The sequence below is a fragment of the Vibrio sp. Of7-15 genome (assembly GCF_022347565.1).
In the GTDB taxonomy this organism is placed as follows: domain Bacteria; phylum Pseudomonadota; class Gammaproteobacteria; order Enterobacterales; family Vibrionaceae; genus NORP241.
Genome location: NZ_JAKRGH010000006.1, coordinates 1 through 57,671, shown reverse-complemented (window position 1 = coordinate 57,671; position 57,671 = coordinate 1). Strand labels below are relative to the sequence as shown.

General features: G+C 41.7%; 49 protein-coding genes (1 of these 49 running past the window's edge). 22 read left to right on the top strand and 27 right to left on the bottom strand.

Annotated features, from left to right (window positions below):
* The 3 genes from dcuC to MHO82_RS09040 form a co-directional block, all read left to right on the top strand.
* A protein-coding gene (dcuC, locus tag MHO82_RS09050) for an anaerobic C4-dicarboxylate transporter DcuC (protein WP_239183583.1) crosses the window boundary here: on the top strand, window positions 1-901 show its 3' portion. Its footprint begins 458 nt before the window's first position; 901 of the gene's 1,359 nt are visible here — the last part of the coding sequence; its start codon lies off the left edge, out of view; its stop codon occupies window positions 899-901.
* A 330-nt stretch (window positions 902-1,231) separates the two neighbouring features.
* Window positions 1,232-3,556 (top strand): YgiQ family radical SAM protein, encoded by a 2,325-nt coding sequence (locus MHO82_RS09045; protein ID WP_239183582.1) that lies wholly within the window; start codon window positions 1,232-1,234, stop codon window positions 3,554-3,556.
* Window positions 3,557-3,933: 377 nt separating this feature from the next.
* Window positions 3,934-4,707, top strand: coding sequence for a phosphoribosylglycinamide formyltransferase (locus tag MHO82_RS09040; RefSeq protein ID WP_239183581.1), 774 nt, complete (start codon window positions 3,934-3,936; stop codon window positions 4,705-4,707).
* Window positions 4,708-4,783: 76 nt separating this feature from the next.
* On the opposite strand, the gene MHO82_RS09035 is transcribed toward MHO82_RS09040, so the two are convergent.
* Together MHO82_RS09035 and MHO82_RS09030 are read right to left on the bottom strand one after the other, a co-directional pair.
* Window positions 4,784-5,341, bottom strand: coding sequence for a sugar O-acetyltransferase (locus MHO82_RS09035; protein ID WP_239183580.1), 558 nt, complete (start codon window positions 5,339-5,341; stop codon window positions 4,784-4,786).
* A gap of 21 nt (window positions 5,342-5,362) precedes the next feature.
* A complete protein-coding gene (locus tag MHO82_RS09030; protein WP_239183579.1) occupies window positions 5,363-6,469 on the bottom strand; it encodes a patatin-like phospholipase family protein in 1,107 nt (368 codons plus the stop codon).
* Between the two features lie 368 nt (window positions 6,470-6,837).
* On the opposite strand from MHO82_RS09030, the gene MHO82_RS09025 reads away from it, so the two are divergent.
* From MHO82_RS09025 to MHO82_RS09010, 4 genes are all read left to right on the top strand, one after another.
* Window positions 6,838-7,419, top strand: coding sequence for a hypothetical protein (locus tag MHO82_RS09025; RefSeq protein WP_239183578.1), 582 nt, complete (start codon window positions 6,838-6,840; stop codon window positions 7,417-7,419).
* 367 nt (window positions 7,420-7,786) lie between these two features.
* Window positions 7,787-9,253, top strand: coding sequence for a sodium-dependent transporter (locus tag MHO82_RS09020; protein ID WP_239183577.1), 1,467 nt, complete (start codon window positions 7,787-7,789; stop codon window positions 9,251-9,253).
* A 1-nt stretch (window position 9,254) separates the two neighbouring features.
* Complete coding sequence (locus MHO82_RS09015; protein ID WP_239183576.1) at window positions 9,255-9,350, top strand: MetS family NSS transporter small subunit; 96 nt, start codon at window positions 9,255-9,257, stop codon at window positions 9,348-9,350.
* A 101-nt stretch (window positions 9,351-9,451) separates the two neighbouring features.
* Window positions 9,452-11,656: a transporter substrate-binding domain-containing protein gene (locus tag MHO82_RS09010; RefSeq protein ID WP_239183575.1), complete on the top strand. Its 2,205-nt coding sequence runs from the start codon at window positions 9,452-9,454 to the stop codon at window positions 11,654-11,656.
* 84 nt (window positions 11,657-11,740) lie between these two features.
* On the opposite strand, the gene ptsG is transcribed toward MHO82_RS09010, so the two are convergent.
* The 14 genes from ptsG to yceD form a co-directional block, all read right to left on the bottom strand.
* The gene (gene ptsG / locus MHO82_RS09005; RefSeq protein WP_239183574.1) at window positions 11,741-13,171 is read right to left on the bottom strand and encodes a PTS glucose transporter subunit IIBC; all 1,431 of its coding nucleotides are present in this window, start codon (window positions 13,169-13,171) and stop codon (window positions 11,741-11,743) included.
* Between the two features lie 435 nt (window positions 13,172-13,606).
* Window positions 13,607-14,374 carry a YchF/TatD family DNA exonuclease gene (locus MHO82_RS09000; RefSeq protein ID WP_239183572.1) on the bottom strand — a complete coding sequence of 256 codons (768 nt, stop codon included), beginning with the start codon at window positions 14,372-14,374 and terminating at the stop codon, window positions 13,607-13,609.
* The gene (gene holB / locus MHO82_RS08995; RefSeq protein ID WP_239183570.1) at window positions 14,364-15,350 is read right to left on the bottom strand and encodes a DNA polymerase III subunit delta'; all 987 of its coding nucleotides are present in this window, start codon (window positions 15,348-15,350) and stop codon (window positions 14,364-14,366) included. The genes MHO82_RS09000 and holB overlap by 11 nt, the downstream gene beginning before the upstream one ends.
* Complete coding sequence (gene tmk / locus MHO82_RS08990) at window positions 15,340-15,966, bottom strand: dTMP kinase (RefSeq protein ID WP_239183569.1); 627 nt, start codon at window positions 15,964-15,966, stop codon at window positions 15,340-15,342. Before tmk ends, holB begins: the two co-directional genes overlap by 11 nt.
* 2 nt (window positions 15,967-15,968) lie before the next feature.
* A complete protein-coding gene (gene mltG / locus MHO82_RS08985) occupies window positions 15,969-16,979 on the bottom strand; it encodes an endolytic transglycosylase MltG (RefSeq protein WP_239183568.1) in 1,011 nt (336 codons plus the stop codon).
* Complete coding sequence (gene pabC, locus MHO82_RS08980) at window positions 16,973-17,779, bottom strand: aminodeoxychorismate lyase (protein ID WP_239183567.1); 807 nt, start codon at window positions 17,777-17,779, stop codon at window positions 16,973-16,975. The genes mltG and pabC overlap by 7 nt, the downstream gene beginning before the upstream one ends.
* Before the next feature lie 88 nt (window positions 17,780-17,867).
* Window positions 17,868-19,109 (bottom strand): beta-ketoacyl-ACP synthase II, encoded by a 1,242-nt coding sequence (gene fabF / locus MHO82_RS08975; protein WP_239183566.1) that lies wholly within the window; start codon window positions 19,107-19,109, stop codon window positions 17,868-17,870.
* A 99-nt stretch (window positions 19,110-19,208) separates the two neighbouring features.
* Window positions 19,209-19,442 carry an acyl carrier protein gene (acpP, locus tag MHO82_RS08970; protein ID WP_004737381.1) on the bottom strand — a complete coding sequence of 78 codons (234 nt, stop codon included), beginning with the start codon at window positions 19,440-19,442 and terminating at the stop codon, window positions 19,209-19,211.
* 168 nt (window positions 19,443-19,610) lie between these two features.
* Window positions 19,611-20,345, bottom strand: a complete 735-nt coding sequence (gene fabG / locus MHO82_RS08965; protein ID WP_239183564.1) for a 3-oxoacyl-ACP reductase FabG — start codon at window positions 20,343-20,345, stop codon at window positions 19,611-19,613.
* 19 nt (window positions 20,346-20,364) lie between these two features.
* Window positions 20,365-21,288 carry an ACP S-malonyltransferase gene (gene fabD, locus MHO82_RS08960; protein WP_239183562.1) on the bottom strand — a complete coding sequence of 308 codons (924 nt, stop codon included), beginning with the start codon at window positions 21,286-21,288 and terminating at the stop codon, window positions 20,365-20,367.
* A gap of 16 nt (window positions 21,289-21,304) precedes the next feature.
* A complete protein-coding gene (locus MHO82_RS08955) occupies window positions 21,305-22,258 on the bottom strand; it encodes a beta-ketoacyl-ACP synthase III (RefSeq protein ID WP_239183560.1) in 954 nt (317 codons plus the stop codon).
* Between the two features lie 5 nt (window positions 22,259-22,263).
* Window positions 22,264-23,289, bottom strand: coding sequence for a phosphate acyltransferase PlsX (gene plsX / locus MHO82_RS08950; RefSeq protein WP_239183558.1), 1,026 nt, complete (start codon window positions 23,287-23,289; stop codon window positions 22,264-22,266).
* A 9-nt stretch (window positions 23,290-23,298) separates the two neighbouring features.
* Window positions 23,299-23,469: a 50S ribosomal protein L32 gene (rpmF, locus tag MHO82_RS08945; RefSeq protein WP_239183557.1), complete on the bottom strand. Its 171-nt coding sequence runs from the start codon at window positions 23,467-23,469 to the stop codon at window positions 23,299-23,301.
* 15 nt (window positions 23,470-23,484) lie between these two features.
* Window positions 23,485-24,003, bottom strand: a complete 519-nt coding sequence (gene yceD / locus MHO82_RS08940; protein ID WP_239183556.1) for a 23S rRNA accumulation protein YceD — start codon at window positions 24,001-24,003, stop codon at window positions 23,485-23,487.
* 135 nt (window positions 24,004-24,138) lie between these two features.
* Between yceD and MHO82_RS08935 the strand changes: the two genes are divergently transcribed.
* Window positions 24,139-24,723 (top strand): nucleoside triphosphate pyrophosphatase, encoded by a 585-nt coding sequence (locus MHO82_RS08935; protein ID WP_239183555.1) that lies wholly within the window; start codon window positions 24,139-24,141, stop codon window positions 24,721-24,723.
* A gap of 74 nt (window positions 24,724-24,797) precedes the next feature.
* Here MHO82_RS08935 and rluC read toward each other — a convergent pair whose 3' ends face one another.
* The gene (gene rluC, locus MHO82_RS08930; RefSeq protein ID WP_239183554.1) at window positions 24,798-25,745 is read right to left on the bottom strand and encodes a 23S rRNA pseudouridine(955/2504/2580) synthase RluC; all 948 of its coding nucleotides are present in this window, start codon (window positions 25,743-25,745) and stop codon (window positions 24,798-24,800) included.
* A gap of 467 nt (window positions 25,746-26,212) precedes the next feature.
* Between rluC and rne the strand changes: the two genes are divergently transcribed.
* Entirely contained in the window at window positions 26,213-29,197 is a 2,985-nt protein-coding gene (gene rne / locus MHO82_RS08925) for a ribonuclease E (RefSeq protein ID WP_239183553.1), read from the top strand.
* A gap of 188 nt (window positions 29,198-29,385) precedes the next feature.
* Window positions 29,386-30,942, top strand: coding sequence for a SulP family inorganic anion transporter (locus MHO82_RS08920; RefSeq protein WP_239183552.1), 1,557 nt, complete (start codon window positions 29,386-29,388; stop codon window positions 30,940-30,942).
* 74 nt (window positions 30,943-31,016) lie between these two features.
* Here the strand turns inward: MHO82_RS08920 and MHO82_RS08915 are convergent, their stop codons facing one another.
* Complete coding sequence (locus MHO82_RS08915) at window positions 31,017-31,511, bottom strand: low molecular weight protein-tyrosine-phosphatase (RefSeq protein ID WP_239183551.1); 495 nt, start codon at window positions 31,509-31,511, stop codon at window positions 31,017-31,019.
* A gap of 487 nt (window positions 31,512-31,998) precedes the next feature.
* Here MHO82_RS08915 and cobT point away from each other — a divergent pair, with 487 nt between their 5' ends.
* The 7 genes from cobT to MHO82_RS08880 all read left to right on the top strand — a co-directional run bounded on the left by cobT (window position 31,999) and on the right by MHO82_RS08880 (window position 42,447).
* Window positions 31,999-33,027: a nicotinate-nucleotide--dimethylbenzimidazole phosphoribosyltransferase gene (gene cobT / locus MHO82_RS08910; RefSeq protein ID WP_239183750.1), complete on the top strand. Its 1,029-nt coding sequence runs from the start codon at window positions 31,999-32,001 to the stop codon at window positions 33,025-33,027.
* Window positions 33,024-33,788, top strand: coding sequence for an adenosylcobinamide-GDP ribazoletransferase (locus MHO82_RS08905; protein ID WP_239183550.1), 765 nt, complete (start codon window positions 33,024-33,026; stop codon window positions 33,786-33,788). The genes cobT and MHO82_RS08905 overlap by 4 nt, the downstream gene beginning before the upstream one ends.
* Window positions 33,789-33,798: 10 nt before the next feature.
* A complete protein-coding gene (cobO, locus tag MHO82_RS08900; protein WP_239183548.1) occupies window positions 33,799-34,404 on the top strand; it encodes a cob(I)yrinic acid a,c-diamide adenosyltransferase in 606 nt (201 codons plus the stop codon).
* An 84-nt stretch (window positions 34,405-34,488) separates the two neighbouring features.
* On the top strand, window positions 34,489-35,412 hold the full coding sequence (locus MHO82_RS08895; protein WP_239183547.1) for a histone deacetylase: 924 nt from the start codon (window positions 34,489-34,491) through the stop codon (window positions 35,410-35,412).
* Between the two features lie 14 nt (window positions 35,413-35,426).
* Complete coding sequence (locus MHO82_RS08890; RefSeq protein ID WP_239183546.1) at window positions 35,427-35,606, top strand: DUF2496 domain-containing protein; 180 nt, start codon at window positions 35,427-35,429, stop codon at window positions 35,604-35,606.
* A 185-nt stretch (window positions 35,607-35,791) separates the two neighbouring features.
* The gene (locus MHO82_RS08885) at window positions 35,792-38,341 is read left to right on the top strand and encodes an ATP-binding protein (protein ID WP_239183544.1); all 2,550 of its coding nucleotides are present in this window, start codon (window positions 35,792-35,794) and stop codon (window positions 38,339-38,341) included.
* Window positions 38,342-38,649: 308 nt separating this feature from the next.
* Window positions 38,650-42,447, top strand: coding sequence for a hypothetical protein (locus tag MHO82_RS08880; RefSeq protein ID WP_239183543.1), 3,798 nt, complete (start codon window positions 38,650-38,652; stop codon window positions 42,445-42,447).
* A gap of 96 nt (window positions 42,448-42,543) precedes the next feature.
* Here MHO82_RS08880 and MHO82_RS08875 read toward each other — a convergent pair whose 3' ends face one another.
* Window positions 42,544-43,353, bottom strand: coding sequence for a helix-turn-helix transcriptional regulator (locus tag MHO82_RS08875; protein WP_239183541.1), 810 nt, complete (start codon window positions 43,351-43,353; stop codon window positions 42,544-42,546).
* A gap of 83 nt (window positions 43,354-43,436) precedes the next feature.
* Here MHO82_RS08875 and MHO82_RS08870 point away from each other — a divergent pair, with 83 nt between their 5' ends.
* Complete coding sequence (locus MHO82_RS08870) at window positions 43,437-44,624, top strand: MFS transporter (RefSeq protein ID WP_239183540.1); 1,188 nt, start codon at window positions 43,437-43,439, stop codon at window positions 44,622-44,624.
* A 153-nt stretch (window positions 44,625-44,777) separates the two neighbouring features.
* Here the strand turns inward: MHO82_RS08870 and MHO82_RS08865 are convergent, their stop codons facing one another.
* Window positions 44,778-45,614: a hypothetical protein gene (locus tag MHO82_RS08865; RefSeq protein ID WP_239183539.1), complete on the bottom strand. Its 837-nt coding sequence runs from the start codon at window positions 45,612-45,614 to the stop codon at window positions 44,778-44,780.
* A 323-nt stretch (window positions 45,615-45,937) separates the two neighbouring features.
* Window positions 45,938-49,030 (bottom strand): hypothetical protein, encoded by a 3,093-nt coding sequence (locus MHO82_RS08860; RefSeq protein ID WP_239183538.1) that lies wholly within the window; start codon window positions 49,028-49,030, stop codon window positions 45,938-45,940.
* A 733-nt stretch (window positions 49,031-49,763) separates the two neighbouring features.
* Here MHO82_RS08860 and MHO82_RS08855 point away from each other — a divergent pair.
* Window positions 49,764-50,300 carry a cytochrome b gene (locus MHO82_RS08855; RefSeq protein WP_239183537.1) on the top strand — a complete coding sequence of 179 codons (537 nt, stop codon included), beginning with the start codon at window positions 49,764-49,766 and terminating at the stop codon, window positions 50,298-50,300.
* 55 nt (window positions 50,301-50,355) lie between these two features.
* Entirely contained in the window at window positions 50,356-51,033 is a 678-nt protein-coding gene (locus tag MHO82_RS08850; protein ID WP_239183535.1) for a hypothetical protein, read from the top strand.
* Between the two features lie 113 nt (window positions 51,034-51,146).
* On the opposite strand, the gene MHO82_RS08845 is transcribed toward MHO82_RS08850, so the two are convergent.
* The 4 genes from MHO82_RS08845 to MHO82_RS08830 form a co-directional block, all read right to left on the bottom strand.
* Window positions 51,147-52,400 carry an FAD-dependent oxidoreductase gene (locus tag MHO82_RS08845; protein ID WP_275440561.1) on the bottom strand — a complete coding sequence of 418 codons (1,254 nt, stop codon included), beginning with the start codon at window positions 52,398-52,400 and terminating at the stop codon, window positions 51,147-51,149.
* Window positions 52,400-53,782 (bottom strand): FAD/NAD(P)-binding oxidoreductase, encoded by a 1,383-nt coding sequence (locus MHO82_RS08840; RefSeq protein WP_239183534.1) that lies wholly within the window; start codon window positions 53,780-53,782, stop codon window positions 52,400-52,402. The genes MHO82_RS08845 and MHO82_RS08840 overlap by 1 nt, the downstream gene beginning before the upstream one ends.
* Before the next feature lie 3 nt (window positions 53,783-53,785).
* Window positions 53,786-54,094, bottom strand: coding sequence for a (2Fe-2S)-binding protein (locus MHO82_RS08835; RefSeq protein ID WP_239183533.1), 309 nt, complete (start codon window positions 54,092-54,094; stop codon window positions 53,786-53,788).
* Window positions 54,095-54,414: 320 nt separating this feature from the next.
* Window positions 54,415-54,690, bottom strand: a complete 276-nt coding sequence (locus MHO82_RS08830) for a nitrogenase-stabilizing/protective protein NifW (protein WP_239183748.1) — start codon at window positions 54,688-54,690, stop codon at window positions 54,415-54,417.
* Between the two features lie 320 nt (window positions 54,691-55,010).
* Here MHO82_RS08830 and MHO82_RS08825 point away from each other — a divergent pair, with 320 nt between their 5' ends.
* Window positions 55,011-55,274 carry a hypothetical protein gene (locus MHO82_RS08825; RefSeq protein WP_239183531.1) on the top strand — a complete coding sequence of 88 codons (264 nt, stop codon included), beginning with the start codon at window positions 55,011-55,013 and terminating at the stop codon, window positions 55,272-55,274.
* Window positions 55,275-55,479: 205 nt separating this feature from the next.
* Window positions 55,480-56,274 (top strand): EAL domain-containing protein, encoded by a 795-nt coding sequence (locus MHO82_RS08820; protein WP_239183530.1) that lies wholly within the window; start codon window positions 55,480-55,482, stop codon window positions 56,272-56,274.
* 380 nt (window positions 56,275-56,654) lie between these two features.
* Here the strand turns inward: MHO82_RS08820 and MHO82_RS08815 are convergent, their stop codons facing one another.
* A complete protein-coding gene (locus tag MHO82_RS08815; protein ID WP_239183529.1) occupies window positions 56,655-56,843 on the bottom strand; it encodes a hypothetical protein in 189 nt (62 codons plus the stop codon).
* The coding region (locus MHO82_RS08810; RefSeq protein ID WP_239183527.1) for a hypothetical protein at window positions 56,840-57,671 on the bottom strand (832 nt) is incomplete at its 5' end. The genes MHO82_RS08810 and MHO82_RS08815, both read right to left, overlap by 4 nt.

The following is a 57,671-nucleotide window of genomic DNA, read 5'->3' as shown; positions in this document are numbered from 1 at the left end:
GATCAGCCGCGGTGCCGCCACGGCCATTTGTGCTTCTCCGGCCGCAATCATCCTAGCGCCAACCTCTGGTGATGTGGTCGTTGCAGCAGAAGCGGCTGGTATGGAGCTGATTGATTTCGCGTTTAAAACCACTCTACCTATCTCCATTGTGGCGATTCTTTGCATGGCCGTTGCTCATTTCTTCTGGCAACGTTACCTAGATAACAAAGAAGGTGTTAGCCACGAACGCATGGACGTAAACGAGCTCGAAGTAAATGCACCAAAGTTCTATGCCATTCTCCCTTTTACGCCAATCATCGGTGTATTGCTGTTTAGCGGGAACCTACTGCCAAAACTTCACATCGTTACCATCTTAGTCATTTGCTTTTTTATTTCTTGTTTACTGGAATTAGCGCGAAACAAAGGGGACAGCACCAAAGTCTTTGATGGTTTAACTGTGGCTTATCGTGGGATGGCAGATGCGTTTGCCGGGGTTGTAATGCTCTTGGTTGCAGCGGGTGTTTTTGCTCAAGGACTTAAATCTGTCGGATTTATTGATAACTTGCTTCACCTAGCAGAAACCTTAGGCACTGGTGGTATTTTCATGATGCTCTTATTGGTCATCATAACGACCCTTGCCGCCATCACAACGGGCTCAGGAAATGCGCCTTTCTATGCCTTCGTCGAGTTAATTCCATCGCTGGCGGCAAAAATGGGGCTCAATCCAGCTTACTTAATCATCCCAATGTTACAAGCTTCTAACTTAGGGCGAACTATTTCACCCGTTTCAGGTGTCGTGGTTGCAACATCTGGTATGGCAAAAATATCACCGTTTGAAGTAGTGAAACGTACCTCAGTGCCTGTTTTTGTCGGCATTGCCGTTGTCATTATCGCGACCCAAATCCTAGTCCCAGCGGTATAATTCACCTTCATTTTCAACATCAGCCCACCCTCAATTGGTGGGCTTTTTTGTATTTTTGACATTAATACAAATAATTACCCCACAAAAGCTGGCACTACTGTAGAAGTTGCACTACATTTGATCCATAACTGAGTGAATTCTCAATGATATAACAATGTCCGTTGGCTACTCTCTAAACTCGGCTTTTATAAAAATAACAATATTAATTCGGCCTGTTGCGCAACTTCCCCTGCGTTTCGGGCCAATTCTCTTACTTTTCTTTTACATAATACCTAGTCTCTTCCCCACCAAGTCGCTATAATTCCGGCCTCTAAAATTTGAGGTTAATATATGTACAACACTAACGTTACCGCCATTAATGATTACCCGAAATATTGGGCTGAATGTTATGGCACAGCCCCTTTCCTCCCTACTTCTCGTAAAGAGATGGATCAATTAGGTTGGGATAGCTGCGATATCATCATCGTAACGGGTGATGCGTATGTTGATCACCCAAGTTTTGGTATGGCGGTGATTGGCCGTTTGCTGGAGTCTCAAGGCTTTCGTGTCGGCATTATTGCCCAGCCGAAATGGGACAACAAAGACGCTTTTATGGAACTAGGCCAACCGAATTTATTCTTTGGTATTACTGCTGGCAACATGGATTCCATGATCAACCGCTATACCTCAGATAAAAAGCTACGTCACGATGATGCGTACACACCGAATAATGAAGGAGGCAAACGCCCTGACCGTGCCGTTCTCGTTTATTCTCAACGCTGCCGTGAAGCTTACAAAGGCACACCCATTGTACTTGGTGGTATTGAAGCAAGCCTACGTCGTATTGCCCATTACGATTACTGGTCTGATAAAGTTCGTCGCTCTGTTTTGTTTGATGCAAAAGGTGACATCCTATTATTTGGTAACGCTGAACGAGCTTTAGTTGAAGTCGCTCATCGCCTAGCAAACGGCGAAGACATTAAAGAGATGACCAACATCCGCGGTACGGCTGTGAACCTGCCAGCAGCACCGGAACATTATAAAATCATCGACTCTTCTCGTATTGAGAAACCAGGAAAGGCCTTTGTGCCGATTAACCCATACACCACAGAAGAGCAATGTGAAGCAGGCAAAGCAGAGAAGAAAGAAGACAAACCACAAGTTGTCACCATTCAGCCATCACGACACGATGCCAAAACAACTGCGGTTCGTATTCCTCCTTTTGAAAAATTAAATAACGACCGTATTTTATACGCTCACTCTAGTCGCATCATGCACTTAGAGACCAACCCATACTCTGGCCGCGCACTAATCCAAAAACATGGTGACCGCGAACTATGGGTAAACCAAGCGCCAATTCCGCTTACAACCGAGGAAATGGACTTTGTATTTGGTCTACCGTACGCACGTGTGCCTCATCCTAAGTATGGCAACGCAAAAATTCCTGCATACGACATGATCAAAACCTCCGTCAATATTATGCGTGGTTGTTTTGGTGGCTGTTCATTCTGCTCTATTACCGAGCACGAAGGCCGAATCATTCAAAACCGCTCTAAAGAGTCTATTCTTGATGAGTTAGAAGAAATTCGCGACAAGGTTCCGGGCTTTACTGGTACTATCTCCGATCTTGGTGGCCCAACGGCCAACATGTACCGTCTAGGATGTTCTGATCCAAAAGCAGAAATCAACTGCCGTCGACCATCGTGTGTATTCCCTGATATCTGTAAGAAACTCGATACAGACCACCGCCATACTATCGATTTATATCGTGAAGCTCGTAAAGTAAAAGGCATCAAAAAAGTCATGATCGCCTCTGGGGTTCGTTACGATTTAGCCATTGAGTCACCAGAATATGTTCGTGAACTTGTTACCCATCACGTTGGTGGTTATCTAAAAATTGCTCCTGAGCATACGGAAAAGAATCCATTAGATCTGATGATGAAGCCAGGTATGGGAACGTACGACCGTTTCAAAGAGATGTTCGAAAAATACAGCAAAGAAGCGGGTAAAAAACAGTATCTTATCCCTTATTTCATCTCTGCTCACCCAGGTACCAAAGATGAAGACATGCTAAATCTAGCATTATGGTTAAAGAAAAATGAGTTTGAGTGTGATCAGGTACAAAATTTCTACCCATCACCAATGTGTAATGCTACTTCCATGTATTACTCAGAAACCAACCCACTAAAACGTGTGAAATATAAAAAGCGCGAAGAAGTGCCCGTTGCCAAAGGGGAACGTCAGCGCCGCTTACATAAAGCTCTACTGCGCTACCATGATCCAGCTAACTGGAAGTTGATCCGTGAAGCACTGATTGACATGGGTAAACAACACCTTATCGGTGATAGACCCAACTGTTTGGTACCTGCAGAAGGCGCAGAAGCACAACTGACCCCCGCTCAACGTCGAGGCTCTGGTCGACATGGTGCTAAACGTTTTGCTACAAAACACACGAAAAACCAACCGGATATCCGAAAACCCGATTCACGTGGTAACAAGCAGCGCAATGAGTCTCGTGGTGAGGCTAACAAGCCGAAAGCCAACGGAAACAGAAATGGCTCAAAATCGACGAATAATGGCAATAAAGGTCACGGACAGAAGCCACAATCACGTAATAAGCCATCAAACTTTAGCCAAAAGCCAAGTGGTTCAAAAAGAAAAGCACCACGAGTGTAACCTCTTTTTACCCACGGTTGCTTAGCCAATCAGTAATATTTTAAAGTTAAATCGGCACTTCTTAGTGCCGATTTCATTTGTGACCTTTATCTAAGAAAAACTTTCTTTTCAATTCCTTCCCTTGAAACTGTTATCACCACACCACATCTAATCTGTAGCAATCGTTATTATCTTTATTTGTTCATATTAGATTCAGATTCATCTGCTATGGTATATCCACTAGCAACTATGATGAATCAACAAGCAACTTAGTCACCTTTATTACCAATTTTACTAAGTGAGCTTTTGCTCTTGTTTTAACCCACGGGTTATACCGCTGCCATTCAGTCATACCTCATAAAGGTTGAAAATGGTGCAGGTATCTTCAAGGAGATGCAATGAATAAACTGCTACGTGCTGCTGTGTTAATGGTGTTAGTTTTTGGTCGTGCCCCTGTCCAAGCAGCCCCAATCACTCAATTAAAAGACGCAGAAGTTCGAGATACTGCTCAGAGTGAAGAAAACCGCAAAACCTTCCGTCATAGTTTAAGCGGTCTTTACGCAATCGAAAATTTCAATTCCCAACCTGTTCAACCTTACCAAGATTTCGACATCCTGTACTCTAAGTCTCATCAGGCGCAATTCGAATTAGAAAACTTATGTAAAGAAACAGTCTTACTTTCCAATACAAGCACATGCTTTGCTGGCATTAAATCAGAACAGAGAGCCCTAGAAAAAGTCACCACGGAGCTGAATGGTGATGCAAGTAAAATTACCGATATCGCACGTGCTACCATTATTGCTGATGATGTAAGCCAATTAATGATGGCCTATGAAGTTCTACAACGTGAGTCCACCATTGTTAAAGTTAAGAACAGATTTAAGACTCCTGCGAATTCAGGCTACCGTGATATCAACATGCTAGTTAAATTACCTAAAACAAACATTATCGCCGAAGTTCAGCTCCATTTACGTGAAATTGCGAAAGTAAAAAGTGGCCCTGAGCACGATATTTATGAAATTGTACAAGGTATTGAACGTAAAGCTGCATCAGAACAACGCATCGTGAGCGATTTTGAAGCGGCACAAATTAATAATCTACAAATTCAATCTCAACATTTATATCAACAAGCTTGGCAACAATACTTAACTCCAATACGCCAAGCCGCTTAATCTCATGCATTAACTTGATTTTATCCAGTTAAATGAAGGGGAAGTAAATCTTCCCCTTCACTACCAATCCAAACCACTACCTTAGTCTTCGTAACTCCGTTGCAGGATTTCCAGACACCATTGAAAACGGTTCAACGTCTTGACTCACGACAGAGCCCGGTAAAATCACGGCCCCTTCACCAATCGCTACTCCAGATAAAATCAAACACCCATCACCAACTCGCACATGGTTACCAATAATAATCGGCTCAGATAACTCACTTTCTCCAGCAATGCGCTCATTAGGCAGTAACGGCTGCGAAACAGAGCTGATCGTGACGGCATTACCTATCATCACGTTATTTCCTATTGTAATGTGACCGCTGTCTTTAATGGTGCACCGTAAACCAATAAATACATTGTCACCCAGCTCTAAGTTCATGCCATAATCACAAAAAAAAGCGCTATCTATCACGACATTGTTGCCTTTACGAGCGAAAAGTTTGGTGTGAATAATATCCGCTTTTTCATGAAGTTCAGGATCTAATTGGTTACGTTCGATGCATAATCGCCGCGCCGCCATCCGAAATAAACTCAGCTCTTCATCGTCTGGACTGTATGGTAATCCCTGACGCATTTTTTCAAACTCAGTCATGTTCGGTTCTATCCTATGTAGTTATTGAAAATAGTGACTATATTGCCGTATAAATTGATAACCCGCTTCAACTCCTGCCTGATAATCCACTTCTAGAGCTTCTTGTTTACTCAATAAGGGCAACGATTGCAGCGGTTTCTGAGGCGCAATTTGTATAATACAGCAATCATCTGGCGGCATGGTTAAAAAGCGCTCGGTTAGCTCATAGGTTTGATAATGGACAAGCAACATATCCACCAACCGAGAGTCAAATCGCCCCCCTGTTAAGGCCGCTAAGCGGTAAATATCATCACCGCCGAATAACCACCGCCCACCATTGAGAATATGCTCCCCTTTTTTATCTACGTGCTGTGATACAAGCTGAACAAATTTTTCTTGGGCAAATTGATGCATTGATGATTTCAGCTGCTCAAACTGACTCGTCAGATCGGAATGGAAGGCTTTGATACTCTCAAGCTTATCTAACTGATTTATCTTCGTTAAATACTCAGGTAACTTATCTAGAAACTGGCTTGATGCCTGCGGTTCTACCTCTTCTTTTCTGATTGGCTCTGTTCGAACCACAACAATAACCCGAGAGCCTCGACGCCACGCTTCTTGTACTGGAATTGCCGCAGAAACACCGCCATCTAACCAATAGTTATCATCAATTGCTACTGATTTAGGATAAAGCATAGGAATCGCACAGGTCGCTTTTAGCACCTCACTCCAATTATCTTGAAACATAGGAAAATAAGCATCTTGCAGTGTGGAACCACAAGTTACGCTCGCCAAGGCGGTTCTGTGCCTAAGAACGCCTCTGGCATTTTGCAAGTCCAGTTGAAATGGGGGGGAAGTGACGGTGCTAAGCGCCCAATCTAAATTCATGGATTGAGAGCGTCGGATATAACGAAACAAGTTAAAAAATTGATCTTGTGTCGTTACCCGAGAAACAAATGCTTTACCTAAACCTGGCTGTCGGCTCAGATAAGTACTTAGGTTTAATGCTCCAGCTGAAGTACCAATATAGAGAGAGAAAGGATCAAAAGCAGCAGATAAAAAAGCATCAAAAACCCCGGCCGTAAAAATACCTTTTTGACCACCGCCTTGGGCAACAATAGCCAATGTTCCTTGTGTATAACCACTCAAGATTGATGATTTAACAGCAGAATTAGTGTTATCACTCCTAGGATTTATCTCCACACAGACCTCTCATGCGGCTAAAAGAATAAACCTTAATATCACCTAATATATTGATATGTTCTTTTAACTGTATGACAGAAAGAGAAAATTAACTAGTGATTGCAACCAAGCCAAAAGTAATGATCCCAGAGATAGCAATAACAGTTGTTACCAACGCAAATTTAAGTTCAAACTCCATAACCAACCTCCAAAACAAAAATTACATTTCAATAACAAATATTTTGAAACATCTTCCAAGACAGTGCAATTTAAATGCGCCATTATTCAATTAACATCACAATATATCTTTCTACTTTCTAAACGGTGTTCAAATTATGCACTTTCTTGCTCTTTTACTTTTATTTTTTGCCGTTTTGCCCACAGCTTATGCCGAGCAACACTTTACATTAAGCTATGGTTTTTCTACGGGTGGAGAAGTAACAGAAAACGAGCAAGAGCAGCACACGATTAATGGAGCCCCTAGTTTTTCTGTGCGGCTAGAGACGGATATTGATGAGGGCCGAATCGGGCTGTTTTATAGCCATCAGTCATCCAAATTAGAACATTATGATTTAGACAGCCAAATAGATTACTTTCATCTCCAAAGTGCCCTAGATTACGAGTTAAAGCCTTTAATAAGTAGCTTTGTCGGCGCAAGCCTAGGTGCCAGTTACATTCAAACCCAATGGAGTAATAAGGATTATTTTTTCTCTGGAAGCCTATTCACTGGTCTGGCCTACAGCTTCTCTTCAAACATCAAGGTCAGTGCTGAAGGGCGTTGGCTATCAAGCGCCATAGAAACCCAAGCTTATGGACAATGCACTGCCCCTTCTAGCAGTTCTGAATGTAACTTAAAATTTTCGGGTAAATGGTTGCATCAAATTCAAACTCAAATCGCTCTAACTCTCACATTCTGAGGCTCAACTGTCATTTTATGAGCTGCCAACCATAAAGTTATGTTTCTCGTTTATTTTATGGTCAATATAAACCTTTTATAAGAAAGTTTTTTACGCTATCAATAATAAGAAAAGTAATACATTACACCAGACTATAAAGTAATCCATTCCAAACCAACTCACTAAGAATACCCAAATAGAACTTTTCACCATATTAGAACCTTTTTGCAACACAAGTGTTCTATTGCCTTAACCTCTTAGAGTGGTTACTCTGCACTTTATGCACAGCTATATGTTTTAGCTTATGCAAACACACATCAAAATAAATAGAACAATAAACTACCTTGAGTTCATTTCTTAGGGATATGTAGTAGTACAGGAGTTATTTATGAAACGAGAACAATGGGGATCCCGTGCTGGATTTATACTAGCAGCCGTTGGTTCCGCCATCGGTTTAGGTAATATTTGGCGTTTCCCATACATGGCGTATGAAAACGGCGGTGGCGCATTTTTTATTCCTTACCTTTTTGCCATGTTAACCGCTGGTATTCCATTTATGATCATGGAGTTCGGTTTAGGCCACAAATACCGTGGTTCTGCACCACGCACACTAGCAAAGATCAATGCAAAGTTTGAATGGCTAGGTTGGTTTCAAGTACTGATTGCCGCGGTCATCGCCGTGTACTATGTGGCCGTTATTGGTTGGGCTATCTCTTACTTTAGCATGTCTTTTACCCAAAGTTGGGGCGAGGACACCAATGCCTACTTCTTTAGCGAATACCTGAAACTTGGCGATAACTCTCCGAGCCAGTTAGGTAGTATTCAGTGGCACATTGCTATTCCAATGGTGATTGCTTGGGGTATTACGTTTGCCGCTATTTTTAGTGGTGTAAAAGGTGGTATTGAGCGAGCAAGTAAAATCATGATGCCACTGCTATTTATCATGGTTGTTGCTCTGATCGGCCGTATGGTTTTCCTACCTGGTGCTTTAGACGGTTTAAATTACTTATTCCAACCAGACTTTAGCAAAATCATGGATCCTAAAGTATGGTCTGCGGCCTACGGGCAAATCTTCTTCACCTTAAGTGTTGGTTTTGCGATCATGCTGGCTTACTCAAGCTACTTGCCTGAAAAGTCAGATATTAACAATAATGCCTTCATGACAGTTTTGATTAACTGTGGTTTTTCAATCATTGCTGGTGTACTTATTTTCTCTGTATTAGGTTACATGGCTCAAGAGCAAGGCAAACCACTAACAGATGTTGTTAGCGCAGGTGTAGGCTTGGCATTTGTTACTATTCCAGCGGCCATTAACTTACTTCCGGCACCGTATATTTTAGGCCCTCTGTTCTTCCTTGCGTTAGTGGTTGCTGGTTTAAGCTCTCATATCTCCATTATTGAAGCGGTAACTTCTGCCTTCATTGACAAGCTAAAGTGGTCACGTAAGAAAGCGGCATCTGTTGTGTGTGGTACAGGTCTTGTGATCTCACTAGCATTTGCAACAAATGGCGGCCTATTACTTCTTGACCTAGTTGATTACTTTATCAACAATATCGCCCTACTAACTAGCTGTATCATTGAGCTATTGATTATGGGCTGGTTAGTGAAGCTGTCAGATATTCGTAGCCACGTAAACAATATTTCTGAGTTCACCATTGGTAAGTGGTTCGAAATATGCTTACGTTTTATTAGCCCAGCGCTACTGGCTATCATCCTAGGTACAAACATCGTGAATACGATTACTGATGGGTATGGTGGCTATGCAACATCAGATTTACTAACTCTGGGTTGGGGCTTACTTGCAGTAATGCTAGTAGTAGCTATCGTCATCAACAAATCAAGCAAGGAGGCTTAGTATGACTGCAGGCGCAATCTTTATGATGCTGTTTGGCCTTGGTATTACTTGGGGCGGTGCGGCCTGGTGTATCAATAAAGCCATGAAAAGTAACTAAGCAATAAGATACTGATAAAAAAGCGGATTGAAAGATCCGCTTTTTTGATCTGTACTAAAAGCTATTCTTAGGCAGCTTAAAAACGAGAGACTGGATATCATATGGTATTATTTTTTTCGTTTTTCCAAATATGCAGCTCAATGTGCATTCACGCTGTTAACAGAAACTTCTCGCGCCAACTTGTCTGTTTCATATTATCCGCTCTTCTTTCTACTGTGCGACCTACCTACGCTGATGTACCAAATACTACACATCAACCTCTCGAACTCAGTATTGAACAAGAAAGCTACCTACGTAACCATCCTCCGTTACGTGTTCATGTTGAAGAAATGTGGCCACCTTTTAATTATATTGAATACGGTCAGGTTAAGGGGTTTTCAAATGATTACATACGCCTGCTCGCCACTAAACTCAGCTTAAAGGTCGACTTTGTAACTGGCCATAAATGGAGCGACTATTTGACTTTATTAAAAGATCACCAGATCGATCTCATTACCAACATGAAGATCACCGATGATCGGAAAAAATACACCTTATTTTCAAAATACAGTATGTTTGATGAAACCGATGCACTATTGGTTCAAGTCGGCAATGAACGCTATACAAGATTAGAGAATTTGAAAGGAAAAAATCTTGCCGTAGTGAAAGGCTTTTTTCATGAAGAACTACTCAAACGCCATTATCCAGAAATAAACCTTCTTTTAACCTCAAACTCTTTAGAATCCATCCATCAAGTTACAGACGGCCGAGCTGATGCTGCCATTGAAAGTTTTGCTGCTCTAAATTTTTATACCAACAAATACTTTTATTCCAATTTACACATCAGGAAAATACAATCTAACCCTATTTTCACCAGTCAACCACAACATATTGGTATTCGTAGCGATAAACCCATCCTCAAAACGATCATAGATAAAGCCATGGCATCAGTCACAGAGCAAGAACTGAATGCCCTGACAAAACGCTGGTTTTCTTTCTCAAATCAAAAGCACTATGAGTGGCCAATACAATGGACCTCCCAAGAAAAAAAGTATTTAGCACATAAAAAATTTCTTACTTTTTGTACCGAGCCGGATTGGATGCCACTGGAAAGCAGCCTCGATGACCAACATTTAGGGATTTCAGCCGACTTACTGAATCTAATAGCAAAAAAAATTGAGATCCCAATGGAGCTACTTCCAACAAAAAGCTGGGCTGAATCTTTGCAAATGATAAAAGACGGGAAATGTGACTTTTTACCTATGGCAGCCAAAACAGTCGATCGAGAGCAGTACTTAGTCTTCACACGCCCGTACTTTAAAAGTCCACTCGTCATTACCACGTTGCCCACTTTGCCTTTTATTGCCGATTTATCTTCCCTAAGCAATCATAAAATAGGGATTGTAGAAGGGTATGCACTCTTTGATATTTTAAAAAGTGAATACCCAAACATTCATTTTATTGAGGTGGACTCCATAACCTCAGGTTTATCTAAAATAAAAAAGGGGGAAATTTTTGGCTATATAGACTCACTCGAAGTGATCAGCTACGCCATCCAACGGAGCTTTCCGGATCTCATCATTAACGGAAAACTGGATCTCTCATGGCAACTGTCTATGGCAACCCGTAAAGATGAACCTATCTTGAATACCATTTTTGAAAAATCTCTGGACAGAATTGATATCAACACTCAAAAACAACTCGCAAATAAGTGGGTTTCTGTTCAATACAAACAGCACATTTCTCACCCTTATCTTGTTCCATTTTTTGCTGTACTGCTATGTATCATCAGCTTTTTATTATATCGGCAGTGGTTGCTCAAAAATTACAACCGAAAACTGCAAGAACTCTCAGAAACCGACAGCCTGACGCAAGTCTACAATCGTCGCTTACTGGATGACTTTTTGGTTAAAAGCGAATCAAAAGCCAGTCGATACGAAACTCCATTTAGTGTCATTTTATGTGATGTAGACCATTTTAAAGAAATCAATGATGAACACGGTCATTTAATCGGAGATGAGGTTTTGGTTGCCATTGCAGCCTTACTGAAAAAAAATCTACGCAAGGCAGACCTACTCGGACGCTGGGGAGGGGAAGAGTTTCTGATTATCAGCACTAACACCACGGCAGAACAAGCAGCAATAGTGGCGGAAAAATTAAGAGTTACCATCGAAAGCCACGAATTTAATCATTCAAATACCGTAACAGCCAGTTTTGGGGTTTCTCAATATTCTAAAGACTCAGAAATTAATCAGCTCCTTAACGATGCTGATGAAGCTCTGTATGCATCTAAAAAGAAAGGTAGAAATGCAGTTAGTATCTACTAAAAAGTTAACCTGATAATTAAAAACCAGGCAAAACAAAAAAGGAGACCGAAGCCTCCTTTTGATTATTATTGTTTGGAAGAATGATTAGCCTTGATTGCGAATCCACTCATCCATGTCTGTTTTCAAGTTATCTGATTTAGTACCGAAAATCGCTTGAACACCAGAGCCAGCAACAACAACACCCGCAGCGCCAAGTTGTTTCAATTTCTCTTGATTTACCGCTTCTACGTTTGCTACAGAGATACGTAGACGAGTAATACAAGCATCAAGACCTTTAATGTTATCTTTACCACCAAATGCCGCTACTAGTTCGCCAGCTAGCTCAGAGCCTGTCGCTTGCGATTTAGAATCATCTTCTTCTTCACGACCTGGAGTCTTAAGATCCATAGCTTTAATTACGGCACGGAACACTACGTAGTAGATAACAGCGTAAGCAATACCAAGACCAACAAGAAGAAGCATGTTTTCAGCACGTGGAGACTGAACGATGAAGTCAATGAAACCGTTTGAGAACGTGTGACCGTGAACAACACCCAATGCATTTGTTAGCATGTAAGCCGCGCCAGCTAATACAGCGTGGATAGCGTAAAGAACCGGAGCAATGAATAAGAATGAAAACTCAATTGGCTCTGTAATACCCGTTAGGAATGAAGTTAACGCCGCTGACGCCATGATACCCATTACTTTTGCACGGTTTTCAGGTTTTGCTGAGTGTGCAATTGCAATTGCGGCAGCAGGAAGACCGAACATTTTGAATAGGTAACCACCAGCAAGCTGACCAAAACCGTTACCAGCTGCACGTGATGCATCATCCGCAGTTAGGAAACATGTCATGATACCGTTTACTTGCTCGCCCGCAGAGTTTACACAGCTACCTGCTTCGTAGAAGAATGGTACGTTCCAGATATGGTGAAGGCCAAAAGGAATTAGAGAACGTTCAATGACACCATAAATACCAAATGCAGTTACTGGGTTTTGGTTTGCAGCCCAATCAGAGAATGTCGCAATTGCACTACCAATTGGAGGCCAAACAACAGATAGAATTAAACCAAGACCGATAGATGCAAAACCAGTTACGATTGGCACTGCACGCTTACCGGCAAAGAAGCCTAAGTATTCTGGTAACTGAATACGGTAGAAACGATTAAATGCCCAACCAGCTACACCACCAGCAAGAATACCGCCGAGTACACCTGTTTCGATGCCATCAACGCCCATCACAGTTGCCATCACTTTTAGTGTCGCAACCATAATGCCGTAACCAACAACCGCAGCAAGACCTGCTACACCATCGTTATTTGTAAAACCAAGTGCAGTACCTACCGCAAATAGCAGTGCCATTTGACCGAATACGGAACCACCCGCTTGCTCCATTAAGTGCGAAACCACTTCTGGAAGGAAACTAAAGTTGGCAGCACCAACCCCTAAAAGAATACCAGCAACTGGCAACACAGATACCGGTAGCATTAGCGCTTTACCGACCTTCTGTAAATTGGCAAATAGGTTTTTAAACATATTGTGCTCCTGAATGAGTTTTTTGATTATGGTAAGTATTAGCGGCATACCCCCGTAGCCACGGTGCTAACACCTAAACATGTAACTTTTTATTTCTATAATAAATCTGTCAATAAATATAACGCGTTCAATATCTGGCTTTCTATCCACTTTTTAAAGCAACGGGGAAAACATAATCCGGATCACATGCAAGCCTTACATCCATTCAGGAAAAACATCGTAACTACATGTATATAATGATGTTTTAATAAAATAAGCATCTAATCAAAACTCTTTCTTCAACCCTTCTGTTATTTTATGTAACGAAATTACAATCTCCGTTACCCGGTGACAGAGTGCTCAAAAAAAAGCCATAAAGATATTGCTTTATAAATATAGAAGGATAAAAACAAAAAAAGAGGCCGAAGCCCCTTTATTTACTCAAAATGTTCATTTTCATTTAAAAAAAAGATTTTTGAAATTCTCGGTGGTTTTTCGTGCAACTTCGTCTTCTGAGATCCCTTTTAGTAACCCAATGTACTTAGCCACTTCTTTTACATACGCAGGTTGGTTCTCTTTGCCACGGAATGGAACCGGAGCTAAGTACGGAGAATCAGTTTCGATGAGAATTCGATCCAGAGGTAAACGTCTCACAACATCTTTTAGCTCTATCGCTTTATTAAACGTGACAATACCAGAGATCGAAATGTAAAAGCCCAGATCCATTGCCGCTTGTGCAAAATCCCAATCTTCAGTGAAACAATGAATCACTCCCCCACAACGCTCCGCACCTTCTTCACGTAAAATGCGCAAGGTATCCTCACGAGCTTGACGAGTATGGATGATCACAGGCTTATTCAGTTCAACCGCGAGTTTTACGTGCTCACGAAAAATCGCTTGTTGTTGCTCTGCTAGCTCAGGCTGATAGTGATAATCTAAGCCGGTTTCACCAATCGCTACCACACGGTCGTTACTGGCATATTCTTTTAGTTTTTCGACATCAAACTCACTATCAATATCTAATGGGTGCACACCGCAAGACGCTGATACTTCCGTATGTGGCTTGATCAACTCCAACATTGCAGGGAAGCTGTTAAGAGTTACCCCCACAGACAGGAAATGCTCAACACCCTGTTCTTTTGCTTTATTCAGAACATCTTCTACACCTGTATGTAGATTGTCATAATCTAGCTTATCTAGGTGGCAATGAGAGTCAACTAACACCTTGTTCTCCAGTAATAAATCCAAATAGCCATTGGCTGATTAATAATTCTTCGTTTAAACCCGAATGAACATTTAACTGATTTCGTAATTCATTCAGTGATTTAAATTGTTGGTACACCGTATTAACAGAAAGTGTCGATGACAGAGTCTGAAGAGTCGCCATACTATTACAGTGAACGACGCCTTCGATAACACCTTGTTGGACTTTTTGGGTGTCTGCTAACAAATAGCTAAGCCATAACAAGCTTTCCTCACGCTCTTTACCAATCAAAGACATTATGTCAGACAATGAACCAAAACCAGATTCAATAAACGCGGTGAAGCTAGTCAGTAATTGCTGATGCTGTTTATCTTTTTTATCTTGATAAAACTGCAATGAGCTAAGAGGTAAACCTTGGCATAAACGCAAAGATTGCTTAGAGACCTCGTGGTTTCCTTGCTGCTCTAACCAACTAAGTACCATCTCTTCCCCTAAATGAGGTTGCTGCCATACATTACAACGACTTAAGATAGTCGGTAACAAGCGGTGAGTTGCCGCTGTTAATAAAATAAAATGGCAGCTTGCCGGAGGCGCTTCTAGCGTTTTTAGTAAAGCATTCGCCGCCGCTTCATTCATATTTTCAGCTGGCTCAATCACAATCACTCGTAACCCGCTTAATTGTGATGATTCCCAAGCCCAGTGGTTACACTGACGGATCTGATCCACCGTGATGGCTTTGCCTTCCTTTTCTGGCTTAACCCAATGTAAATCAGGATGCGTTTCAGAGCTAAGCAAATCACAACTGTGGCATAATCCACAAGGCTCTGTTCCTGGCGTTTGGCACAATAATGTATTCGCTAAATACGCTGCCAAGACTTCTCGGCCACTTCCAACGGGCATTGCGCAGAGCATGGCATGAGGCAAACGGTCTTGAACAATCAACGATTGCCACTGTTGCCAGGTTGGCTCTTGCCATGGGTACAACTTAGCACTCATTATCAAGCCAGCTGTTTAGTGCATTTCGAATATCATTACTGACTTCTTCCAATGTCTGGCTGGCATCAATCGTAATAATAGAATCATCTTGCTCGGCAAGTTCAAGGTAACGGGCACGAGTTCGTTCAAAGAAGCTCATTTGCATTTGCTCAATTCGATCTAACTCCCCACGGGCACGAGCACGCTCCAGCCCAATATTAGGGTCGAGATCCAAATACAGAGTGAGATCAGGTTTAAAATCACCTAACACCGTATCACGCAAATTCAGCATTAGTTCTTTATCAAAGCCTCGGCCTCCACCTTGATAAGCTTGAGAAGATAAATCATGGCGATCGCCCACTACCCAGCGCTCTTGAGCCAAGGCCGGTTTGATTACATTGTCAATGAGCTGAATTCGGGCGGCATACAAAAGAAGTAATTCCGCCATGTCGGTGAGAGGCTCATCAGGATGCCCTTCTTTTACCAATGCACGCATTTGCTCCGCTAGAGGCGTCCCACCCGGCTCACGGGTTGTTACTGGATCAATCCCGCGTTGGCTTAATACATCAATAATTAACTTAATTGCTGTGCTTTTTCCTGCGCCTTCAAGGCCTTCAATTACAATAAACTTTGCCATAATTATTTTTTCAGTGTTCTTAAATAAGCACGAACGGCACGGTTGTGCTGTACTAATGTTTTAGAGAATGTATGACCGCCTGTTCCGGTCGCTACAAAATAGAGATAGTCGCTGCTTTCAGGATTCAATGCCGCTTCAATCGCCGCTTTACCGGCCATTGCAATTGGAGTTGGTGGTAGCCCCCAAATCACATATGTGTTGTACGGCGTTGGTGCACGTAAATCTTTTTTACGAATGTTACCATCGTAATTATCCCCCATACCGTAAATAACCGTTGGGTCCGTTTGTAATCTCATACGTTTATTCAAACGGTTCACAAACACAGAAGCAATGCGCTCACGCTCAGCACTGACCCCTGTCTCTTTTTCGATAATCGACGCTAAGGTTAGCGCTTCATAAGGCGATGTTAGGGGTAACTTAGTATCCCTTTTCTCCCAACTGGCATTAACAATATCAAGCAGATCTTGATGAGCACGTCTTAGAATAGCTAAATCGGTGGTACCTGCCGTGTAATGATACGTTTCAGGTAAAAAGAGTCCTTCTAGTTTTTCTCTATCAATACCAAGCATTTTCGCAATGTCAGCTTCTGACTTGTCCGATAAAATGTGCTTAATTTGTGGTGCTTTTTGCAGCTCTATTTGCCAATCTGTAAATCGACTACCTTCTACAAACGTGATGGCAAACTGGTGTTCTTGCCCAGAATTTAGCTGAACTAACAACTCTCTCAGACTAATACCAGGTTCCACCCAGTACGTTCCTACCTTCAGGTTCGCTAACTCAGGAGCAAGATAAGGAACAAAGCGAGCCCACTCAATGCCTTGAATCTTGTCACCTTGATGCAGTTGAGCCAGTTTTTTGCGCAAATGCATACCTGGCTTCACTGTGATCAATTCAGCTTTTGATAATGCAACGGGCTGAGAAAGAAAGCCTAATGCTTGCTGATATCCCCAATAAACGCCAGCAGCACTGATTAATGCCACGATAAAAATAAACGTAACTAACTTCTTTAACACAGGTTCAACGTCTCCTGGATTTGTCGTGTAACGGTATGGCTCGTAAACTCCTGAGAGCCAATGCGATTAACGGGTACAATTTGCATAAGAGAATTGGTGATAAACACTTCATCAGCACCTAACAACTGCTCTAACGGCCATGTTACCACTTTATAACAAAGCCCAATACTCTTAGTAAGAGAGAGAACGTGACGTCTCATGACCCCATCAACCCCAGCCAATGTAGTGGCGGGAGTATATAAAACTTTATCTCGAACCCAAAACAGATTCGCCACCGATGTTTCCACCACATTGCCATCAAGGCCGCATACAACCCCATCTATAGCATTAAGCCGACTCAGCTCTTGCTTGATTAATACTTGCTCTAAACGGTTATTGTGTTTAATCCCTGCGAGCAGTGGGTTATGACCTAACTGAGTTTTGCATATTGCTAGATCAATGCCTTTATCTGCCCACTCTAGATAGTGTTTGGGAAAATCAAAACTGGATATAACAACTTGAGTTGCATTACATCCATCAGAACCATAGCCACGTCCACCCTGCCCTCGGCTAATTAAGATTTTAATACCATATAGCGTTTTCGGGCTTTGAACGCTCACTAACCACTCTTGGATTGCCTCCCAATCGGGTTCTTTGATACTCAGCCGGGATAACGCCAACTGCAACCTCTCTTTATGATAAAGCCACAGCTGTATATTCCCGCCTTTAACCAGCATCGTCGTAAAACAGCCATCACCGTATTGAAACCCACGATCAGCAATCGATAATTCCGTTCGCTTTATTCCATTAACTAAGTACATCTGATCTCATTGGCCTAAAATTGCACGCATAAAAAAACGGCTTGATAAAATTATCAAGCCGCTTAGGTTACTATCAATACTGTTGGTATTACATCTTTTTAAAGATAAGAGTACCGTTAGTACCACCAAAACCAAAAGAATTACACACTGCGTAATCAAGGTTTACTTGGCGTGCTTCACCTGGAACGTAGTCCAAGTCACAACCTTCGTCTGGGTTATCAAGGTTAATCGTTGGTGGCACCGCTTGATCAACCAAAGACATTGCCGTAATGATAGCTTCAACAGAGCCAGCGGCACCTAAAAGGTGGCCAGTCATTGATTTAGTAGAAGAAACCAATACTTTCTTCGCTGCAGCTTCACCAAGAGCACGTTTAATACCTAAAGTCTCAGCAACATCGCCTGCTGGAGTAGATGTACCGTGGGCATTAACGTAACCAATCTGGTCAGTGCTGATTCCTGCATCACGAATCGCCGCTTCCATAGCAAGTGCACCACCAGAACCATCAACACTCGGTGATGTCATGTGGTAAGCGTCACCGCTCATACCAAAACCAACTAATTCACAGTAGATCTTTGCACCACGAGCTTTTGCGTGTTCGTACTCTTCAACAACCATCATACCAGCACCATCACCAAGAACAAAACCATCACGGTCTTTATCCCATGGGCGTGAAGCCGCTTGCGGATCATCATTACGAGTAGAAAGCGCTTTAGCAGCAGCAAAGCCGCCCATACCTAGTGGTGTTGATGCTTTCTCAGCACCACCCGCTAGCATTGCATCAGCATCGCCATAAGCAATCATACGAGCAGCATGACCAATATTATGAAGGCCAGTTGTACATGCGGTTGAAATCGCAATGTTCGGACCACGTAAACCGTGCATGATCGATAAATGACCAGCAATCATGTTTACGATAGTTGATGGAACAAAAAACGGGCTAATCTTACGAGGCCCTTTGTCTAACAAATTCACGTGATTTGTTTCGATAAGACCTAAGCCACCAATACCAGAACCAATAGCAACACCAATACGCGTACCATTTTCTTCTGTAACTTCAAGGCCAGAGTCTTTTAATGCTTGAATACCAGCAGCGACACCGTATTGGATGAATAGGTCCATTTTACGGGCATCTTTTTTGGACATGTACTCTTCGCAGTTAAAGTCTTTAACCATACCTGCAAAACGAGTAGCAAAGTCTGATGCATCAAAATGTTCGATATTGCTGATACCACTTTGACCAGCAAGAAGGGCTTTCCAGGACGTTTCAACGGTGTTACCCACCGGTGATAACATACCCATGCCAGTGATAACTACACGACGCTTGGACACGATTCGATTCTCCGGAGTATGTAGATTTTCAGTAGATTGGATAGGATGACGTAGTCTAATAAAACTCAGGCGGTCAAGGAGACCGCCTGGGGATGTTTCTTACTGTGCGCTAGTCACGTAGTCGATAGCAGCTTGAACAGTTGTGATCTTCTCAGCTTCTTCATCTGGAATCTCAGTGTCAAACTCTTCTTCTAGTGCCATAACTAGCTCAACTGTGTCTAGTGAGTCAGCACCTAGATCATCAACGAAAGAAGCTTCGTTTTTAACTTCTGCTTCATCAACACCTAGTTGTTCAACGATGATTTTTTTTACGCGTTCTTCGAGGTTGCTCATTTTTCTCTTTTCCTTTACAGATTCGCTGATGTGCGATATTTGCTGTAGTTTATTCAATATTAAGAAAGTTGCAAGAGCCACTTTGCTGGTCAAACCACGATTTTCGTGATTTTTCACAGGATTTTAGCTCAAAATTGATGCAAGTCATCAACTGCGGCAACTTTCTGATTAAACCATGTACATGCCGCCATTTACGTGCAGTGTTTCACCAGTGATGTATGCTGCGTCTGGAGATGCAAGGAATGCAACTGTTGCAGCAATTTCACGAGGGTCGCCTAAACGGCCTGCTGGGACTTGGGCTAGTGTCGCAGCTCGTTGGTCATCATTCAAGGCTTTAGTCATGTCAGTTTCGATAAAACCTGGCGCAACTGTATTTACCGTAACACCACGAGAAGCAACTTCACGAGCTAATGACTTAGTAAAACCAATCACACCCGCTTTCGCTGCCGCGTAGTTAGCTTGACCTGCGTTACCCATAGTACCAACCACAGAGCCAACATTAACAATACGACCACTACGCTTCTTCATCATGCCACGTAATACCGCTTTAGACAGACGGAAAATAGAAGTCAGGTTAGTGTCCATGATATCTTGCCATTCGTCATCTTTCATACGCATAAGCAAGTTATCACGCGTGATACCCGCATTATTGATTAAGATATCTAAATCACCAAATTCAGCTTTAATCGCTTTTAGTGCCTCTTCAACTGATTCAGCTGAAGTCACGTTCAGCGCCATACCTTTACCGTTTTCACCAAGGTATGCACTAATCGCTTCTGCACCACCTTCCGATGTCGCTGTACCAATTACCGTAGCACCACGCTCAACAAGAAGTTCAGCAATTGCGCGACCAATACCTCGGCTTGCACCTGTAACTAGTGCAACTTGTCCTTCAAGGCTCATTTTATCCCCTTAAATATAATTACTTAGCAGCATCAAGGCTTGCTGGATCATTCACAGCAGCAGCACTTAATTTGCGATCAATTCGTTTTGTTAAACCAGTTAAAACCTTACCTGGTCCCATTTCTAATAGTGACTCAACGCCCTCTGCCGCCATCTTTTCTACCGCTTCAGTCCAGCGAACTGGGCCGTAAAGCTGGCGTACAAGTGCATCTTTAATTGCTTCTGGTGCAGTTTCAGCTTGAACATCAACATTGTTGATCACTGCAACTTCAGGTGTTTTAAATTCAATTTCTTGCAGCTTTTCAGCTAATTTATCAGCCGCAGGCTTCATTAATGCACAATGTGACGGCACAGATACAGGCAAAGGCAGCGCACGTTTGGCACCAGCTTCTTTACATAAAGCGCCAGCACGCTCAACAGCGTCTTTGTTACCCGCGATCACTACCTGACCTGGCGAGTTAAAGTTTACTGGAGAAACAACCTCACCTTGGGCCGCTTCTTCACATGCTTTAGCGATCGCATCATTATCAAGGCCGATAATTGCATACATAGCACCAACACCAGCCGGTACTGCTTGCTGCATTAGCTGACCACGCAGTTCTACTAATTGAATCGCTTCCTTAAATTCAATAACACCAGCACAAACCAGTGCAGAGTATTCGCCAAGGCTGTGCCCAGCTAATACTGCTGGCTGTTCATTACCTTGTTCTTGCCATACTCGCCAAATAGCAACAGATGCCGCTAACAATGCAGGCTGAGTGCGAAAAGTTTCATTAAGATCAGCGGCAGGACCGTTTTGGACTAATGCCCAAAGATCATAACCAAGCACTTCTGATGCTTCTGCGAAAGTTTGAGTGACAACTTCATGCTGCTCAGCTAACTCAGCAAGCATACCAACAGCTTGAGAGCCTTGGCCTGGGAATACAATTGCTAACTTACTCATTATGTTTTCCTAACTATTAGAATTTGACTAGGGCTGAGCCCCAAGTAAATCCACCACCAAACGCTTCAAGAAGTAAGGTTTGGCCTCGTTTAATTCTTCCGTCACGTACAGCTTCATCTAATGCCGTAGGCACTGTCGCTGCGGACGTATTACCATGGCGATCAAGCGTTACAACAACTTGTTCCATGGACATAGACAGCTTTTTAGCCGTTGCCGAAATGATACGAAGGTTCGCTTGATGAGGAACCAGCCAGTCAAGTTCCGACTTATCCATATCATTAGCTTTAAGGGTTTCTTTTACCAAGTTAGATAACTGGGTTACTGCAACTTTAAAAACTTCATTGCCTGCCATGTGTAGCCAATCGTCATCAGACTCTTGACCACGGGCAGGAGTTGGTAGGCTTAATAAGTCGCCAAAACGACCATCAGCATGAAGATGAGTAGAAATAATACCCGGCTCTTCACTTGCTCCTACCACAACAGCACCGGCACCATCACCGAATAAAATAATGGTAGAGCGATCAGTTGGATCACAAGTGTGGGATAAAGTGTCCGACCCAATCACTAGCACATTTTTGGCCATGCCCGTTTTAATATGCTGATCTGCAATGCTTAACGCATACACAAAACCTGAGCATGCTGCTGCAATATCAAATGCAGGACAACCTTTAATGTCCAACATTCCCTGAACTTGGCAAGCTGCTGACGGGAAAGAGTGACTTGAACTCGTCGTCGCGACGATAATTAAGTCGATGTCATCTTTTTCAATGCCAGCCATATCAATTGCATTCAGCGATGCCTGATAAGCCATTGTGGATACCGTTTCATCTGCAGCCGCAATTCGACGTTCACGAATGCCTGTTCGAGCGACAATCCACTCATCATTAGTATCTACCATTTTCTCTAGATCTGCGTTACTACGCACCTGAGCCGGCAGGTAGCTGCCTGTACCAAGAATTTTGCTATACATGAAGACTAATAATGCCTCTCGAGTAAAACTGCTTCCAAACGATCACTTATTCGACTAGGTATTTGCCGTTTGACCTCGTGTACCGCTTCGCCTATTGCGTTAATAAAAGCGGGTATATCAGCACTTCCGTGGCTTTTAATCACAATACCGCGCAATCCTATCAGACTTGCACCATTGTACTGGTCGGGGTTCAGCTGTTTTAAATTATTAAATAGATCACCAAATAACCATTTAGCAATAAAACGCTTAAATGGCGAGGTGGAAATGTGAGATTTAATTTGATCTAAGAAAAGATGAGCGACCCCTTCACTGGTTTTGAGGCAAACATTACCGACAAAACCATCACAGACAATCACATCAGCACTGTCTTTATAAAGCTGATCGCCTTCAATATATCCAACAAAATTAATTTCAGAGCAGTCCGCTAGCATTTCTGCGCAGCGCTTTACTAAATCATTGCCTTTGATCTCTTCAGCACCAATATTTAGTAACCCGACTCGAGCTTTACGCCCAAGATCTTGCTCTGCTAACTCGGATCCCATCACCGCAAATTGAAAAAGGGTATCTGCATCACAGGAAACATTAGCACCGAGATCCAATAGCCACGTTTTATTACCGGATTCTGTTGGCAGCGCTGAAATCAATGCAGGACGCTCTACCCCAGGTAATAATTTTAAACGAAAACGTGATAATGCCATTAACGCACCAGTATTGCCGCCGCTAACGCAAGCATCCGCTTTTCCTTCAGCCACTAAATCTAGGGCCAAACGCATTGAGCTACCAGTACTGTTTCTTAAAGCATGAGATGGACGAGTTGAATTGTCGATTACATTGTCACTGTGAACAATGGTAAATCTTGAATTAGGGATATAACTTAGACGTGTAAGTTGGGCAGTGATCGCGTCACGATCACCGATGACTATAACTTTTAGCTCTGGGAATTGCGACAATGCCTGCACGACGGCAGGCACTGTAACTTGAGGACCGAAATCCCCACCCATTGCATCAAGTGCAACGGTAAGACCAATCAAGGTTCAACCTTATTTGTTGATTACCTTGCGGCCACGGTAGAAACCGTCAGCTGTAACGTGGTGACGTAGGTGAGTTTCGCCACTAGTTGAATCTACTGATAATGCTTTAGTAGTCAACGCATCGTGTGAACGACGCATGCCACGCATTGAACGTGATTTTTTGCTTTTTTGTACGGCCATTGACCCTACTCCTTGTTACTGTTTTAAATTTTTTAAAACATCGAATGGATTCGGTTTCTCTTCCTCTTCAGGAATTTCACCAAATACCAAATTGTTTGAATCTACCTGACAATCAACTTCATCATGCATGGCAACTTGAGGCAGTGCTAACATGAACTCATCTTCGATAAGCTCAATAAGATCTAACTCGCCAAATTCATTCAATTCTACGAAGTCGTACTCTTCTGGTACTCCTTCTGCTTTTTCGTCATTATAAAATGGCGTATAAGCGAATGAAATATTGAACTCTTGAGTATAGTTCTCATTACAGCGCTGACACTCCAACGACACGTTTACGTTAGCTTTACCAGAGATAACGATGAGTCGCTGTTCATCAACCTTGAATGATAATGTGACTTCAGCATCACTATTTACGCCTTCGGTGGATTCTGCTAGTCGCTTTAAAAGGCTCGACTGGATGATACCATCGTAATCAAGTCTCTTTTGAGCGGCACGAGCTGGATCGACCGTTCGCGGTAATTTTACCTTTTGCATAGGGCGCGCATGTTATCTTTCTAATGCCTTAGAGTCAAAGGAAAAGGCACAAATTCTTATGCTTTTTTAGTATTCGTTGCTATTCCGCTCAAGATATCAATAATCACATAAAATATTTTTAACAGTGAGCGAATTATGAAACCTACGATCGTGCTGGCCTCAACCTCCCCATTCCGACGATCTATTTTAGAAAAACTGCAGATCCCTTTCATCTGTGTTTCACCCAATTGCGATGAAACCCCATTTGATAATGAGCCCGCGATGGATCTAGTGAAACGTTTAGCGGAAAAAAAAGCGAGATCCTGCAATGATCTCCCCCCTAACAGCTTGATCATTGGATCCGATCAAGTCTGCGTAATCAACGAAAAAATTGTTGGTAAACCACACACAAAAGAAAAAGCCATTGAACAATTAAGCCAAGCTAGCGGCCAATGTGTCTCTTTTTATACTGGGCTCTCCCTCTACAACAACACATCAAACACCGCACAAACTATATGTGAAGTTTTCAAAGTCCACTTTCGTGAGCTGACTCCGCTGCAAATCGAAAACTACATAGAAAAAGAACAGCCACTTAACTGCGCTGGCAGCTTTAAAAGTGAAGGCCTTGGCATCGCATTATTTGACAGATTAGAAGGAAAAGATCCCAACACACTAATTGGGCTTCCTCTCATATCTCTCATTGATATGCTTGAAACAGAAAACTACTCAATCTTAAAGTAGTTTAAGATAAGTAAATAAAAAGCGAGCTACACAACTCGCTTTTTATGTTTTTTTATTTTTTGCAACAAAAGCAATCAGCTCTGGTTTCTCAGCTTTTTGATTACCGACTCTAGCTGCTCTCCCATAGGCGCATCAATTGTCATCAGTTCTTCTGTACCTGGGTGCGTAAAACGAATATTCGCCGCATGCAAGAACAAACGGTTTAACCCGACCTTCCCTGTATGAGCATCAAATCGTCGATCACCATAACGATCATCCCACGCAATTGGGTGACCCGTGTATTGAGTATGAACACGAATTTGGTGAGTTCGTCCCGTGATCGGACTCGCTTGGATTAACGTTGCCTGAGAAAAACGCTCTAAAACTTTAAAACGTGTTTCGGAAGGCTTCCCTTGTGGATTAACACGAACAATGCTGTTAACTTCATTTTTCAGTAATGGCGCATTTACCACTTTACAACTTGATTTCCACTCACCCATTACCAACGCAAAATAGTATTTTTGTACGGTTTTGGTTCTAAATTGCTCTTGCAAACGACGTAGCGCCGAACGTTTTTTGGCAATCAACAGAATACCTGATGTATCTCTATCAATACGGTGCACCAGCTCTAAGTATTTCGCATCAGACCGTAACGCACGTAGACCTTCAATAGCACCAAACTTCAACCCACTACCACCGTGAACGGCTGTACCGGAAGGCTTATTGAGAATAAGCATGTGATCATCTTCATAAATGATGCACGACTCTAATTCAGCAACTTTATCCAATTTTGTACTCGGTAATGCTTCTTGATCAGACTCAGGAACTCGCACGGGTGGTACACGAACCAGGTCGCCACCTTGCAATTTATATTCAGGTTTAATACGTTTTTTATTTACACGGACTTCTCCTTTACGAAGAATACGGTAAACCATACTTTTTGGTACATTTTTTAATCGAGCACGGAGAAAGTTATCAATCCGCTGCCCTGCAAAATCATCGTCAATTTCGATGAATTGCACTTTTGGTTTGTCATCGTTCATAATTTTCATTCTACCATGGGTTTGCAGACTACTCCCCATAAATGAAGAGCTTTTACCGCTTTACTGATAAAGCAGATTGCCGCAAAAAAGTCACCCTGCTATAGTTGCACCCTGAAATAGGCTTTTAAGCTTACTTTTTGTGTATAGTGAATAAACTATCGCCAAAACGAACAAAAAACAGACAACCCGATGACTTAGACGCTGCAGTTGGCGTAAGACGTTTAAGACACTGGGCCTTTTTTACTTGTCTTACCAGTCATCTTTTTGTTGATGTATTGGAGACGCCCGCCTTAGTTTTGAGGTGGATCAGCAATTTTATTTTAGATTTTGTTGATGTGTGTGCCCTAAGCGCATCCCTGAAATTCCAGCCGTGAGGCTGCACTGTTATCAGCCTTGGGATCTGGCACCGTCAATAATAAGATTTGGCAAGCAAGTAATAACTACAATATAAAAATGAGTAATCACAAATGAAAAGAATGTTGATTAACGCAACTCAGAAGGAAGAGTTGCGCGTCGCATTAGTTGATGGCCAGCGCCTATTCGATCTAGATATCGAAAGCCCAGGCCACGAATCTAAAAAAGCAAATATTTATAAAGGACGTATCACTCGTGTCGAGCCAAGCTTGGAAGCAGCTTTTGTCGATTACGGAGCCGAACGACATGGTTTCCTACCTCTTAAAGAAATTGCTCGCGACTACTTCCCAGAAGGTTACACATACAAAGGCCGCCCAAGCATCAAAGATGTGGTAAAAGAAGGCCAAGAAGTTATCGTTCAAGTTGAAAAAGAAGAGCGTGGTAGCAAAGGTGCTGCTCTTACAACGTTTATTTCTCTGGCTGGTAGCTACTTAGTTTTAATGCCAAACAACCCTCGTGCGGGCGGTATCTCTCGCCGTATCGAAGGTGACGAACGAACTCAATTAAAAGCGGCATTAAGTACTTTAGAATTACCACAAGGTATGGGACTGATTGTTCGTACTGCTGGTGTTGGTAAATCTGCTGAAGAGCTAGAGTGGGATTTAAACGTTCTGCTTAACCACTGGAATGCGGTTAAAGAAGCTTCTGAATCAAACCCTGCTCCATTCCTAATCCACCAAGAAAGTAATGTTATTGTTCGTGCGATTCGTGATTATTTACGCCGCGATATTGGTGAGATTTTAATTGATAGCACGACTATTTTCGAACGTGCAAAAGAACACATTAAACTTATTCGTCCAGATTTTATCTCTCGTGTTAAACACTACGAAGGCGAAGTGCCACTTTTTAGCCACTACCAAATTGAGAGCCAAATTGAATCTGCATTTGAGCGTGAAGTACGCTTACCTTCTGGTGGCTCAATTGTTATTGACCCGACAGAAGCACTAACGTCTATTGATATTAACTCTGCTCGTGCAACAAAAGGCAGTGATATTGAAGAAACAGCACTGAACACAAACCTTGAAGCTGCCGACGAAATTGCTCGTCAATTGCGCCTTCGTGACTTAGGTGGTCTTGTTGTTATCGATTTCATCGACATGACGCCAATCCGTCACCAACGTGAAGTTGAAAATCGCTTACGCGAAGCTGTTCGTATGGACCGCGCTCGTGTACAAATTGGTCGAATTTCACGCTTTGGCCTATTGGAAATGTCTCGCCAGCGTTTGAGCCCTTCTCTTGCAGAAGCGAGCCACCATATTTGTCCTCGTTGTACAGGTACTGGTGTTGTTCGTGATAACGAATCTCTAGCTCTGTCTGTACTTCGTCTAATTGAAGAAGAATCACTAAAAGATAATAGCTCTCAAGTACTTGCGATTGTGCCAGTACCAATTGCTTCTTACCTTCTTAATGAGAAGCGTAAGTCTGTACAACACATTGAAAAATATCACAATGTACGTGTTACCATTGTTCCAAATTCTGACATGGAAACTCCACACTTTGAGGTGGTTCGCGTACGTGACGGTGATGAAGACAACATCCTTTCTTACTTGCTGCCTAAGAAATTAGAAGCACTAAAAGAAGCTGAAGAATCCATCACGACAGAAACAGTGAAGAGAAAACGTGAAGAGCCAGCTCTGCACGGGTTTGCAACACCAAATCAATCAGCTCCAGCTAAGAAAGAAAAGTCAGCACCAGCGAAGAAAGCTTCTGAGCCAGCATCAGAAACAGAGGCAAACACTGGTATCGTCGGCCGTATTTTCAAAGCACTTGGTACATTCTTCTTTGGTAGCTCTCAGCTAACAGAAGAACAACAGCCAGAAGAGCAGCCGAAGAAAGAAGCGAAGCAAGAGCAGACTCAGAATCGCCGTCGTAACTCAAACCGTGACCGTGATGTTCAACGTAAGAATCGCCGCAACCAATCTGGTAACGAGCGTGGTGAACGCACTGAAAAACCGGCACGAAACACAGAGAAGAAAGCGCGTCAGGAAGAGCGTCAACGCCCTGAGAAAGCGAAACAAGAGAAGCAAGAAAAACAGCAAACCAAAGCGCAACGTAAGATTGTTGAACAAGGTCAGCAATTAGCCGCTGAAGCACAACAAAATACAGAAACTGTATCTGAAAAACGTCAAGAACAAGCTCCGAAAGTAAAAGAGCGTCGTCAACGTCGTCAACTTCAGAAAAAAGTTCGTATTACACAAGCAAACCAAGAAGATACCGTTGTAGATACTCAAGTTGAAGCGAATGTAGAAGCTCCAAAAGCAGCGCAAGAAGCCAAAGAGCCAAAACAAGAGCGTCAAGAAGGTCAACGTCGCAACCGCCGTTCTCCTCGTCACCTTCGTGCAAGTGGTCAACGCCGCCGTCGTGGTCGTGACTACAAGCCAGCTGTTAACCCAGCTAAATTAAGTTCAGGCGTAGCCTCTCCTGAAATGGCAATGGGTAAAGTATGGCCTAACTTCAAACCAACAGTTAAAGCAACTTCAGTTCAAAAAGAACAAGAAGTGGCAACAACAGCTGAAGTGGCAGTAATTGAAGAAGTAGCAGTAGTAAGACCAAACGTTGGTGGTGTTGCATGCCCTGAACTAGCAATGGGTAAAGTACTTCTTCCATACACTGCTCCAGCTGAAGTAGAGAAGTTAGAAGAAGTTGCAACAGTAACACCTGCAACTGAAGAAGCGCCTATCGCAACGGAAACAGAAGACGCTCCAGTAGACACTGAAGTAACCGTAGTAGAAGCAGCAGTAACGGAAGAAGTAGTTGCAGAGCCAAAAGCTGAAACTACTACTGAAGTAAATACTGAGAAAGCTGAAAAAGAAGTAGCAACAACTCCAGTTGAAGCAGCAGAAGTGAAACCGGCTCCTGTGTATAAAGCTCATGTTACAGCACCAATGGCTAAAGCGCCTGGTACACAAAAGTTGGCCGAGATTAAAATTGTTGCAGCAGCTTTCCGCGAAGAGCGCTTCACTCCACGTCAAGCGGGTAGTTTAGTAGCAACACGTCAGGCTCAGTCACCTATGACAAAACCTGCGAGTTACTCATAACAGCATGTTTTAGATAAACATAAAATAAAAGCCATGTGAAAGCATGGCTTTTTTTATGCCGCTATAATCCAATTTTTATATTTATCGTCTATACATAAATGATTAAGTTGAAGTTAATCACAGATTTCTGTAGGATTCGCGGCTCCGCATGCCTGAAAAACAACCAAAAAAGAAGATAACTTAACCAAATGTTTGAATTCCCGAAATTTTCCAATCACTCTGTTAAAAATGACATTCTGTCAGGTTTAACGGTTGCTCTTGCACTTGTTCCAGAAGCTGTTGCTTTCGCTTTTGTGGCAGGCGTTGATCCAATGGTAGGTTTATACGCTGCCTTTATTGTTGGCCTAATCACCTCAATTTTTGGTGGCCGTCCAGGTATGATCTCTGGTGCGACAGGCGCAATGGCAGTGGTAATGGTAAGCCTTGTTGCTACTCATGGGATTCAATACCTATTTGCTGCGATTTTACTAGCCGGCCTTTTCCAAGTCGCCGCTGGTATATTCAGGCTTGGAAAATTCATTCGCATGGTTCCCCACCCTGTTATGATCGGCTTTGTTAATGGCCTTGCGATTGTTATTTTCTTAGCTCAACTTGGCCAATTTAAAACTCCAGATGCAGCAGGCAACCTAGTATGGTTAGACAATAATGCTATGATGCTAATGCTGGGGTTAGTTGCCCTTACTATGGCAATCATCCATTTCTTACCAAAACTAACTACTGCGGTACCATCATCATTGGTTGCCATCGTTAGTGTCACCGCTATCGTTCACGTGTGTGGCTTAGACACCAATACGGTTGTCGATTTCCTACGTACCATGAGTGGCGATGAAACAGCGACTCTGGCTGGTAGCCTACCGACTTTTGCGTTCCCAGAGGTACCGTTTAACCTAGAAACGCTGAGCATTATCTTGCCTTACGCTCTTATCCTTGCTGCGATTGGTTTAATTGAGTCACTACTAACTTTAACTGTTTTAGATGAAATGACGTCTACTCGTGGTCACAGTAACCGTGAGTGTGTTGGTCAAGGCATGGCAAACATTACTTGTTCAGTATTCGGAGCGATGGGTGGTTGTGCCATGATTGGTCAGTCAATGATCAACGTAAACTCAGGTGGCCGTGGTCGCTTATCCGGTATTACGGCTGCACTGGCCCTACTTGGTTTCATTTTATTTGCGTCTTCCATGATCGAAATGATCCCACTAGCGGCACTTGTTGGTGTTATGTTCATGGTCGTTATCGGTACCTTTGAATGGGCAACCTTCAAACTAGCACGCCGTGTACCAAAGCAAGATTTCTTCGTGATTGTACTGGTTACCGTAGTGACTGTACTGACCGATCTTGCCATCGCCGTAGCTGTAGGTGTTATCGTATCTGCACTTATCTTTGCATGGGAACACGCAAAACATATCTTTGCTGATGATCACATCAATGAAGAAGGCTCTAAAGTTTATGAAGTGAATGGCCCGATCTTCTTTGGTTCTGTAGCTAACTTCTTAGAACTATTCGATACACAAAATGACCCACAAGACGTCATTGTTGATTTTGCAAAATCACGTGTTGCTGATCATTCAGCAATCGAAGCGATTGATACTCTTGCTGAACGTTACTCAAGCCAAGGTAAAACATTGCACTTACGTCACCTAAGCCAAGACTGCCACGCTCTACTGCATAAAGCAGGTAGCTTAGTTGAAATCAATGTAAAAGAAGATCCAACTTACAAAGTCGCAACAAACACTTTGTACTAATCTTCACTACATTATTCCCCAACATAAAAAAGCCCAGTACAACACTGGGCTTTTTTGTATTTAAATCAAATGAGTCATTTATCTTCTTCTACACTTTCTTTCGCTAAGCTCGGCAGAGCCAAAATCTTATCACTCGCCCCTTCAATCAAATCCAGCACCAACTCAAATCCTTTTGGGCCACCGTAATAAGGATCTGGGATCTCATCATATTCAGAATCAGAAAAGCTTAAAAATAAAGCTAATTTATTCTGATGCTCTTGCGGGCAAACATCATATAAATCCGCTAAATTGGCTTTATCAGATGCCAGGATCAAATCAAATTTTTCAAAATCTCCTGCAACAACGGGGCGAGATCGGATGCCATCAAAATTATAGCCTCGCTGCTCTGCTACAGCACTCGATCGCGGGTCGGGTTTACTGCCTTTATGAAAACCAATCGTACCAGCCGAATCCACAACAATATCTAATCCTTGCTGTGCGGCCTTTGCTCTTAATACCGCCTCACCTGTGGGTGAACGACAAATATTACCCATACAAACCACAAGAATGCTTTTTTTGTGCTGCTTCATTCTACCAACCTTGGAAATTGTTTCTGATAGCCATTCATATATCCGTATCATAGCTTTACCTATCAATAAGTTGCAAAGGCAATATCACCATGTCTGCGCCATTACTACTAATTAAACATCCATTCATCCAACTCCGCAAATCTTAACCAATTACAAGATTTTATAAGCAGCAACACGAACGGCGTTCCATCTCAATTTAGTAACATTCATTCACATTTACTCCTTCTTGAGAACATTGTTGCCTGTATTTTGTCCAGATAACCGTCAGAATAGAAAAATGAGATGTTATTACTTGATGTTATAGCCTTGGTAGAGCAAAATCCTTGATTGATTTTAAATCTGCGCAACGTCAATAAAGTAAGAACAGCATACTCATGGCCGGAATAACCCATGACATGCACCTCCATGTTACTCTTGGAGAATGTCAGTTCTAATATGTATTTGGTGTCAGCACATAACAGCCTTATAAAAGTGGAACTTCATGAGTATGTTTACAATACCAGCCGTAGATAGCCGAAGAGCTGGTGAGATTCAACAGCACATTGATATTAAGACAAAACCAATAGGCTCCCTTGGCCAGCTGGAAGAGATCGCAAAACAAATTGCACTTATTCAGCAATCTGAAGTGATTACAGTAAAAAAACCAACTATGCTGGTCTTTGCTGCTGATCATGGTATTGCAGAACAAGGGGTAAGTATTGCACCGAGTGCTGTGACCACTCAGATGGTAAAGAACTTTCTTAATGGTGGTGCTGCCATTAACTGCTTCTGTCGCACTAATGGCTTAGATCTTTACATTATTGATGCAGGAATTAAAAATCCAATCGTTCACCACCCCGATCTTATCGATAAACGTATTTCTTGTGGCACTCAAGACTTTACAAAAGCCCCTGCAATGAGCCTAGAGCAAGTAGAACAATCACTTTCCAATGGAGCGAGTGTTGTTGAACGTTGCTATATCAGTGGCTCAAACCTTGTCGCTTTTGGTGAAATGGGGATCGGAAATACATCGAGTGCTTCTGCTATTGCCGCCGCTTCTCTTGGTATTCCTTCTGACGACTGTGTTGGTTTAGGCACAGGAATTACTCAAGAACAATTAGCAAAGAAAAAAGCGTTAATAGCACAAGCTCTTGAACTACATGCAGAGCAACTCACTAACCCAATGAACATTCTTGCTCATTTAGGTGGTTTTGAAATTGCTCAGATTGTTGGTGGTATGCTGCATGCAGCTCAAAACCAAATGCTGATTTTAGTGGATGGTTTTATCTCTACTGCTGCAGCGCTTATAGCAACAAAAATAAACCCGAATTGTCGTGACTATATGTTTTTCTGTCACCACTCTGAAGAATCAGGTCATAGTATCGTGTTAGAACATTTAAACGCACGCCCAATTCTTAATTTAGGCATGCGTTTAGGTGAAGGCACAGGTGCAGCACTCGCTTTACCTATTATCCGTTCCGCCTGTGACTTTTATACCAACATGTCTACCTTTGCTGATGCAGGAGTATTAGTTTGATTAAGCTTCGTCAAGAATTTGAACTCTTTTTAATTGCCCTTTCGTTTTTTACTCGTATCCCAGTGATCTGTAAAATCGATTACAGTGCAGAAAAACTTAATCAAGCTAACCGCTACTTTGGTGCTGTGGGTTTAGTCGTTGGTTTAATCTCCGCAGCCGCTTACTGCATTGCTAACCTGTTCCTACCAGATTCATTATCAGCGGGCATCGCTATCTTAATGGGTTTGTGGTTAACAGGCGGTTTCCACGAAGATGGCCTTGCTGATGTTTTTGATGGCTTTGGTGGTGCTTGGGAGCCAAAACGCAAACTTGAAATCATGAAAGATTCCAGAGTGGGAACATATGGTACGTTAGCACTTGTTACTGTGCTTGGTTTTAAGTGGTTTGCTTTACAAGAAGTCAGTCATCCTGCTATTGCTCTGATTGTGATGCACACTATCAGCCGTGTTGGTGCGGCAAGCATTATTTGTGCTCTGCCTTATGTGCAAGCAGATAAAGAAAGCAAAGTAAAACCGCTGGCGAATGTTCAAACCTTATTTGACATTAAAGTACTAAGCTTAACTGCAGCTGTTGTTCTGCTTTTATTACTGCCTTTAGGTTATGCTTTTGCCGTCTTCCTAAGTGCCTTATTAGTTCGACGCCTATGCATTATTTGGTTCAACCGTCATTTAGGCGGATACACTGGCGATTGCCTTGGTGCTGCACAACAACTGATTGAAATCACTGGCTACTTAGTGCTTGTTGCTCTTACCGTAAACTAGAGATTAACCCATGACTACCGAAACCAATAAAGAAACTCGTCATAAGGCACGTCAACAGAAAGTAAAAGAGAATGTTGATGCACGGATCGCCGCCGCACAAGAAGAAAAAGGCCTTCTGCTCATTATTACAGGTAATGGCAAAGGAAAATCAACGTCAGGTTTTGGTACTGTCGCTCGCGCAGTTGGCCACGGGTTAACCTGTGGTGTCGCTCAGTTCATTAAGGGTACTTGGGACTGCGGAGAAAGAAACCTCCTTACCCAACATGGTGTTACTTTTCATGTGATGGCCACAGGGTTCACATGGGAAACGCAAAATAAAGAAGCTGATACCGCAGCGGCTCAAGAAATCTGGCAAGAATGTAAGAAAATGCTGGCTGATGAGAGCTTAGACGTGGTTCTTTTAGATGAACTTACCTACATGGTCAGCTATGGCTACGTCGAGCTTGATGAAGTGGTTGAAGCATTAAATAATCGCCCAAGCATGCAATCTGTTGTCATTACTGGCCGAGGTGCTCACAGAACATTGATTGAAATGGCAGATACCGTGTCTGAAGTAAAAAATGTAAAGCATGCCTTCGACTCCGGAGTCAAAGCACTCAAAGGCATTGATTGGTAATCATACCCCTTATAATAACTTTCTTTAACAGGCTTATTCGTAAGCCTGTTTTTCTATCTACGATACTAGCAGAAGAAACAAAAGATGATCCCGTTAGTCTATCACCCGATCTATTCAGAATTACCATTACCAAGCGAGCACCGCTACCCTATTACGAAATATCGCCTTCTCTTTGACGCCATTCAAAAGCAATACACACAAAACCCGCAAATCAAACACAACATCTCTTTTCATCAACCAACCCCACTAACACCAGAACACATTAAAGAAATACATCATCCTGAATACGTAGATCATATCGTACAAAACACTTTGCCAGCTGCAAAAATGCGACGCATTGGTTTCCCTTGGAGTGAAGCGCTACTAGAGCGAACACTGACTTCAGCCGCTGGCACTACTCTCACTGCACAACTAGCTCTAGAGCACGGTATCGCTTTACATTTAAGTGGTGGCTATCACCATGCTCATTATGATTTTGGCAGTGGATTTTGCGTATTTAATGACTTAGCCATTGCTGCACACCACGCACTAAAACATCCAGATGTTGATACCATACTAATTATTGATTGCGACGTGCATCATGGTGATGGAACCGCCACACTATTTTCGGATCACCCCAACATCATCACGTTATCGGTCCACTGCGACAAAAACTTCCCTGCTCGAAAACCGCTGTCCAACTACGATCTACCACTAGAAAGAGGCACCAACACCATTCAATACCTAGATGCCATCATTCCTGTTATCGAAATGGCCACGCGGATTCACCAACCCGATCTGATTATTTACGACGCTGGTGTCGACATTCATGTTGATGATGAACTGGGTTACTTTAATGTCTGTAAAGAAGGGATTCTGCAAAGAGACCGTTTCATTCTAACCCACTGTCAACAGCATAATATTCCTATTGCTGCTGTTGTTGGTGGTGGCTATCATACTCAGCATGAACACCTTATCCCGTTGCACCAGCAACTTTTTGACGCTGCGTTTGACATTTTTATTAAGTAAAGAAGGTATACACTTTGGCAGACTCTTCAAAACAAAATACAGACAATGACACCCAACCATCTGGTCTAGACAGCGCTCCCGATGACATTAAGCTTGCCGTCGATCTCATCTACCTTTTAGAAAGCAGTGAGCTGCCAAAAAGCACCATTTTAAGCGCGCTAGAAATTGTAAAGAACGACTTTGAAAAAAAGTAAGAGTCGTGCATACCTCGCAAAGATCTAATATTGCGTTGAGATCAAATATTTATCCTTAAATGCAATTTCAATTTTTGACTATACTCAACATTGAAAACAAGTTTCTGTCCTTATCACACTCACTTTAGAGTCAATAAAGAGTGCGATAAGGCATTGTATAAAGCAGTTAGGGCCTTGATCACTCTATGTATAAAACGATAAAACTCCGATTTATAAGTAAGATCGTCATCGTTATTACGCTGATCCTTGCTTTATTTGGTTATTACAATTTTCTTAATGAAAAAAATCGGCTTGTGGAAGATTTGAAGCGAGACAATCAAAACACCTTGATACGTCTTCAAAATAACCTTCCTATTCACATGTGGAATTTTGACGACAAAGCCGTCAGTATTAACCTCAAATCGGAGCTTATTGAGCCTCATGTTGCCGCCATCAAAGTGAGCAGTACCGATGGTGCAGTCACCTTCTTAGGCAAACCTTACTACCAAGAACCTAATACAACGGTAGTAAAAACACTGACCGATCCCCCCTCTCCAGAGTTAACTAAAATAAGTGCCCCCATACAATATGATAACTTCGGCCAGCCTGTGGTTTTAGGGGAACTAAGCCTCTTTTACGACCCCAACTTAGCAAACGATAAAATCTTTCATGTACTATTTCAGCAAACTTTTATGCTGGTTATTCTCGATCTCATTATTGCTGTACTCATTATTGTCAGCGAATCCCAATTATTAGAAGCCAAAGAAAAAGCAGAAGCCGCTTCAAAAGCAAAAGCCAACTTCTTAGCAACCATGAGTCATGAAATTCGTACACCAATGAACGGTGTAATCGGCATGATTGATTTGTTAATGACTTCCCCTCTCAATAGTGATCAAAAATCCATGACGGGAACCATCAGGGACTCCGCATTTTCACTACTTAGCATCATTAACGACATTCTCGACTTTTCAAAAATTGAAGCCGGTAAACTCAGCTTAGAAAAAATAGAGTTCACCCCAATCTCTCTGTTTGAAGGGGTAATGGATACACTTGTACCGACTGCTGAAACGAACAATATTCATCTTAATTTATACATTGACCCCATGATCCCTCAAAAGGTACAAGGGGATCCTGTCAGGCTACGGCAGGTTTTGTTCAACCTTATTGGCAATGCCATTAAATTCTCAAAAAGTAAAGAAAAGCAAGGGGTTGTTTGTGTTTCCATCCGTAATAAACAAACACAAACCGACAGTATCTTATTGGAGATCAGCATTAAAGATAACGGCATTGGTATTGCCAAAGACAAACAAGACGATCTGTTCCAACCTTTTACTCAAGCAGAGTCCTCAACCACCCGTAAGTTTGGTGGTACCGGGCTCGGTCTTGCCATTTCACAAAACCTCATTCATTTAATGGGTGGTCATGTTTCAGTAGAAAGTGAAGTCGGTAAAGGCGCTGATTTTAAAATAGAAATAGAACTTAAAGTCACCGATCACCATTACATTGATTTTAATACCTCAACTCAAACGGTTAAGTTTATAAACTTAATACAAGACCCTAAAAAACAAACAATTATCACCAGCTATATCAATGCCTTTAAAAATCAAAAAGTTGAACCTAGTTCTTTATCTGAAATAAAACAAACTACACATACTATTGAACCAACCGTTGTGATTTATGATCACAAACAGCCCATTAATTCTATTTTAATAAATGAAGGGATATCTGAAGATATAATTAATCAATTAAAGTTAATTTGCCTAAACAGAGACCAAAAAGAAATAGAACACTATTCCCCTACCCATTTAGCATTAGGTTCATCCCCAATTAAAATAACCAATTTTGTCTATGCTTTCAGAGTATTAATGGGGTTAGAAAGCCCTATTAACTTAAATTATGAAGAAAGTATCGATGAAGTAAATAATGAACACTTAAAAGATGAACTTATTTTAGTTGCTGAAGATAACCCAGTAAATCAAGATGTTGTAAAACGTCAGCTACAAAAATTAGGCTATCAATGCCACATTGCTAACGATGGTATCGAAGCTGAAATGCTGTACCGCCAGCATATGTTTTCATTGGTTTTACTCGATTGCCACATGCCAAACCGCGATGGCTATACAACGGCTCCAATTCTACGAGCCATTCAAAAAAATGAAGATCGCGAAGTCCCTATTATTGCTTTCACTGCTAATGCACTCGTCGGAGAAGCCGATAAATGCTTAGAAGTTGGAATGGATGATCACCTCCCTAAACCCGCAGAACTACTGAAATTAAAAGCCATGCTGGCAAAATGGCTGCCACACTCACATACACAACCACATACAGAAGTACCCCCTGAAGAAACAGTAAGCACACCTACAGAAAATATCCCTAAAACATCCGAGACTGACAGTTATTTAGATAACTCCGTCATTACCAATTACTTCTTAGACGATAAAGAAGAATATCTTTATGCACTCAGCGACTATATCGAGCTTGTGCTGCCCGAAATGAAAATATTAGCTGAGTATAAAAACGGAGATTACGATAAAGAAGAAGCCATGAAGCTCGCCCATAAGCTGAAGTCTTCATCAAGAACCGTTGGAGCTATGCAACTTGGTGATTTTTGCGAAGCCATTGAAAAAGGAGCGCATCTAGATAATGAAGGATTTATAGACATCTTTATTCAATTGTCTCTTGAACTTGAGCAAAAAGAAGAAAGTATCTTATTAACAGCTGAACAAATAAAAGCCGAATTAAATGAGACCAGCTAGTTACAAATTAACACGAAATATATAAAAGACTTTATTGAAAAGAATATTTTATGACCTACACATTCTTCTAGAATGTGATCTATTCATAATTTTTATATTTTTTCTTTTTTCATCCTCTTTACGCAATCCCATGTAATAAAAAGACAATTCTATATTCCCAAACCAAATACAGACCAACATACCAATAACACCCCTGTACATCTACTTTACGTCTAGTTAATAATACACTCATTAATATAATCAATAAGAACCAGCATTCATATTTGTATGTCTTTAATCTCACCTGTATTACACCAAGGATGGATTTAATGAAAAAAAAACCACTAGTAATTGCGCTTGGTCTATCAAGTTCAATTGGACTTGTCGGTTGTGGCGGTGGCGATGACAATAGCTCATCAAACACAACTCCAGCGACACCATCAACGTCTTACAGCGTAACCGCTATTGATGGCTACCTACAAAATGCCCAAGTTTGGCTGGATTTAGATAAAGATTTCCAGTTAGATGCTAATGAACCAGGTGCCACTACTGGCGCTGGCGGTAAAGCATCACTGGATGTAACAGGAATTGACAACCCAGGGCAATATCCTGTGGTTGTGCGCTCAATTAAAGGCAAAACGGTCGACGAAGACACGGGAAATACCGTTGCTAGCGACTACGTAATGTCAGCACCAGCGGGTCAGCAAGATGTCACCCCTCTTTCCACACTTGTTCATGTGCATCTAGAATCAAACCCAACGGCAACCGAATCAGAAGCTGTTACGACTGTGGCAAATGAACTAGGTATTGAAGCAGCAGCCGTACTTGGCGATTTCATTGAAGATGGCCACAAAGACGCAGCATTTGGTGCTCGTAGCCTAGTTGCATCAGGCACTTTACCAACAACAACAACTGAGCTAAAAACGGCTTCTGATAACTCAAACTCCCTTCTAGGTAGCTCTAAGATTGATTCAATAAAAACAACAATTGAAACCAAAACAGACGCCGAGCTTGACGACATTGTTTTCAACCAAGCAGGTAATGCTGATGTTGATACCGATAATGACGGTGTTGCAGATACCGATGACAAATTCCCCAATGACGCAAGTGAGTGGCTAGATTCGGACGAAGATGGTAGCGGTGATAATACCGATACTGACGATGACAACGACGGCGTAGAAGATGATGCCGACGAAATGCCATTTGATGAAAATGAATCAAAAGACTCAGATCAAGATGGCTTAGGCGATAACGCGGATTTAGATGATGATAACGACGGCTCACTCGATACCGAAGATGCATTCCCTAATGACGGTTCTGAGTATCTAGACACCGATGGTGATGGTACTGGTAACAACAAAGACACCGATGACGACGGCGATAACGTTGCCGATGTTGATGATGCCTTCCCACTTGATGAAAAAGAATCAGCAGACTTCGACCAAGATGGCACTGGTGATAACGCAGATTTAGATGACGATAACGATGGCGTAAACGATGATGAAGACGCTTTCGATTTTGATGATACCGAGTCTGTCGACACCGACGGCGATGGCATTGGCAACAACGCTGATACTGATGACGACAATGACGGTGTATCTGATGAAGATGACGCGTTCGATCTCGATGATAAAGAATCTATCGATACCGACGGCGATGGCATTGGTAACAACGCTGATACTGATGACGATAACGACGGGGTATCAGATGATAAAGATGCATTCCCATCAGATCCTTCTGAGTCTGAAGATTCAGATCAAGATGGCACAGGTAACAACGCTGATACCGATGATGATAATGATGGTATTAGCGATGAAGACGACCTTGATCCAACAAACCCTGATGTTGGCCAACCTGAAACATCTAAAGTTGTCGACTTTATAAACAAAAACAGCACCTTCTACTCACTATGGTCTGAAAACGACCATGGTAATGGGCAGTTCTTCTTACAAGAATTTACCCCTAATGGTAATACAGCACCACAAAGCAACCTATCAAAAGTGAATACCGACGGCACACTCACCACGGTTGCGCCAGGTGTTGAGAGTGAAGTGCTTCTTACTGCTTCTGGTTGGCAAGATGTCAATGAAGACTACACATTCACCATCGATGGCAACAACATTTCTGTTTCTCCAACCAGTGCACCAAGTATTTCATACTCTGTAACAGGTACAGTAAAAGATCTGTCGACTCTCCTTTTAGAAGAGTACGGTGGTGATTGGTCTGATTCTCTACATGATGAAGATGCAACATTCCCACAAGGTTCTGAAGCGGCAATTCTAACTCTTACGCCTAAGCAAGACATTTATGAGCTGCATAACGACTCACCTTGGTTCTGGCATGGTAATGATGGCCAAGGAGATAGCTTCGTAACACCAACTGTGGCGGAAATGATTTCGGATACATCGGCGGGTGACGGTGCCAGATCTGGCTCTGTTAAAGGCGTTGCTCTTGGTTACCATATTGGTGTTGAGCTAGTAAAAGGCGGACAAGCTAACTACTATGACTGGCACTGGGAAATCAGCTCTGATGCCCCTGTTGAACTGGTAGACTCTGGCACTTGGACAATGACGACGATAAACAATGTTGATATCGTTCAGTTCACCGTTCCAGATAAGGTAATCACAGCATGGAAAGAGCAGTGGTATGACAGAGATGCCGATGTGTTACTTTCGGCATACAACGGTAAAGTTCACTTCGGCAGCGTAAACAAAGCTTCGGACAAAGACGCAGCAGAAAATGACGTAGCCATGTACAACCCGACGGCAAAAGATGCGCTGCTTTCTGAACTAGACGTTGAATTTGAGCCATGCTACATCGGCGATAAAGAAAACGGAGCAACAGAAGCTGAGTTTAATACTGTATTAGCAGAGTGTGGTGGCATGTCTACGCCAATCACTGCTGAGATGATCTCAGGTAAAAACTTCCAACGTGAACGCTCAAACGGCACTCTCCGTGATTACACTTTTAATGCTGATGGCACTGCAACCGTGTATAAGAGTGAAGGTGGTGACTACACTCGCCAGTGGTCAATTACTAATGGCGTTTTAAACCTTCACTACACTGATGGTGAAGAGTCCAGTAAATGGCTATGGGTGATCACTGATCAATCTGAAGGCCAGTGGGCATTAAAAACGTTTGAAGCTGCATCTGAATACAACAATGCAGAGCAATTGGAAAGCTTCTCTTCCATTTGGGCAACGGTAGTTACTGAAAAAGAGCGCGCTGTAAACCCAGAACCAACAACATGTAAAATCACTGAAAAAGAAAGTGGTGCTACGATTGAAGAGTTCAACGCTCAATTAGCAGCATGTACTGATTTACCAACAGGGACCACTCAAGACGTTATTGGCGCTAAGCTCACACGAGTCAATGGCTCAAACCAAACTCGAACTCTGATCTTCTCAGACAATGGTGATGCGGTTTACTACCGTAATACTGTTGCTAAAGCGCGTAAATGGCTGGTTAACTCAGAAGGTAACCTTGAACTCTACAATGAAGATCAATCTGAACTTCTAACACTAATGCGTTTAATCAAAGATGATTACCACACGCTAGAGTTTGCAACCTTTGACACGGATGACAAAAGCATCTGGAATGTCACTTACAAAGACGTTGAAGAGCTAGATCAAATACACTCTTGTGAGATCATGGATTCAGACTGGAACGATGAAACTGACAGCCCGAATACGTACCGTACTTATGAAGAGTTCACGCAATCAGTCAGCGCTTGCCTAGCCCAAACGAATAATCAAACGGGTAACCGAGCGAAATTTAGCGATAAGTTCTTAGAGCAAGGTTTAACCCTAACCTCTATTAATGAAGCAGAAGATGATTATGAAGAATATCGCCTAAATAGCGATGGTACAGGCGCATTTGTTTATGATGGTAATAAGTCAGCAAATGCTACTTGGAGCGTTGATAGCAATGGCATCCTAAAAGTCATCATCACGGGTACTAACAATAAAGGTGAAGCGTACACCGCTCATGACTTCCTAGCTATCGTTGATACTAACGGCCTTGAATACAGCATCAAAGCTTTCTCAAGGGCGACAGACTGGAAAGGCGTTGATGCAAATGCCGAAGGTGATTTATGGAGCGGTGTATTTACACCAATCACTAAATAACCTTAAACCAGTAGAGTAACCTCTAAAATGCCAGTCGATATGACTGGCATTTTTATTTCAAGCGTTATAACCCTGCCCCACACATCCCTTACTGCTTCAAGAAAAATACCCTTTTGGCGTATCCTTAAAATACTGATGAAACGCATAAGTGAATGCTGACGGGGAACTATAACCAACCTCAAAGGCCGCTTGCGTCACCGACATGCCCTGCTCCAATAAAGTCAAAGAATGAAGTAAACGTACCTTTTGACGCCACTCTTTAAACCCCACTCCCGTATCAGCTAAGAACAGCCGTGTTAATGTTCGACTGGATAGCCCTAATTTACTGGCCCACTGCTCAATACTCAGCGAATTTGCAGGGTTTAATTGCAACGCTTTCACTAACTCCGCTAGCCGTGGATCTTTCGGTATGAGTAACGACAATGTCGTTTGCGGCTGAGTGCCTAATTGATCAAGTAATACGGACAACAACCTAAAATCTTTTGGTTGCCATTGTTCATCAACATCACAACGTTCAACTACCGCTAAAATTAACTCTCTAATCAAACTCGATATATTAAACACTTGGCAAGCCGAGCCTAAACCCTCAACTTGATCAGGACGAAAATACAAACTTCTAAATTTAGCGCCTGCGGGAGAAAAAGTACGATGCTGCCAACCAGGGGGAACCCAAACCGCTCTTTGAGGAGGGATCACTGTAGATTGCTCAAGCATTTCAACATTCAGCACCCCTTCAGAAGCGTACATCAACTGGTACCAAGTATGGGTATGGAATTCACCATGATGCCCTGCTGGCATGTCAACTTGCCGAGCCAGCACACATTGATTCTCTGCTTGGGCAATTTGTTCATTAGATTCACGCCGCGATAAACCCGACTTCACATTGTCATGTCTTTCAAACGACATAAATTGGCCCTTCATCGAAAGTAAGCCATCAACATACTTGATAGTCTAGTAAGCATCAACTCTCTTGCTGCTAAGGACATACCATGACGACAACAGTACAAAAAAAAGCATGGCAAACCCCGCAAACCTTTTTGATCCTCATTTCTATTGCCGTGCCGATTGCTTTTGCAACTTGGCAAGCTTTACTCAATAACTTTGTCATCGAAAAAGCCAATTTTACTGGCGCTGACATTGGCTTACTTCAAAGTGTGCGAGAAATTCCGGGCTTTCTTGCCTTCACCGCCGTGTTTGTTCTTCTCTTTATACGAGAACAAAAATTCATCATCCTTTCTTTAATCATGCTCGCAATCGGCGTAGCCATCACTGGTTTTTTCCCCTCAGTGGCTGGTTTGCTGTGTACCACTTTATTAATGTCTGTGGGCTTTCACTACTTTGAAACACTAAAACAATCTTTGTCATTACAATGGCTAACAAAAGAAGAAGCGCCAGAGGTGCTCGGCAAACTGATCTCTGTTGGCGCTTTTGCTTCACTGATCACTTATGGTGTTTTATGGGTATTACTGGAACAACTACAGCTAGATTTTAAATGGGTTTACCTCATCGCCGGTTCGGCATCACTTAGTTTGGTTATTTTCATTTGGTTAAGCTTCCCCACTTTTGAAGCTCAAACGCCCCAGCATAAAAAACTCATATTACGCAAACGCTATTGGCTTTATTACGCACTCACATTTATGAGCGGAGCAAGAAGACAGATCTTCATCGTGTTTGCTGGATTTTTAATGGTAGAAAAGTTTGGCTATTCCGCAGCAGACATCACCCTGCTCTTTTTAATCAATTATCTTTTTAACTGGTTATTTGCAAAAAAAATCGGCCAAATAATAGGAAAGGTTGGTGAACGTAAGGCCCTTGCGTTCGAGTATGTAGGTTTAATTGCGGTATTTGTAGGTTATGCGTTTGTCGATTCCGCCGAGTGGGCAGCAGCTTTATACGTGATCGATCACCTGTTTTTTGCTCTAGCTCTTGCCATTAAAACCTACTTTCAAAAAATTGCAGATCCTGCCGATATTGCCTCAACCGCAGGAGTTGCTTTTACCATCAACCACATTGCAGCTGTTATTATCCCTGTTTCCTTTGGCTTATTGTGGCTTGTCTCTCCAGCCAGTGTATTTTTAGCCGGAGCAATCATGGCTCTGATATCACTGATTTTAGCGTGTAACATTCCCAGTCAGCCAGACATGGGAAACGAGGTAAGAAAACTAAAGTGGGCATAACTTAGAAACGTTACTGAAAGTGATAAAAAGAAAGAAGTCACCAACACTTACTCGTTCTAGTTACAACGATATAGAATGCGGTGACTTCTGATTTCATGAATCTAAAACCCACCTTGCTCGTTCAACACGAAATAGGTTTCTACTTGTTGTTACTCAGATTAAATCAGAAAGTGGCATCCAATTTGAGGGATCACAACGGTTGTTCATACCTATCATGTTGCTAGTTTGTGTCATGACCTCTAAGTATTCAGGTGCAACAGAATTCTTGGTCATCACAGCTCTATAATCCGAATCATCATCCTCTGAGTTCGCAACATGCTCCTTTTTAACACGAAGCATAACTTGCTCTCCGGCTATGTGTTGCTTATAAGTTGTATAAGCGTCTTCAGCATATTCTGGCTTTGCAAAGTAGATATGGCTTGTTGTAATCAACTCTTCAATAGCATAACGAGCCGAAATGTAGTCACGTGCCAAATTACCAAGGAAATGGCATTTATCAGTCAATATAGATGAAACAAAAGTGTTATATCTTTCAGTTTCAGCTTCTTTGTTCTTCTTCATTAACGCCAACTCTTCCCGTGTTTTCGGCTTTCTGGTCAATGCAGGCTGAATCCACTTCTTTTTCTTAGGCGGTAAGTTGGGAAACCATGCATAATATTGCTTTATCTTTTCTTCCCTTTTAGCCTCAACTAAAGGTACATCTGTTGAGTTTTCTCCTGTAAGAGTAAATTGCATGGGTAAATAAGCCTGACCTTTATTCTCGCTGATCTGGTTTTCTGTATAACCGCTCGATATTATCTGCTTTACATAAGTAGATAACTCTCCCACAACCCTACCCATTTCCCTCTTCTGACGATCCTTAGCAAAAGATCCATCAGGGTGAGCACGATTCGAACCAGTACGCATTACCTGAGATTTCATCCCATTCTCTTTAATTAAAAGAGCTAATGGTTTGCTTGTAAGATGATAGTAGTAATTTAAATCGTTCATATTAGTCTATACTTCTCCTTACTTATTTAACTTTAGGGTCGTAGTCACTCTAATTAGTCACCAGATAATATTGATGGTTTCTTATTTTCTTAGCATGGTTATTCAACTGCATATTCAGTTTTTAATAAAATAAGAGTTTATTCCATTAATATTATTAGCTTTCCTTAACCAATCTGCTCATTTTGGGAAACGAGGTAAGAAAACTAAAGTGTGCATAGCTTAGAAATGTTACTGCAAGTGATAAAAAGAAAGAAGCCACCAACACTTACTCGTTCTAGTTACAACGATATAAAATGCGGTGACTTCTGATTTTCTTAGTGTGGTTACTTGTCAGTATCTTTCGTTATTTTTAACTCAATACGATTCCATTCCAGTAATTTCACAGGTTGCCCTGAACCAGTCACAGGGCCTGGGCCATGAACCTCAAATCCACCTTGCTCGTTCGGCGAATAATACTTTTCAGCCTGGCGATATACCACAAACGGCACTTCTGTTACCCATTCACCATCATAGGGAATGGCTTCTAGTCGGCTTTTATCAACAACGGTATAAGTGACATAACGGCTCGTTTTATTAAATAAACAATAGCTACCTCTTTCGATTGAGACCTCTTCTTTTTCCCTCATCAAGTTTGGTATATTTAAAAGATGAACCTTAGTCGCACAGCCCTCGTAACGTCGTACGTAAATTCTTATTGGTTGGGTAAGAACTCTAGGTAAAGATTCATCTACTGACTTCATCATTACTTCCAGAGCAACCCCTTTACCTAACCTTTGAACCTCATCTTCGGTTGGCTGGAGTACTTTAGCTCCGGCAAAACCAAGTAGTGAATAACCTAAACCACTGAACTGTGGCTTGTGGTTCAATGAGCTTTCAACCGAGGTAAATACTGCTGCCAACGGTATATCTTGAGTCGATTGACCAGGTTCCGGTGGGTTCACTTTTATTGTTCTACTAGCAACACGGGAATCCGATGCTTTATAGAACTCACTTTCCCTCTCTGAAATATGCACATAAGCCAGTTTATTACTTGCGTCATAGTCTAATAAAGAGACTTCACCACTGTTATAATCAATGGATGCATAGTCACTAGCATTTCCATCTACATTGGCAACACTATACGAACGGCTTCCATAAGCCGTTGGTAAATCAAGCGTTACTTTCTTCAGTGGCGCATATTCGATGGACTCATGTTTCATTGCAATGCCAGGATGCGGTGCCTTATCGATAAATGCCCCTTCGTTAAATTCTTTCGCCTTGTAGTTGCGTGTCGCCTGCGCATTAACCGTTACAAAAAACGATCCAGTTGAGCGCATGGTTACCTCACCATTGCCTACGCCTAGTTGAACAGGTGAAGTATCTTCATTGTAAACTTGGTAGCTCAGCGGCCCTTTAACATTATTAAATACTGGGCTAATAACGCCCCCTTTTTCATAAACGGCGTTGCTGTAACTAACCGTTACTGGATTATCTGCTTGCTCAATAGTGACAGGGAACGTGACAGATGCTGGTCCAGACTTATCATCACCAGAGTCTGTAACTCGAACCAATGCGCTACCTACCTCTAGTAAGGTCACCACACCCGTGTTCGGATCTACTTCAATCACACCAGAATCACTTTGTTCTGCTACCAATTCAAAACGTAGATTACCCGTTCCGCCTCCAATCGCAGGAGGACGAGTTGTTGGTCGTCCTTCTACAAAAGTACGAACAAGTCCACCGTCCACTTTCAAATGTGAACTCGCAGGGTTAACCACTAATTTGACTCTTTTCGGATCTGAAGCCAAATAGTTCTTACTTGCTTCACTCACCACATCAAAATTTGCTGAACCACTACGTTTAAGCGTAAAACACTGCTTGCTTGCATCGTATTGTGCAACATGGTCATCCGCACTCGATACCGGTGTGATCCGAAGATCCCCTTTATTGCCACTCACCGAAAGGTTGACACAAGAACCATCAACATAGGTCGTCGTGATATTACGGACAGTCCATGCAGGATGGGCCGCTTTTAACACGTTAATGGTCAGCGCTGCTGTTGCAGGTTGGTAATATTCGCCACCATCATCGGTTACCGATAGCTCAGCAATCCCAGCGTTCTTGATCAGTAGCTTATTCCCAGAAGGAGCAACAACATCGCTACTTCCCGAAAAGCTAAGTGAACCTAATTGCCCCTGTAGAGTTGGTGAAATTGACTGATTTTCATTAAAGCGATACGTCAGCTCTTGAGACTTGAAATGAGGATGTACAGCTTTAGAAACGGTCATCTGAAATAAACGCTCGTCTGCGTGATAATTTCCATTTTGATCGTCAACCACTTTAATTTCAGCAAAACCGACACCAATGATTTTCAGTTGATTTGTTTGGCTATCCACCTCAACAACATTGTTACCATTAAGCACTTCATAACGCACCTCAGCCTTATTGTTATTAACGGCTGGCGTATAAATATAGTCCGCCTGATAAGGAATCTCAGCATTACTGATTTGCAGAGGTTGGCGAGATCCTTTCAAAATACGAACATCAAAATAGCTCTCTTGTTTCGCATCACCATAGGTAGAACCTAACTGCTGAGTTGCCTTAATTTTTACGCTCCCGCTACTTAATACATTGATATAGCCACTATTGGGAGCGACCGATACCACATCACTGTTTTCGTAGCCTTCAGCCAATTCGTACTGGTAAGTACCGCTATCAACACCACTCATTTTTACAGGATTTAAAGTTAAACCTTCAGTAAAAGGGCGTTCCAAATCTTGATAACTCAGCACGTCAGGATTAACAGAATGAATATCGATGGTAGAGGTCACCGTCGATGGCAGGTAATTACGATTACCGCTGTCGGTGATCGTCACCGTTACTTTGCCAGACTGACCATTGGAAACGATATAATGAGTATCTTCATCGAAAGTAACAAAGTTAGCAGGCTCGAAACGATAACTAAGATCGCCCTTGTTACCCTGAACAGATAGATAGGCTTTTTTCGTTTCGATCGTAGGCAATTGTAAGTAAGAAGAAAAAAGCTGACTATTTTCGGTTGGTTTAACCGTAACATTAAACGTGGTTACCGACGTTTTATAATAAGCACTGCTATCTTCGACTTCGATTTTCGTCTCACCCGCTGCAAGTAATGTTAATGCGCCTGTCGACGAATCAACCATCACGACATCACTCGCAGCTCCATCAGCCAGTCGATATAATTGGGTGCTGCCATAAATATTATTGACTTGCGGGTAAGCAATCCCATGCTTAGAGTATGTAAGATCAAGATCGCTTGCGGATAAGGCTAAACGATCTCTTTTCGCATCTGTTGTTGTCGTTTGTTTATTCGAGTCACCAGAGGAATCCCCTCCCCCACAGCCATAGAGAGCTAGGCTAGATAAAGCCATTACTAAAAAAATCTTTCTTTTCATCATTATGTACCTGAAGGTATATAACCATCCGTATTAAAAATCATTATGAACAGTGTTTTATTTTATTTGTAAATTTATCCTGCCCTGAGCAAAGGAACAGGCTTTCTCCTAATTCTATCTAGATAATAAAAATGACATTAAAACACTGTTTCAAATTATTTCAAGACGTTAACAAAATAAAACTTAATAAACTTTATAAAATAACAGGAAGAAATAACTCATAGACTATCAAGAAAAAACGTTTCACTACCTTGATAAAAGGCTACTTCTCAACCTCTATATCGGCACAACAAAGAGTGCATCAAAAAAAACAAAAACCACTAAAATCAAACACATAAAAAATATTGTTTTATTGTAAAAACCCTGAGTGAACCCAAACAAAACCAAGTCTCATAAATTTAATATCAAAGCATAAAGGAAAGAATTATTTCACATAATCACATTCATTAAGCAACTGGTCGGAGTAGATAATTATAATAATTTTCTATAAAGTCCGCGCCACAAAAAACAATTTGTAATATTTTGAAACAACTAAAATCACCTAATCATGTACGTCAAATTATTAAAACGGGAAAAAGATAATTTTCTTGATCGTTAAATAATATAGGTGCGTGTACTTTCAAAATAAAAAAGGAGGTTGTCATTATAAAATAGAGATAACTTTAAGGTTAAAGTCACAGAAAATATCCACTCTAATAGTAAAAACATATACGTTCCAAATAAAAAGCAGGAAAAAATGAATAGGAAACCCCCTCTCTCGTGGCAAACAATCGCGTTACACTGGATAACTGGATCCACTTTCATCGCCATATTTATTATTGGTTTATATATGGTAGATCTACCAAGAGGCCCAGAAAAAGGAGAATGGGTTAGGCTTCATCAATCTATTGGCCCATTATTTCTCATTATCGCTTCAATACGTTTATTTTGGCGAATAAAAGAAGGATCAATTAATCCATTATCCGTTATTCCCCAATGGCAAGAGAAACTTTCCCATTTTATACATGTACTACTTCTCGCCTCTACTATTGTTATGCCAATTTCTGGCATAGCAATGACCATTGGTGGTGGTAGAGATCTTAAAATATTTGAATGGGTCATACTCACTGCTGAAAATAAAATACCGCTTCTACAAGACTTAGGCTATTTAACCCATCAAATAACAGCAAATATCATCATTATCGCCTTAATTTTTCACATTATAGGAGCACTTAAACATCAAATTTTAAATAAAGACCACACTTTAAGCCGAATGTTTGGCTATCAGCGTTAATAAATGCCTCTGAGAACATTACATTTAATATCATAGACATAATTACGGAAATAAAATGAAAAACAATAAATTTTCAATAAAAACAATCTCTTTGATTAGCTTTCTTCTTACTCTACCAGCTCAAGCTGCCGACTATGGTGTCAGCATGAAGTATACGACCAATGATGCTCACGCTGTTTTAGATAATATGAGCACTCAAAAAGAAGCCTTTTCAGAGCTAATAAATCAAGGGCTGATTAAAGACATGTATATTCGTAATAGTGAGATTGATGGTAAAGAGCTTCCTATTATAAAGTTTGTTATCTCTGGAGAAAATGAAGAAGAGATAAAATCTAAGCTATCCACATTACCATTTCATAAGAAAAATTTCCTAGAAATAGAAAATATAAAGCTTCTTGGTGCTAAATGGTTGGATAGTACACCTCAATATGAAAATTATTCTTTAACTTTTAAATGGATTAAACCAATTAAAAATATCGAGTTTGATAAAATATTAGGAAATGATTTACAACGTATTATTGCCTTAAACCAAGCGGGACAAATTACTTCTTCGTATCTAAACACACAAGAAGATGAAGATGGTATGGTGAAACCCGTCTATCTATTATCGATACGTGCTCAAAATGAAAAGAATGCCAAAGAATTAAGCAAACAATTTGATGCAGTGATTAAAGGCTACGCCGATGTTGATGTGGCATATTTAGGCTATAAGATCGATCTAAACAAGAAGTAAGTTACGCTTACTTATAATAATTCACTGTTATTCCCATAAAAATGCCCCTATTTTTAATTGAGGGGCATTCATTATTTACTTCTCTAATTCAAATTCTACGTTACAAAGAATGATTACAAACTGGTCTCAAGGTGGTACTCGCCTACCATATCCCCTTGCTCGTTTAAAAAACGCTGGTAAGAAAACGGCTCAATATCAATGCAGGTTGGTAACTCCCTTACAATTTCATTAATCACTCGACCAGTGATCGCAGACGTAAGCATGCCCGTTCTAAAGTGACCACAGGCATTTAAATACCCTTTTATTCCCGGCATCGGCCCTAAAATAGGCAGTTCATCAGGCGAGCCTGGTCTTAAACCAGCCCAGCACCGTTTAATGTTCATGTCTTTCAACGCTGGAATAGACTTCATTGCACCCTGAGCTAATTGCTTAATGTATTTAACATCATTTGTGGTATCGAAGCCTCTTTCTTCCGTGGTTGAACCAATTAAAATTTCACCGTTATCTTTTTGCGCAATATAACAATCACTTGTTGTCAGGCAACCATTCAACAGCTTAGGTAATTTTTCAGATATAATGACTTGCCCTTTCACGGGGAACACAGGCATGGGCATATCTGTAGCCCACTTACACAAGGTTTCAGCCCAAGCGCCAGCCGCATTCAGCATCAGGTTACACGGCAGTGAGCCCTTTTCTGTTTTCACGGCAACCACTTGATTGCCGCGACGTTCCACACCGATCACTTTGGTATTTAGGAATAAATCCACACCGTTTTGACGTGCCCCTTCCAAATAAGCTTCATTCAAGCGATAAGGGTTAATTTGATGATCACAATCAAACTCCATGGCCCCAATCGCCTCTTTAGAAATATTTGGTTCGCTGGACAATACCTCTTCCTGGTTTAACCAGCGCACGTGTTTTTGTCTATCTGGAATGGCGGCTGCAATATGCTCGGCATACATTCGATCGTACTTATCGAACATCAGAAATTTGAGTCCTGTACGCTCAAATTTAAAATCTACATTGTGGTTCTCAACCAACTCATTATATAACTCTGGATACATGGCATTAGACATCATTGACATATCAAAAAATGCCTTTGGCATAATGTGTGGTTTCATTTCAGGCGCATCCTCGCATCCAGATTCCCGCATCTGCTTAGACAAGGTTTTAAACAAAATCACACCACAACCAAGGCCGGTTGATTCGCCCATCGCCCATAGTCCACCAGCAGATGCCCGTGATGCATTACCAGGATATTTATAATCCACCACCGCAATTTTTAAATCTTTCTGACGACTGAGAAAATACGCCACAGAGGCACCGATAACACCACCACCACAAATTACAATATCGTATGCTTTCATTATTCATTCTCCAGCGCAGCAAACGGAATAGGGTCCAATGGGAAACGAGGTCGTACAAGATTTGCCGAATAATCATGCCCTTCATCGGCTAAACGGTCATAGCAATAATGTGAACATGTCTTACCTTGGCAGTCCCCCATTGTTACTCGCGTACGCATTTTCAATGTCACAATGTCTTTGCAACCTTGGGCAAGAGCTTCATCAATGGCTTTTCGTTTTACTTGTTCGCAACGGCATATCACGGTTTCTTCCGACGGTAAGTTTAATAAACCCGCTTGGCGATAGCCTGCATTATCAAACCCTTGTCGGAACCGATAAAGGCGAGATAATGTTTTACGTAAGCTCGCAACTTCTTTGTCTATGGTAAGAGGATCGGCTTTTCCTAACTCTTTCACGATGGACTTCGCTGCAATTTTTCCTTCAATAATTGCTGCATCCGCTCCTGCTAATTTGACACTGTCTCCCACGCAATGAATGTGATTCACACTGCTTCTTTGCCACTGATCCACATCGGGAATGGCTCCTCCCATGTGATCGTACTTCATATCAAGGCCCATCAATTGCGCTAACTGTGAACGTGCTGAAAAGCCATACCCTACACCAAGCGTATCAACAGAAAGGGTTTTAACCTTAGACGTGTCGGCATGCCAATTTTCATCGTATGGAGCTAGAGTCACTTCTGTTAACTGTTTTTCACCTTGTGCACTCACAATGCCCCATCCATAATGAAGTGGAATGTTGTTTTTCTTGAGATACCACATCATCGACAGACCACCCAATGCCTGCTGCGGACGATTTAACAGTGCAACGGTTTCTTTTGCTACGGAACTGAATGAAGCGGCTTCATAAATCCCCGACACTTCACACCCAGATTTATGTAACTGACAAGCAACCAGTATTAATAAAGGCCCAGTACCAACAAGCGCAACCTTATGGCCCGGACGCACTAAGCCACTTTTCAGTTGTAGCTGAATACCACCGAGAAGCATCACTCCTGGTAACTGCCAACCAGGAAAAGGAATGCTGCGTTCTTGACAGCCCGTAGCCAAAATTAAATGCTGGAACTCTAATGTCGATAGCTGATCATTGTTATTAATAAGAAGGCCATCTTTCCCTAACGGACCCAATACGCGAGTTTGGCTCTTTAATTCAATAAAAGAAGAATGTCTTTCATAATCTTGATGAAGTTTATTCATTGATTCTTTAAGTTTTTCATCAAGATGAGGCATGTCTGGTGTCTTGCGCCACGGCCCTCTGTAGATCACCCCTCCTACTTTGGGAGATTCATCAACAACCGTAGATGACAAATCATAACGAGCAAGTTCGGTAGCCGCAGATATCCCAGCAGGTCCAGCACCCACAATCACGATATTCTTGTCCATAACTTACTCCCCCCCTTCAATAACATAGTTATGACCGGTGGAAATATTCATGTCTGGCTTGACCACAGTTTGACACGCTCGTTGCTTATGTTTGCCATCAATATGCAATAAACAACAATGGCATACTCCCATACCACAATAAGCGCCTGACTCTGTTCCATAATCATTTTTCATTAACTGACGGATATTAGCTGCAAGCAATGCACTTAATACACTCTCTCCTTCTATCGCTTCAATAGCACGGCCATCAACACGAATTGAGAAAGGTTTATCGACTGCGCTTGTGATGTCTTGTTTTCTTATTTTCAACATATAAAGCCTTAACATTATGTTATTTAAAGACATATTGGTGTGGCTCTTTATGGCCACTCAATACTGCAATGAAACAATGTGCGCACGCGGCATATAGTCACACTTTTTTCATGGGTATTTTGAGCGGAACATCAACTTTTGATTATTTGGGAAAAACAAAAACATCAACTTTGTGATGTAAGGCACACCAAAACATGCGATATACGTCGAATAAAAGCCAATCTATTCATAATGAGAATCAATTAAAGAAAAAACAACGTGATTTATAAAATAGTTCATTCAAATAAAACACACTCAGCTGACAGCATTGCAATTAACTTCTAACGACGCTGACACGAGGTACACCCTCGACAAGCAGATCGAGAATAAGGATCTAAGCGGCTACGTTGAACTTTGCAGTACGCATTCTTAAGCGCACGACGAGCAGAAAACCAATCATCGGGCTTTTCTAGTAACAAGTACCCATTGAACCGCTTTACTAATTGTTCACGGTATTCCTCAATAAAGCGGCTATCAAAGCCTATCTCAAAATAATCTAGAGCTTGTTCAATGGAAGTAAAATTGGCGATAGTTTTCTGAATATCGGGTTGGCTCATCATCTGCACTTATAAAGGAATTTCCCGCAGTTTAAGAGAGAATTGCTCATCCGTTATTGATGTAGTACGTAGTTTCTTTGGTTTTCCCTATAGAGAAGTAAACACAATTGAGTCGTTGGCTCCATAGAGCCCTTCCTTACAAAACAAAAGGCTAAATTAGAATAATTATCCTAATTCAGCCTTTTTCACATAAGTTAATTAGCATTTATCCGCACTTATTGAATACATTAACTTCCTATTAAGGCACCGCCTGAATCTCATGTGCCTTTTATTGGTGGCGACTCCATCAACCAAAAACTGATCATCATTAGGAAGGAAGCATGTCATTAAAATCGATAACCCACTCCCTTGAAGAATATCAAGCATTAACAGGGCAAGAAGGTCAGCACATTGATGACTTATATTTGGCACTAAAATGCTTTTTCATCCAAAGTAAATATTTCTGTGCCCAAGACAAAATACGCTTAAGAGAACAAGCCCTATTTTCTCTTGCTCAGGAAGAGCATTTCTGCCGATTAACACATAACTTTTCCGCCAATGACGTCATTCAGAGCATTAAAAGCCAACTGACAAGCGCCAAGTAAATCAAGTAATGATGTAGGCTCCAACTCCGAAAAATGGACCAGATAGAGCTATTCATCTCTATACGAAGAGCGGCTTAAGGTCGCTCTTGTATCAACGCCTAAATAACCACAGCCTACCTCTATACCCTGTTAAGTCAGACATAACAGTAAGCTGTTATTGCTCTATAAACCAAATATTAAGCCTAAGCACTTTTAAGGTCTCAACATGTACCTGAACCAATCAGAAGACTTTCAAAAACACATGCAACTCAACGAAGACGGTCAATTTTATGTTGCCTATAAAAACTACCTATTCCAAAGTGTCTTCCAGCCGATATGTTTTGCAAACAAAGAGATATTTGCATTTGAAGGATTAGTCCGCATTGAAGATAAACAAGGTAACCGCATCAGACCTGATGCATTTTTTCGCTCACCAGAGCTAACGTTTGTAGACGCGGTAAATATTTCACTGCTTTGTGGAAGCCTTCACATGAGAAACTTTGCTCAATCAGTGCATAAAACAAAAAAGATTTTTATCAATACCCCGCCTACCGTTTTTCAAGTCGTTTCCCATGATAAGACCGCTGTTAATGCGTTGCTTTCTTTAATCTCTCGCCTCGGAATGTCGGCAGAGCAAATGGTTTATGAAATTTTGGAATTCGATGAAGGTGATATGCAAGTTATCCTTTCAGGCATCAATATCCTTAAGCAGCATGGGATCAGTATCGCGATGGATGACTATGGTATGAATGGATCAAATAAATCCAGAGCTGAAGCCTTACGCCCTAGCATTATTAAACTCGATAAATCACTTTTGGACAATTACATCAACCACCAAAGTGAAGAATTAGAAACCTCCATCAAGCTATGCAGAGAGTTAGGTGCAAAGATAATTTTAGAAGGGCTGGAAACCCAAGAACAACTACAAAAAGTATCACATCTAGGCATTGATATGTATCAAGGGTATCTACTAGGTCACCCACAGCCATTAGCAACAATGGCCAACGGCATACCGGCTTAAAAATACCATCAACTATCAACCTATCGGGGCGCTTGGGTCGGGCACTTTTGAACACAAGCGTACTCTATTATTAGCTTCTTTCTTAATCTCACTTCAGTCTCACTGAACCACCAAATAGCCAATTAACCCGCGAATTCAACTACCAAGTTCAAGTATTCTCGCAATAGCACCTTTCTCTAACGATCAATCACTCGTGATAACGTAGTAAACAACGAATACTTTTCGTACCACATATAAATGGAGCCTCAAAAGACTCTGCTGATTGAACATGGCGTCTGTGAGGATACAAAATAGTGAAGGATACCTAACTCATAAACCGCTTTTATGAGTTAGGTGAAGCTCTAAAAGCACAATCGCTTTATGTAGCGGTGCCTTTCGTTTTATCGCTCTGTGGACATTGCCAGAACCTGAGTACAAATATCCTGACGAAACTGTTTTTTATACATTTGATAGCGTTGCAGCTCACGACATACATCATCGCGATCCACATCAATAGTTATTAAAGGGTAGGCAAAAATAAAAATAACAACAATAAGCAGAAGAGCGACTGCTGAAGAAAGAAAAGTCATAATAGTAAAAGGAATGCTGAAGAATGATTCGGCTCATTCGAACGATCATGGAAGCAATTAATAATTTTGTTCTTTTCAGCGTAAACCACAAGAAAATCGATAAGCTCATGCATAGAAATGGCTCTTACACCTAAATCAATCACACAACCTGCATGATGACGATTAAAATCGGAGCCCACTCGAACGATCAAGTTATCAGGGCTAACCAATTGTTTGACTCGTTGAAGCAGGGAGCGTACTTGATTTTTACGTTTTGTTTTATCTCTAAAGACGGCGGTTTGAACAGGCACACCTACAAAACTGATATCACAGTCTGGTGCTTTAACCGCTGATCGAATGTTGCTCCCCAATGCCATTGCATCCGTCGCAATCCCTTTAACTAAACTAAAACCTGTCGCATCACTGCTGGTTGCGGCAGATTTGTTTTTTGCCACAGGAGAAAATTGACTCGCTCCCTTTTCTACAATCGCGCTGGCCGCCTTCCCTAATAATTCCGCATTATTGCTTCCTATCGAACCATTTAACGCATTTTGTAATACAGGAACGGTCGTGTTGGCAAAACCCGCGGTGACGCCTGTCATCGCCAAATGCCCGAAGTTATTAATGACTGCACTCGCAAAAGGATCAGCCGTCGCACTATTCAGCTCTTTGCTGCTGCGATTGATCCAAATTTTTATGCTTTGATATCGGTTGGTAACATAAAGATATTTCTCTTGTTTGGTTTCAATGTGATTGAGCTCTGCAATGATCGACTCAATCACACCAGACATGAACATGTCTTTGACTGATACGTCATAGGTTTGTTTATGCAGATTTCTGATCGGCAGT

Excerpts from the sequence above, each read along its gene's own strand:
- MHO82_RS09045 (WP_239183582.1), top strand. The coding sequence starts at position 1,232 with ATGTACAACACTAACGTTACCGCCATTAATGATTACCCGAAATATTGG.
- MHO82_RS09040 (WP_239183581.1), top strand. The coding sequence starts at position 3,934 with ATGAATAAACTGCTACGTGCTGCTGTGTTAATGGTGTTAGTTTTTGGT.
- MHO82_RS09035 (WP_239183580.1), bottom strand. The coding sequence starts at position 5,341 with ATGACTGAGTTTGAAAAAATGCGTCAGGGATTACCATACAGTCCAGAC.
- MHO82_RS09025 (WP_239183578.1), top strand. The coding sequence starts at position 6,838 with ATGCACTTTCTTGCTCTTTTACTTTTATTTTTTGCCGTTTTGCCCACA.
- MHO82_RS09020 (WP_239183577.1), top strand. The coding sequence starts at position 7,787 with ATGAAACGAGAACAATGGGGATCCCGTGCTGGATTTATACTAGCAGCC.
- MHO82_RS09015 (WP_239183576.1), top strand. The coding sequence starts at position 9,255 with ATGACTGCAGGCGCAATCTTTATGATGCTGTTTGGCCTTGGTATTACT.
- MHO82_RS09010 (WP_239183575.1), top strand. The coding sequence starts at position 9,452 with ATGGTATTATTTTTTTCGTTTTTCCAAATATGCAGCTCAATGTGCATT.
- ptsG (WP_239183574.1), bottom strand. The coding sequence starts at position 13,171 with ATGTTTAAAAACCTATTTGCCAATTTACAGAAGGTCGGTAAAGCGCTA.
- holB (WP_239183570.1), bottom strand. The coding sequence starts at position 15,350 with ATGAGTGCTAAGTTGTACCCATGGCAAGAGCCAACCTGGCAACAGTGG.
- tmk (WP_239183569.1), bottom strand. The coding sequence starts at position 15,966 with ATGGCAAAGTTTATTGTAATTGAAGGCCTTGAAGGCGCAGGAAAAAGC.
- pabC (WP_239183567.1), bottom strand. The coding sequence starts at position 17,779 with ATGTACTTAGTTAATGGAATAAAGCGAACGGAATTATCGATTGCTGAT.
- acpP (WP_004737381.1), bottom strand. The coding sequence starts at position 19,442 with ATGAGCAACCTCGAAGAACGCGTAAAAAAAATCATCGTTGAACAACTA.
- fabG (WP_239183564.1), bottom strand. The coding sequence starts at position 20,345 with ATGAGCCTTGAAGGACAAGTTGCACTAGTTACAGGTGCAAGCCGAGGT.
- fabD (WP_239183562.1), bottom strand. The coding sequence starts at position 21,288 with ATGAGTAAGTTAGCAATTGTATTCCCAGGCCAAGGCTCTCAAGCTGTT.
- MHO82_RS08955 (WP_239183560.1), bottom strand. The coding sequence starts at position 22,258 with ATGTATAGCAAAATTCTTGGTACAGGCAGCTACCTGCCGGCTCAGGTG.
- rpmF (WP_239183557.1), bottom strand. The coding sequence starts at position 23,469 with ATGGCCGTACAAAAAAGCAAAAAATCACGTTCAATGCGTGGCATGCGT.
- yceD (WP_239183556.1), bottom strand. The coding sequence starts at position 24,003 with ATGCAAAAGGTAAAATTACCGCGAACGGTCGATCCAGCTCGTGCCGCT.
- MHO82_RS08935 (WP_239183555.1), top strand. The coding sequence starts at position 24,139 with ATGAAACCTACGATCGTGCTGGCCTCAACCTCCCCATTCCGACGATCT.
- rluC (WP_239183554.1), bottom strand. The coding sequence starts at position 25,745 with ATGAACGATGACAAACCAAAAGTGCAATTCATCGAAATTGACGATGAT.
- rne (WP_239183553.1), top strand. The coding sequence starts at position 26,213 with ATGAAAAGAATGTTGATTAACGCAACTCAGAAGGAAGAGTTGCGCGTC.
- MHO82_RS08920 (WP_239183552.1), top strand. The coding sequence starts at position 29,386 with ATGTTTGAATTCCCGAAATTTTCCAATCACTCTGTTAAAAATGACATT.
- MHO82_RS08915 (WP_239183551.1), bottom strand. The coding sequence starts at position 31,511 with ATGAAGCAGCACAAAAAAAGCATTCTTGTGGTTTGTATGGGTAATATT.
- cobT (WP_239183750.1), top strand. The coding sequence starts at position 31,999 with ATGTTTACAATACCAGCCGTAGATAGCCGAAGAGCTGGTGAGATTCAA.
- cobO (WP_239183548.1), top strand. The coding sequence starts at position 33,799 with ATGACTACCGAAACCAATAAAGAAACTCGTCATAAGGCACGTCAACAG.
- MHO82_RS08895 (WP_239183547.1), top strand. The coding sequence starts at position 34,489 with ATGATCCCGTTAGTCTATCACCCGATCTATTCAGAATTACCATTACCA.
- MHO82_RS08885 (WP_239183544.1), top strand. The coding sequence starts at position 35,792 with ATGTATAAAACGATAAAACTCCGATTTATAAGTAAGATCGTCATCGTT.
- MHO82_RS08880 (WP_239183543.1), top strand. The coding sequence starts at position 38,650 with ATGAAAAAAAAACCACTAGTAATTGCGCTTGGTCTATCAAGTTCAATT.
- MHO82_RS08875 (WP_239183541.1), bottom strand. The coding sequence starts at position 43,353 with ATGTCGTTTGAAAGACATGACAATGTGAAGTCGGGTTTATCGCGGCGT.
- MHO82_RS08870 (WP_239183540.1), top strand. The coding sequence starts at position 43,437 with ATGACGACAACAGTACAAAAAAAAGCATGGCAAACCCCGCAAACCTTT.
- MHO82_RS08865 (WP_239183539.1), bottom strand. The coding sequence starts at position 45,614 with ATGAACGATTTAAATTACTACTATCATCTTACAAGCAAACCATTAGCT.
- MHO82_RS08860 (WP_239183538.1), bottom strand. The coding sequence starts at position 49,030 with ATGATGAAAAGAAAGATTTTTTTAGTAATGGCTTTATCTAGCCTAGCT.
- MHO82_RS08855 (WP_239183537.1), top strand. The coding sequence starts at position 49,764 with ATGAATAGGAAACCCCCTCTCTCGTGGCAAACAATCGCGTTACACTGG.
- MHO82_RS08850 (WP_239183535.1), top strand. The coding sequence starts at position 50,356 with ATGAAAAACAATAAATTTTCAATAAAAACAATCTCTTTGATTAGCTTT.
- MHO82_RS08845 (WP_275440561.1), bottom strand. The coding sequence starts at position 52,400 with ATGAAAGCATACGATATTGTAATTTGTGGTGGTGGTGTTATCGGTGCC.
- MHO82_RS08840 (WP_239183534.1), bottom strand. The coding sequence starts at position 53,782 with ATGGACAAGAATATCGTGATTGTGGGTGCTGGACCTGCTGGGATATCT.
- MHO82_RS08835 (WP_239183533.1), bottom strand. The coding sequence starts at position 54,094 with ATGTTGAAAATAAGAAAACAAGACATCACAAGCGCAGTCGATAAACCT.
- MHO82_RS08830 (WP_239183748.1), bottom strand. The coding sequence starts at position 54,690 with ATGAGCCAACCCGATATTCAGAAAACTATCGCCAATTTTACTTCCATT.
- MHO82_RS08825 (WP_239183531.1), top strand. The coding sequence starts at position 55,011 with ATGTCATTAAAATCGATAACCCACTCCCTTGAAGAATATCAAGCATTA.
- MHO82_RS08820 (WP_239183530.1), top strand. The coding sequence starts at position 55,480 with ATGTACCTGAACCAATCAGAAGACTTTCAAAAACACATGCAACTCAAC.
- MHO82_RS08815 (WP_239183529.1), bottom strand. The coding sequence starts at position 56,843 with ATGACTTTTCTTTCTTCAGCAGTCGCTCTTCTGCTTATTGTTGTTATT.